This is a genomic window from Fictibacillus sp. 7GRE50, from assembly GCF_015903875.1.
GTDB classification, from domain to species: Bacteria; Bacillota; Bacilli; order Bacillales; family Fictibacillaceae; genus Fictibacillus; species Fictibacillus phosphorivorans.
This window is the reverse complement of the sequence record NZ_JACZDW010000002.1, coordinates 1-56,797: the sequence shown is the minus strand read 5'-3', so window position 1 is coordinate 56,797 and position 56,797 is coordinate 1. Positions and strand designations below refer to the sequence as shown.

Genomic DNA, 56,797 nt, shown 5'->3' with positions numbered 1-56,797 from the left:
ATCGTTGACCAAGTAATCGAACAACTGAAGCCACATTTAACAGAGGGCGATATTATCGTTGACGCTGGTAACTCCATGTACAAGCACACTCTTCGCCGCTATGAGGAACTAAAAGCATCAGGCATCCATCTAGTAGATGTTGGTACGAGTGGAGGAACTGATGGAGCGCGTTACGGTCTTTGTGCCATGATGGGTGGAGATGACGATGCTGTTAACTACCTTGCTCCTTTATACGAAAAAATTTGTGTAGAAAAAGGATTTATGATTACAGGGCGTGCAGGTTCTGGTCATTTCTTGAAGATGGTTCATAACGGAATCGAGTACGGTATGATGCAAGCAATCGGAGAAGGTTTTGAGATCTTAGATAAAAGTGATTTCGATTACGACTATGAAGCAGTTTCTAGAGTATGGAATAACGGATCAGTTATCCGTAGCTGGCTGATCGAACTGATGGAGAACGCATTCAGCAAACAGCCAAAACTTGAAGACATCCGCGGTGTGATGAATTCTTCAGGTGAAGGGATCTGGACAGTTGAAGCTGCTCTTGATTATCAAGCGTCAGCTCCAGTTATCGCACTATCTCAATTCATGCGTTTCCGTTCATTAGAAGACGACACGTTCCACGGTAAAGTCGTTGCGGCACTTCGTAACGAATTTGGTGGCCATGCAGTCGTGAAAAAATAATAAAATGCCTTAATAAAGACCTCATTGCTTATACGTTTAAGCAGAGGTCTTTCATTAATTTTTGGACATTCAACATATACTAGTGATGAAGAGATAAGAATAGGAGTTTTGATCATGGAAGAAAAATTTGTTCGTGAATCTCGAACAGTAAAATCCTCAGTAGTACTTCCACCGGATACAAATAATCATGGTACGTTATTCGGAGGGAAATTGATGGCTTATATCGATGATGTTGCAGCTATATCAGCGATCCGACATGCACGAAAAAATGTGGTTACAGCTTCAACGGATTCGGTTGACTTTTTACAGCCGATAAAAGAAGGACATTCTGTTTGCTTAGAATCATTTGTGACGTGGACGAAAACAACTTCAATGGAAGTTTTCGTAAAAGTGATCTCAGAAAATCTATTGTCTGGAGAACGAAAAGTTTGTGCGGTTTCCTTTCTAACATTTGTAGCGTTAGATGAAGAGGGTAAACCAACCCCAGTGCCAAAAGTTATACCTGAAACAGAAGAAGAAAAATGGCTCCATGAACATGCGCCAGAACGAGCAATTGCAAGAAAAAAGCGCAGAGAAGAAAGCAAGAAATTGGCCAAAGAGTTCGGAGTAAAAAAACCTTGGGATCCAATGTGAGTATAAAGATATATTTTTAGTGTTTTGCAGTTCATAAGATTCGCATTTTTAAAAGAAGATGCTATAATAAAGTTACCTTTTTCCAGCCAGGGATACAGAACCCTGGCATTTATACTGTTAATTTGTTAAAGCCCCTGATCGTTTTCATCAATGAAATCGATCAGGGGCTTTTTTGTGTTTAAAGTGTGTAAACGAATCGTTAGTACATAACCAAGTCGTGTTGTGCAAATGCTAAGAAAAGTTTGGTAAAAAGGCGGATGGTTATGCGGAATAGAAGAAAGCGTCCAATCATTAGAACTCATAAAAAGTTAACAGATATGTTAGCAGATAAAAAGCATGATGATCATTCTTCTCTTCAATCTAATACCATTTCTATGGATACATCAATACAACAGAAAAAAGAAACAGAAAAGCGTGTTGGAGAACTTAGTCCGGTTCTGCATGTGGTGGTTGATAGAGTAAAGACACTCTTAGGTAACCCGATGGATTTAATCGTCCGTGAGTTTGAATTTGAGCTAGAACACAAGGTTACAGCTACATTATTATTTTTAGAAGAAATGAATGATTCTCAAGTGTTAAATGAGTTCATTCTTTCACCATTGATGTCACTGTCATCAGACAAGCAATCTTCTCCAGTGCCAGTAGACCATGCATTACATTACATCAAACAGAATGCTTTAGCCCTTGGAAGAGTATTGGATGTCGAAACGGAAGATGAATTAGTTGAAGCCCTTCTTGCTGGTTTAAGTGTTCTTTTAGTTGAAGGTAATACAAAAGGTCTTAAACTAGGAACGAACGGCGGAAAAGTTCGAGGAATCGAAGAGCCTACATCAGAAGTTGTTATTCGTGGTCCTAAGGATTCATTCACAGAGTCAATCAAGACGAATATCTCGTTAATAAGACGAAGAGTAAGATCAAAAGATATTAGAATTGAAAAGTTCAAAATAGGAGAAGTCACACATACAGATGTGGCGGTTGTTTATCTAGAGAATATCGCTGATCCATTATTGATTCAAGAGATTAAAGAGAGAATTGAAGAAGTGAAGACAGATGGCTTGCTAGAATCCGGTCAACTTGAAGAGTTTATTCAAGACGAGACAGTCACTGTTTTTCCGCAGTTTCTAAATACTGAACGACCAGATGTTGTTATTGGAAACCTGCTCGAAGGTCGTGTGGGTATCATTATTAATGGAACACCGTTTGTTCTAATCGCCCCAGCACAATTTATACAGTTCTTTCAGTCATCAGAAGACTATTATATGAGGTATGACATCAGTACATTTCTTCGTTTGTTGAGATTTTCGGTCTTTATTATATCCTTGATCGCTCCATCGATTTATATTGCCCTTACCACTTTTCACCAAGCCATGATTCCAACGACTCTTTTGTTTGGAATCGCTGCTCAGCGTGAAGGAGTACCGTTTCCGGCAATAGCAGAAGCGTTAGTGATGGAGATTACATTTGAAATCTTACGTGAAGCAGGAATTAGGATGCCACGGGCGGTAGGCGTCGCCGTTTCAATCGTTGGGGCACTTGTATTAGGGCAAGCAGCAGTTCAAGCAGGACTTGTTTCACCTGCGATGGTTATCGTTGTGGGAATCACTGCAGTAGCTAGCTTTGCGATCCCATCGTTTGCTGTCGCCACATCAGCACGATTATTACGATTTCCGTTAATGCTGATCTCATCAGTTTTCGGCTTCTATGGTCTTACACTAGCTTTGATTGTAATCATCGCACATTTATCAAGCTTAAGATCTTTCGGTTATCCATATTTAAGTCCTTTTGCTCCGTTACAAACACAGGATTTAAAAGATAGTCTGTTTCGATTTCCGATTACCAAATTGTTCAAAAGACCAGAAAAGCTATCGGAAAAAAACCAAACACGTACAAAACCTTATTCGGTTAAGAAGAAACGAGAGGAGGAGACAACACGTTGAAACTTTTAAAAAGTTGCCTTCCTCTCTCACTCTGCCTTCTATTTCTAACAGGCTGCTGGGATCAAAATGAGCTGGATGAGCTTTCAATCGTAATGGGAATTGGAATTAACATTGATAAAAGAGGAAATTTAATTGTGACCTATCAAGTGGTGAACCCAACAGAAGTTGCTCCAGGGATTACCGGAGCTGGAGGAGGAAAACAGCCCGTCTTCACCGTCTATGAGACAACAGGAAGAAACTTGATGGAAGCAACGAGAAAAGCAAGTAAACAAACATCAAGACGCTTGTTTTTTGCGCATGCGAGGATGCTTGTTTTTAGTGAGAAAATTGCAAAAGAGAGTATCTATCAAGCGGTTGACATGATTTCTCGTGACCCTGAAGTTCGTTCGACCATTCAAGTTGTTGTAGCTAGAGATACGACGCCATCAAAATTATTAAGAACGTTTACAGCCATCGATAAGGTTACTTCCGATGAAGTGGCTACAATTTTGAAGATTTCAGAGAAAAATTGGGGAGAAAATATGCAGCAAGATATTAATGAAGTCCTTCAATCTATTATCGATGAAGGCGGAGAACCGATAATCAATGGCATTAAAATTACGGGTGACCATAAATTGGCAGTGACAGCACAAAACTATGAAGTGGGCGATCCCGCGAGAGTTCAGTTATCAGGCATGGGGGTATTTAGAGATGGCAAGCTGCAGGGGTGGTTGGATGGACCTGAAGCGAGAGGCGTTCTGTGGATAAAGGGAAAGCTTGTTAGTTCAGCGATTACAGTACCTTGTATGGGTAACGATAACGGATATTCTATCGAGATTGTTCGTTCGAATACTGAACTGTCGGCAGATACAAAACAGGATATACCGACGATAACACTCGATGTGTTTCCTGAAGCAAATATTGCAGAAGCAAACTGTGCAGTGAACTTAGAAAAAACTTCTGAAATCCTTAAAATTGAAAGTAAATTAAACCTTGTAATTGAAAAAGAAATTCAAAAAACGATTAACGCATCACAAGATTTTAATAGCGATGTACTTGGATTTGGTGAATTGTTGTATAGAGAAAATCCGAGTAAATGGCGCAATGTTTACAAAAAGAACTACAAAGAGATATTTCCGAAGTTGGAAGTGAAAGTGAATGTCGATTCTCGTATTAGAAGATCAGGTGTTCGAACTTCACCGTTTTTATTAGAGGAAAAGAAAGAGGCTCCAAAATGAAGACCATCAAGATCGATATTCAACAATACTTTATTATCATCGTCTTATTTGAACTCGGAAGTGCGATCCTTGTTGGTTTAGGAATGGATGCTGGCAGGGATGCTTGGATCGCTATCCTGCTCGGTATGACATGCGGTATGTTTCTATTTGTAGGTTATTATTATCTCTATAAACAATTTCCAGAGCAATCGTTAACACAATATTTGCAGATCTTGTTCGGTAAGTATATAGGAAAATTATTTGGTTTCTTGTACCTAATGTACTTCATGTATTTAGCTGCTCGTGTTTTGCGTGACTTTGGAAGCCTTCTGCTGTCAGCAGTTTTTGTACAAACACCGATTATTGTTGTAAATGCGCTAATGATTGCTACAATTGTTTATGTTTTAAAATTAGGTTTCGAAGTTCTAGTAAGAACAGGGGAGATCATTTTTTTTCTAGTCGTTCTCTTAGGAATCGTTCTTGCTGTACTTGTTTTATCAGCAGACTTAATGAAATACAATTATCTTCTTCCTGTTCTAGGCAAGGGGTTCTTGCCGGTCTTAAAGGCGGCGTTCCCAGTAACACCGACTTTTCCTTTTGGAGAAATGGTGGTTTTTACAATGTTGTTGCCATATTTGAAAACAACAAAGAAAAGTAAAGCACTAACAGTTGGGTTATTTGCCATTATGGTGAGTGGGATTATCTTAAGTGTAACGGTCGCGATGGACATTGCGATATTAGGAGGGCATGTTGCTACTCATGTCTACTTCCCATTGCTTGCTGCAGTTGCGAAGATTAACTTAGGAGAATTTATTCAAAGGTTGGATGCGTTAGTGGTATTTACGCTCATTATAGGAGGGTTCTTTAAGATCTCTGTATTGTTTTATGTTGCAGTTAAAGCAACCCAAGACATCTTCGGAGTAAAAGAAGAAAAAAAGCTCATAGGCCCAATCGGTATTGTATTGATTCTTTCATCTATCGTCATAGCAGCAAATTATGTGGAACATATTACAGAAGGTTTAAATATCGTTCCTCATTTTATCCATTTACCATTTCAAGTTGTTTTACCGAGTCTATTCATTATTGTATTCTTAATAAGAAGAAAGAAGCTTAAGCCTTTTGCTTCTTCTCCATCCACTTCGACAGAATAAACGTTAGGATGGGTAAGATCATCAAAGTGATCACTAGAACATATTCAACCTTGTCCACATAGTGAAAGAAAGACATAAACGATTTTTTTATAACCGTTGCTGGAGCGATTCCTAGAAACCAATCAATGACAATGAGTAAAGAGAACATACTGAATAGTAAAATGATATAAATAACAACAGGATTCTTCATGACGTCCACCTCCTGTTTTTAGTTTTTGCACGATTGACATCCTTATCCATAAGTTGAACCGAGGTGATATGTTTTGTGTGGCAGATATATGCTTTACTACGAAAAAGATGTGATTATTGATGCTTTTAACTTAGAAAACGAATTTGATTATGATAAACGCTTTAACATTGCTCCGAGTCAGCAAGTTCTCTCGATTATTAAAGCGAGCTCAGGAAATAGAGCAGGATATATGAAGTGGGGGCTTGTCCCAAGTTGGGCGAACGATCCGAAAATAGGAAACAAATTAATGAACGCGAGAAGTGAGACAGTTTCTGAAAAACCAAGCTTTAAAAACTCTTTTGTTCAAAAAAGATGCTTGATTCCTGCAAGTGGATTCTACGAATGGGTTATTGAAGAAGGTGTTAGCAAGAAGCAGCCCTATAAGTTTACATTAAGAGATAAAAAGCCGTTCGCATTTGCCGGGATCTGGTCTAGATGGACAGGTGAAGTCGAAGGACAGCAAGAAGAAAGAATTACCTGTTCCATCTTAACAAAAGCATCTAATGACTCTATGAAAAAATATCATCACCGTATGCCGGTAATGTTAGAGCCAAACGTTGGAGAGAACTGGTTGGATCGCTCAGCAAGTAAGGATAAACTTTTTTCTATTCTCCAAGACAACAACCCAGAACTATTTGCAGAACAAGTCACTATGGATTTGAACGTTCATAGAACTAGCTGACAGTTTCTTTTGATCTGTATTTGATCAGGTGAAAGTGTCATTTTTTTTACGAAAAATAATCCAAGAGTACTATATTGTAAATTCTTTGTAAGTCTTTCTGACTGTTTTAATATAAAACTAACAATTGAATCGACAGAATTGTGTTATATTTTTCATGGATTTACATGTTTTACATCCTATTAGTGAGGCAGGTGGAACGATATGTTCATGAAAATGACGAAAAGGCTTACAAATATAAGTATCATGCTAGTAATGGTGCTTAGCATGGCTATACCACTGCAGCAGACTGCATCTGCAGCTGACGTTCTAACGGTTAGCGAAGCATTGGTTAAGCAGGATAAATCAACACAGATGGTTGAAGGGTATATCGTAGGAACTGTTCATGGAGGTAGTGGGTCTTCTATCTCATTCAAACATGAAGGACCATTTACTGCGAATACCAACTTGGCCATCGCAGATTCAGTGAACGAAACAGACAAAACGAAAATACTAACTGTTCAATTACCTAATAATGCTGCAAGATCTGCATTGAACCTCGTTGATCACCCTGAGAATTTAGGGAAAAAAGTTCAACTTGAAGGAACACTAGAGGCCTATTTTAGTGTGCCAGGACTTAAAAATGTAAACAAATATCAAATTATTGATGGTGCTCCTTCTGAACCACAAGTAGAAGAAGTAAAGTCTTCGGTTGAGGGACAGGTTGTTTCTAAAGGGACTTCAGTCGTACTCTCTACTGAAACAACAGATGCTGAAATTTTTTACACTTTAGATGGACAAGATCCGACTACAGCTAGCACACGTTATACATCTCCTATTTCAGTAGATGAAGATGTAACCATTAGAGCTGTCGCTGTTAAAGAAGGATTTAAGAATAGCAACATATCAGAGTTCAAATACCAAGTTGCTCTATCCGGACTTCGTATCCATGATATTCAAGGTGCAAGTCATCAATCTCCTGTTTCGAATAAAGCAGTAGAGGGTGTCGAAGGAATTGTAACAAAAGTTGTAGATAACAATAATTTTTATATGCAGGACGTTAAACCAGACAAAGACTATAGAACGTCTGAAGGTATTTTAGTCTACCAAAAAGATCACGGTCAGACTAAAGGAAATCTTGTTTCAGTTGATGGGCTAGTAAAAGAATGGGTACTTGAAGGATATTCTGATAAATTAAAAACAGATCTAGCTGTTACAGAGATTAATGGAAGTCGCATCACAAAACTACAAGAAGGACAAAAACTTCCAAAGTCAACAATCATCGGTTTGTTTGGTCTTCAACAACCAACTAGAGTGATTGATAATGATAACTTTGGGTTGTTTGATCCAAAAGAAGATGGCATTGATTTTTATGAGAGTTTAGAAGGTATGCTTGTAGAAGTAAAAAATCCTGGTGTTCTTGCACCTCAAAAATATGGAGAACTTGTTGTTGTTCCAGATTTTTGGAAGCAAAAAGAATTTAACTCATCAGGTGGTCTAAACATCAAGGAATTTGATTACAACCCAGAACGCATTTTTGTCGATATGAACGACGAATCGTTTGTGGCAAAAACAGGAGATTTCTTCTTGGGCTCAATTACTGGAGTTGTCAGCTACGGATTTGGTAACTATAAAGTGTTAGCTGACCGAGAAGAACTTCCAACGTTTGTTGAAGGAAGAACAAAACCGGAAGTTACAAAGATTCACGAAAAACATAAAGAGTTAACGATCGCGAGCTTTAACGTAGAGAACTTTTCTGCACTTGAAGAAGGGCGTGACAGTACGAGCGATGAAAAAGTATCGCGTATCGCAAAATCGATCGTTCGTAACCTGAACGCACCAGATATCGTAGGGCTTGTTGAGATGCAAGATGGAAACGGTCCAACGAATGATGGTACGACAGATGCAAAAGAAAGTGCTGATCGATTAATCGCTGAGATTACGGCGCAAGGTGGTCCACAATATGTGTATACAGATATCGCACCAGTTGATGGACAAGACGGCGGAATTCCTGGTGGTAACATTCGTGTAGGATTCATCTACAATCCTGAACGTGTTTCACTTGCAAAAGGAACTAAAGGAACAGCAACAGAAGCGGTAGGCTATAAGGACGGGAAGCTTACTGTAAATCCTGGGCGTATCGATCCGACAAACCCAGCATTTGAAAACAGCCGTAAGCCAGTCGCAGCACAGTTCATGTTTAAAGGTGAGAGCGTAATTGTGGTTGCGAATCATTTTAACTCAAAAGGCGGAGATCAGCCGCTGTTTGGGAAAAATCAGCCTCCTTTCCTTGGAAGTGAAGCGCAACGTTTAGAAATCGCGGGAATTGTAAATCAGTTTGTTAAAAATGTTAAGAGTGAAGATAAGGATGCAAAGGTCGTGCTGCTTGGAGATTTCAATGATTTCGAGTTTACGAAGACGCTGCAGGAAGTTAAAGGCAAAGAGTTGACGAACATGATCGAGAAAGTTCCTTACAAAGAGCGCTACACCTATTCTTACCAAGGGAACGCTCAAGTTCTTGATCATATTTTAGTAACAAACAATATGGCGAGAAAGACAAAAGTTGATATCGTTCATATCAATTCGCAGTTTATGGAAGAACACGGTCGAGCAAGTGACCATGATCCTGTGTTAATTCAAGTAAAACTAGATAAAGTCAGATAAATAAATAAAAGTCATCCGCATATTGTGGATGACTTTTTCATATTAACTGCAGTTTAGCGTCGGTATCCGCCACCTAGCTGTTGTTCAGCCATTTGAACAAGACGTTTAGTGATTTCACCACCAACAGATCCATTCGCACGGGATGTTGTGTCTGGTCCTAGTTGAACACCAAACTCAGAAGCTATTTCATACTTCATTTGATCCAAAGCTGCTTGTGCTCCAGCTACTACTAATTCGTTAGAGTTATTGTTACGTGCCATATGTATCACCTCCTTGTATTACTAGTTTGTATATATTTAACAATTTTATGCGCATGATGGAAAAATTCTTTTCGGAAGAAGAGATCGATAGGTATTCGCATATTTTTGCTTTAACCGACACCAAAACCCGTAAGTTTCGTATGATACATCATCCCCCTATTTTTATTTTCAAGATAAGCGCTGAGCTGGTTTGTTAAGCTCAGTGCTTTCTGTTTTTATGACGCCTGTTGATACTATGGTAGGTAATTGATTACTAGCTGATTGATACATATAAAGATAAAAATGTAGAAATTAGAATAATAAAATATATTTGATTTTAACGCATTCGTTTTATAATGAATGAAGGATATAGATTCAATAGTAATTGGGAGAGCGGGTGTAGGATGGGGAATCAAAAAGAGTATTCCCGGTGGAAAGGTATAGGACTAGCCTTAGCAGGAGCTTCTCTTTGGGGGTTTTCAGGAAACGCAGCAGAATGGATCTTTTCACATTCAGCAATGACCGCAACATGGTTAGTTTCAGTCCGTATGGTAATGGCTGGAGCGCTGCTATTATTTCTAGTCTCTTTTCATCACAATATATTTGAAGTTTGGAGAAATAAAAAAGATCGAACGGATTTAATAGTATTTTCTTTAACGGGTATGCTTGGGGCACAGCTTACGTTCTTTTTGAGTATAGAAGCGGGTAATGCACCAACGGCTACACTGCTTCAATTTTTAGGCCCGGTGTTTATTACGATCTATTTTGCGTTAAAGTTCTTAAAATGGCCAAAACGAAAAGAATGGATGGCAGTACTAATGGCTCTTTCAGGAACGTTCCTGCTCTTAACAAATGGAAGTTTGCAAGAGATAACGGTTTCCGAAAAAGCTATATTCTGGGGAGTTCTCTCAGGTATTTCAGTAGCTATATATACCGTCTATCCAGTGAGACTGTTAAAACAGTATGCATCTGCTACGATCGTAGGTTGGGCCATGTTGCTTGGTGGATCTGCTGTTTCTATTTTTACTCAGCCGTGGCAGGCGAATGCAATCGAATGGTCTTTCTCATTATTTGGAATGCTATCATTTGTAGTAGTATTTGGAACACTATTGCCTTTTTATCTCTACTTAGACAGCTTAAAGTATATAAGCTCGACAGAAACGAGCTTACTTGGAAGTGCTGAACCTTTAGTAGCAACCCTTGTATCTGTCATATGGCTTGGTACTGCGTTTGGGAGTTTCCAAACAGCAGGTGGCATGCTCATTATTTTGACAGTATTCTTGCTATCTATGCCAGAAAAGGGACTAATACAAGTGAGTCAATCAATAAAAAAGTAAAGCAAAACGCATGATTTGACATTTATACGGAATCGTACCACTATGGTAGGGAAGAACATTCAACAGGAGACGATGCATATGGATGACAAAATAGTATTTTTTGATATAGATGGAACGCTAGTAAATGATGAGAAAATTATTCCTGACAGCACGAAAGAGAGTATACTTCAGTTGAAAAAGAACGGCGTACATGTAGCAATCGCCACTGGACGTGGCCCGTTCATGTTTGAACCAATTCGTGAGGAATTAGAGGTGGATTCGTTTGTGAGTTTTAACGGATCTTATGTTGTTTTTAAAGATGAAGTGATTCACAAGACGCCGTTATCTAGAGAAGCGATTCTTAAAATTGAAGAAGAAGCAGAAAAGGCAGGTCACCCTCTTGTCTATCTTGATCATGAAAGAGCGACAAGTAATGCTGATAATCATGAGATCATTAAGAACTGTACGTTTAATCTCATGCCGAGTTATCCCGTTTTCCACCCAGGATTCTATAAGGAAAATGAAGTTTATCAAGTTTTATTATTCTGCCAGGAACAGCATGAACATGTCTATCGCGATGGATACAAAGGCACGTTCGATTTTATACGCTGGCATGAAAATGCGTTAGACATTTTGCCAACTGGTGGTTCTAAAGCAAAAGGAATTGAAGCTTTTATGAACCAGATAAACATGAAACCTGAGAATGTGTACGCATTTGGTGATGCGTTAAATGATATCGAAATGCTTAAAGCAGCGGGAACAGGAATTGCGATGGGCAATGGTTTAAAAGAAGCAAAAGACGCGGCAGACTTTGTTACAAAATCAGTTGATGAAGATGGTATCTATCATGGACTTAAGCATTTTGGATTAATTTAATCATGGAGCACCCTAGTTGAATTCAACTAGGGTTTTTTTTGTTCTGAAAATTGCAGTGAAAAAGGTAAAGGAGCAACCTTTTAATGACGATATAACACGTACAGCAAGTAAAGAACTTTTCAAATAGGAGTTGAAACGTGTGAGATTGAATGTAAAGGTGATGTGTTACTTTTTAATCGCTGTCTTTTTAATCGTAAGCTTTCCATTAAGACCTGTCTCGGCAGCAGGAAAAACGGCAACAGTGAATGCAACAAGCTTGAATGTTCGCACAGAACCTTCCTCATCCTCAAAACAGATCGGATCATTAAAAAAAGGCGCGAAAGTTACGGTGTTCCAGATAGAAAAAGGATGGGCAAACATATCTTTTCAGGATAGAAAAGCTTGGGTTAGTTCAGCGTACATAAAGGTAAATAACTCAACCAGTTCCAAAACACCATCTCAAAAGGAAGCAAAAAATATTAAAACAGCAAAAGTTACAGCAACTTCTCTAAATGTGCGGAGTGGTGCAGGAACTCAATATAAGACGGTAAGCTCGCTAAAGAATGGAGCGGTAGTTTCTGTAATTAAAGAAGAAGGCAATTGGGCTAATATAACATACGGTTCAATTAAAGGATGGGTAAGTAGTGCGTATCTATTGAATCAAACAGGTACAACTCCTCCTAAGCCTCCTACAAACAAACCTGTAAACAATGGAAAGTGGGGAACAGTAACAGCGACGTATTTGAATTTTCGATCATCGGGAAATTTATCTTCACCGATCATCGGCTCACTCAAATATGGTACTTCTGTTCAGATTTTGTCAGAGTCAGGAAGCTGGCTTTCCATTCAAACGTCCGATGGAAAGAAAGGTTGGGTATCTAGCCAGTACATATCACTAAAAACGGGAGGGTCTCCAATCGTTACAAACCCTAAGCCTGCAACGAAACCTCCAGTTGCTCCACCTTCATCTGTATCAAAAAAAGTTGTCGTCTTGTCAGATGGAGTGAATATTAGGCAAGGTCCTTCTACAGCATACTTAATAGTGGGTCATGCAAATCAAGGGGACGAATTCGCATTTCTTCAATCTAAGAACGACTGGGTACAAATTAAGCTGCCAAATGGTAAAAGTGCTTGGGTGGCAGGATGGCTTGTAGCTGTTCAACAATCATCCTCTAACAATCCTTCAACTCCTAAACCATCCTTGAAGGGATTAAAAGGAAAAAGGATTGTGATAGATCCTGGTCATGGTGGAAATGATCCAGGAGCTTCAGGAAAATCATCGGGTACACAAGAAGCCGCTATGACGTTGATGAGTGCGAGATTATTAGCCACACAGCTTAGTAATGCAGGTGCAAAAGTCATCTTAACTCGAAGTGATAATACGTATATATCTCTTAATAAACGTGTGGAGATTAGTCATTATCATTTTGCAGATGCATTTGTTAGCCTACATTACAACTCAGCTTCAGATAGATCCGCTACAGGACTGTTAACCTTCTATTACGGCCAGAAGGACCTGAAATTGGCGAACTCGGTAAACAACGGATTAATTGGAGCAAATACGGGATTAAAAGGTGGAAATGTTAGATATGGAAACTTTCACGTTCTACGTGAAAACAAACAACCTGCCGTATTAGTAGAGCTTGGTTTTTTGTCAAATCCATTTGATGAAAGTATAATCAAGAGTAATTCTTTTCAAACAAAAGCAGCAACGGGTATTACGACAGGATTGGCTCAATATTTTCAATAAGGTGAAGAGGCAGTGATTAAAAATGTGAACTTTTAATCACTGCCTCTTTTGTTTCAGTAAGTATCTTTTCCTATTCTTAATTCGCTTGACTGGATTTTATGTTCACTTTATTCATATAATTAAAATCATAAATAATAAATGTAGTTAACAATAGGTGGTGCCAAATTTGGAGAACTCTGGACTTATTCTTGAAGGTGGAGGAATGCGCGGTGTTTATACGGCAGGGGTACTCGATGTTTTTATGGAGAACGACCTTTACTTTCCGTATGTGATCGGGGCATCTGCTGGTGCTTGTAACGCTGTATCATACTTATCACGCCAGCACGGAAGAAATCGCACGGTGAATCTAGAATATAGCTCACATCCTGAATATATTTCTTATAAGAATTGGTTGTTTAAGAAGAAGGGGTTGTTCGGTATGGACTTCATATTTGATGAACTTCCAAACCGCCTAGTTCCCTTCGATTATGCTGCATTTAAACAATCGAAAGAAAGATTTGTAGTCGTTGTAACAGACGTAAGAACAGGCCAACCCGTTTATTTGAATAAAGAAGATTACGAAGAGATGGAGATCTCAAATGTTCTACGTGCATCATCATCCATTCCATTTATCGCACCAGTAGTCGAGCTTGCAGGAGGTCAGATGATGGACGGAGGGATTGCGGATCCTATACCTGTTCATAAAGCTTTGAAAGATGGCGTGCAAAAAGGAGTCGTAATCCTCACTCAGAATGAGGGTTATCGCAAGAAAAAGCCTAAAATGACGTGGGTAACGAAAAAATTCTATCCTGAATACACAGGTCTCGACGAAAGTTTACGTGGACGCTACATCAAATATAATGAGACGCTTGATTTTATAGAAAAAGAAGAGAAAAGTGGAAACTTATTTGTCCTTCGTCCCATGGAGAAAATGATAGTAAAAAGAATTGAACGCGATCCTAAACGACTTGGAGTTCTGTACGAACAAGGAAGAATAGATGCACTTAACCAATTGGATAACTTAAGAAGTTGGTTATCCAATTAAAATCAATCCACTCTCCCGTATCATTTCATGCCATAAAAATAGAAAAGCTTGCAATAGAAGTCACGAAACAGACCTCTATAGCAAGCTTTTTTCATTTAGTATATCTTTTGAATAACTTGTTCAATATCTGGTTCTTTCATCTGAATATCGACCGGTTCTCCCCATTGTGTGACTTTTTGAAGTAATAGAGGTGAAGATAGAAGAGAGCGATCATAATCGATAATTAACTTTTCGTCTTCCCATGTCATTCTTTCAATTCCTTCTAATTGTATGTCAGCCGTGTTTGGTTTTACACGATACTGAATCTCCATGACGCTTGGTAATCCAATATTCTTTCGTAAATCTTCCAGCGTTCCATCTAAAACCATTTGTCCGTGATTGATCACGATCACGCGGCTGCATAACCGTTCAATATCATCCATATCATGTGTGGTTAACAGGATGGTCTTCTTCTCGTTTTCGTTCAGTTCTTTTAAAAAGGCTCGTATACTTGTTTTTGCATTAACATCTAATCCGATCGTAGGTTCATCTAAGAAAAGGATGTCAGGATCATGAATCATGGCTGCAGCAAGGTCCCCGCGCATCCGTTGCCCTAGAGATAGTTTTCGAACAGGTGTGTCCATAAACTTTCCAATCTGAAGCATATCATCATACAACCTCAAAAACTGGCGATATTTTTCATCAGGTACTTTATACATTTCTTTTAAAATATCAAAAGAATCACGTAACGGGAGATCCCACCATAGTTGTGTACGTTGTCCGAATACAATGCCGATCTTTTTGGCTACTTCTTTTCTTTTTTTCTGCGGGCTCAATCCTCCCACTGTGATTTCACCGCTAGTCGGATGAAGAATACCTGATAACATTTTAATCGTAGTGGATTTTCCAGCACCGTTCGGCCCGATATAGCCTACGAATTCACCCTCTTCAATAGAAAAAGAAATATCATTTACAGCTCTTACCACATGATGCTTTGTAGAAAGAAGAGAACTAAACGACCCGATAAATCCTTTCTTTGTTTCATAGATTTTAAAGTGTTTATTTAATTGCTGAGCTTGAATCATGTATAGCCCTCCTCAACTTCCTGTACTATGGTAATGGCGGATTCCAAACATCCAGAATCGTAACGCTATGAATAGAAAAACGATTGAAACGAGTGGTGGTAATGCTAGGTTCCAAAGGTCACCACCTTTATTTAATAGAAACAGAACAGGTGTATAATTCATGAATCCTACTGGGATGACTGTGAAAAAAATGATTTTGAGCCAGCCGGGATAGATGTTCATCGGATAGTTGGCTGCATTAAATGGAGCATATAGAGTAAAGGTTTGGAAATCTTTAATCCTCTGTGTCCAAAAGGCAATGGTAGCTGTGATCAACCCTAGAGAAAAACAAATAAGTACTCCAGAAATGATAGTTACAGGTAAATAAATTAACAAAAGAAATAATTCAACGTTATTAAGTTTTAAACCGATAATAGAAATAACAAGGATTAAAATACCTTGTATCGTTCCTCCTATTCGGGATAGGTCTATGTTTTTAGTCAAAAGCAATGATAACGGAGAGACAGGTCGAATTAGAAGACTATCGAATTCACCTTCGACCATATAACGTTCAAAATTATGTACCTCTACACAAAATACTCTGTACAGAGTAATGGCAACAGATGAGATTCCATAGAGAAGCCCCACTTCATAAAGATTCCAACCCTTTACATCGTCAAAACGCTGCAGAATGGCTGCGAGCAGCACAAAGTCCACCGCCATGATCAAACCGTATGATAAGGAGGATACGAGAAAGTTCATCTTATACTGCATACGTGAACGCAAACTTCCTGATAATAGTTTCAGATAAAGGTTCATGACTTATCCTCCTTGAATTTCTAACTTATGGCGTGCCTTCTCAGTTAGCCATAGGTTGAAGCATGTTAAAACCACGACCCAAACCAACTGGATAAGAATAACTTCACTTGAAATCTTCTCAAGGAAAATCATGACAGGGTAATAGATGGCTCCTGCAAAAGGTAAATAGGGTGTGATAGAAGATAGGGGAGCTGGAAGTAAATCAATAGGTACAAGTTGTCCTCCAAGTCCAACCAATAATGTAAAGTTTACAAAATGTGCCCAATCGATCTCAGTCGTCCAGCATGCACTGATTCCTACTAGGTAGAACAGGTTAATAGAAATGATCATGGCAAAAAGAATAGAAATACATAAGAAAAAATAAGTCAGTATGTGTTGAGGAATATAAAAGCCTACCGTTAAGGAAAAAACAAGCCCAATAGGAAGAGATCGAAAGAACAAGTTATACACTAATCTTCCAGCTTCTTGAGAGGTAACATAGAGAAAAAAGTTTGTTGGTCTTGCGAGTTCTAAAGAAATTGCACCATTTCTTATCCCGTTATGAATATTGAGTCCTGCCGTTAAGAAACCGGATAACCAGAGGATGCATTGGACAGCCGCAATGTAAAAGGTCATATCTAGGGCAGTGTAGGGACTGTCATTCTCTTTTCCTTGAAGTACACCGACCCATATGGCAATGAAAACAAATCCGAAGATTGCACTCGCTGCATTATTGATCAGATGCGCCACCTTGTATTGCATGTTACGCATAAAGCTCTTTTGTAAAAGAATCCAATAAACCATAAGTCCCCCTTTATGAAGTTTTCATTTTTTAGCGCAGAAATATAAAATAGCAAATTTTACAAAAGTTTGCAATTCTTTTTTTGGAGGTTATTTTTATGTCATGTTCACAGTGTCGTCCAACAGGAGATTTTCCGGAGAGTGGATTTTTACATATCCGTACCGATCATCCCGTGCTTGTGGAAAGTTTGATGAATTTATTTAAAGAGCACGGTTTGGAAGGCATTCATTCTGGAAATGTTGCATCAGCAAAATATAGCAATCTTATAGAACTGCAAGATTTCATGGAAAAGTCACTTAAAACATTTAACGAAATGGCTGTACGGTCATTTTATTGTTCAGTTACTTCTGCATTGAAAGAAATGAGCGTCTTCACACCTTGGATTTCATTTCAGCAATTTTATGAAAGAATGAAGCATATCGATCTGTATGACATTATTCAACAGCAGCTCTTCACTACACACTCGCAGCCTATTGTTTTTTTACAGAGTGGAGAGATTTATGGATATGAGTTCTTACTTCGTCCATCAACTGAAGAATTTGAATTCAAACCTTATGAACTTTTTCAGTTTGCTGAACGAGCAGGTCTTCAGGCGCTGTTGGACGGAAATGCTAGGATGACTTCTATTCGAAACAGCGCTGGAGCCGTTTCACCAGGCTTGAAACGATTCATTAATTTCCTTCCGTCATCGATTTACGACCCAAAGCATTGTCTGGCTACAACATTTAAAGCAGCAGCTGACGCAGGAGTAGATCCAAACGATCTTGTCTTTGAAGTGGTGGAGACTGAAGAAATCGCAGACATCGATCATTTAAAAAGTATCCTTCAAGCTTACCAAGAGCAAGGAATGAAAGTAGCACTAGATGACTTAGGTGCAGGACATTCAACACTTTCTGTATTAAAAGAGCTGAAACCAGACTATGTGAAGATTGACCGTAAAATCGTTTCTTTCTGTGATGAAGACGCATCTAAGGAAGATATGATACAAAAAATCGTTGAGGTTGCAAGAGAAATAGGTGCTGTCGTACTTGCCGAGGGAATTGAGAGAAAAGAAGAAGCAGACATCGCACTTAAATGCGGAGTTGAGCTTGCGCAAGGTTACTTTTTTGGCCGGCCCGTTCCAACAAAATCATTAGCAGCAGCTGTTCAATAAATTTACGAAAACCTTATCAAAAAAAGATAAGGTTTTTTTTACCGAATGACTTGGAATAGTGACCAACTTCTAGTAATCTATAGGTAGATGCTTTTGTAATATAATTGTAAAATTAACGGGAATATTTCCAAAAGGAGCGGAATGATGGTAACGAAAGCGGATCCGGAAAAAAAGAGGAAAAAGTCGCAAGTGCCCTTTCGTTTAAATGTCTTGTTTTTGGTCGTCTTTTTTCTTTTCTCAGTCCTTATTTTAAGGCTTGGTGTTCTCCAAATCGTAAATGGAGAGGAAAAACGGCTAGAGTCTGAAGCAGTTGAAGAAGTTATCGCAAGGAAAGAAGCGCCACGAGGAAAGCTGTTAGACAGCAACTTCCGTGAGGTCGTAGGGAATGAACCTTTCTTTTCTTTAACATATACGAAAACAGTAGATACAAAAGCAAAAGACACGATGCGAATTGCAGAATGGCTAGCTGATCGCCTTGGGGTTACAGAAGATCAGATTAAAAAGATCACAGAACGCGATAAAAAAGACTATTTTATCTCGAAACAAGATGTGACAAAGATGATTGAAGAGCGCCTTAGCAAGAAGGAAAAGAAATTAAGTGACAAAGATCAATATATCGCACTCGTCAATAAGATTACAGAGGAAGAAATCAATAGTCTAACTGACAAAGATATTAAAATTCTGGCTTATAAACGTGCAATGGATACGGGTTATGCGTATTCAGCACAACGAATTAAAACGAACTTGAACAACGAGGAAGTTTCCGTAATCTCAGAGAATCTTGGTGACCTTCCTGGGGTAGATATTATGGCGGATTCAGAGAGAATCTATCCGTATGGGAGATCAGCAATTTTTGGAGCTGTTAAACAAATTCCAAAGTCACGAATGGATTATTTCATGACTAGGGGTTATGACAGAAGTGACCAAGTAGGAATTAGTGGACTTGAAATTCAATACGAACAGGTACTTAGGGGTACTAAGGAGAAATCTGTATATTTAACAAATCCCAAAACTGGAGAAACCATTGGTGAGCCAAAAACAATAGCTGGACAAAGAGGAAAAGATATTGTACTCACTCTAGATATGGAATTACAATTCCAGTTAGAACGAATTTTAGAAGAGGAAATATTAAAGGCAAAACCTTTGCCTGGAAATGACTTATTAAATTCAGCATATATCGTAATGATGAATCCCAAAACTGGAGAAATCAAAGGGATAGCTGGTAAGAAATATGAAGATGGAAAATTTACTAATCAGGAATATGGAGCATTATTTAATTCATATGAGATGGGTTCTACAGTTAAAGGTGCAACAGTATTAGCGGGACTACATGAAAAAGTTATTTCAAGAGGTTCAATCATACACGATAAGCCTTTTCAAATTGCTGGGGGAAAACCTAAATCATCTTGGAAAAATATGGGTTTTATCGATGATTTAGATGCTCTCCGAATGTCTTCTAACGTTTATATGTTTAATATTATGGATCGGATGATTGGACCCGAACATTGGACAGAAACATATGATGAAGCTCGTTATATGTTTAGCCAATTTGGCTTAGGTGTTGAAACAGGGATAGATTTTCCAGATGAAGCAACTGGATATAGAGGTACTCCAATAGAAGGGCAATCCGGGACATTGTATGACTTAGGTATTGGTCAATTTGATACGTATACAACCCTTCAGCTAGTTCAATATGTATCAACGATTGCCAACGGTGGATATCGAGTAAAACCTCAATTAGTAAGAGAGATTAGAGAACCAGGTGATACATCAGAAAATGGTGGCAAACTTTTAAAGAGGTTTGAGCCGGAGATTTTAAATAGACTTGAAATGTCAGAAGAACATATAGAAAGAGTTCAACAAGGATTTTGGCAAGTTATGCATACTCAAGGTGGTACTGCAAAAAGTTACTTTGATGATGAGGAAAAATATCATAATCCTGCTGGTAAAACGGGAACAGCTCAACGTATTTTAAAACATCCTAGAACAGGTCAAATTGTAGAGAAGCATAACCTAACATTAGTCGGATATGCTCCATTTGAAAATCCTGAAATTGCGTTTGCAGTTGTTGTACCAGAAGGAACTCCTCAAGGTAATTTTCAAAAAATCAACAAATATATCGGCCAACGTGCACTTGAAGCATATTGGAAGTTAAAAGATAAATACGGTGAGAATGCAGCAACAGTTACCGGTAATTTAGAAAAAGACAGCGAAGAGGACTCAGCAGAATGATGCTGAGTTTTTCTTTTCCTAAAAGATTATTGCTTTTTACTCTTTTTATTTACTTCAATGACAGTTGATTGGAGCGTATGGTGTGAGACTCCAGAGGAACAGGCTGGCAGATTGAAAAGTGGAAGTGGCTCGTTCAGCCCCTACAAGCAAAAGTTGAATGGGCTATGAAGGCGCACTTTGCCTTCTGACCGTTAAACTTTTGACCTCGAGGGGCTAGCCACTGCAACTAGACAGGTGAAACACTTAAAAGTGAAACGCTAGAATGTGGCTCACCGCATGCCCCGCGGAAAGCGAAGCAACTGGAGCGTAAAATCAACTACTTTCGGGACGCAACAATGATACGAAAACAGACTTTTTTAAAACGTATGTACAATAGAAAAAACCGGCACATGGCCGGTTTTCTCCCTTCACACTATTCATTATTAGCAGAAGCAAGCTGCCCCAACAATAATCAATAGAATAAATAACACTACTACCAATGCAAAAGAATTGCCATAAGAATAACCCATCGATTTTTCCTCCTTTAATTCTTGCAATTGTTAATTCCATATATCCTATGCCTGTTTTCATAATTGAAGTGGGCAGGAGCCCAGATTCCATCAAAATAGGCGTTAAATGTATGTTTGACCATAAAAGTGTCAACGATTTGTAAAGACTGGATACTTGTGAAGAACATATATTCTTTGTTTTAATGAAAAGAGAAAGAAAATACGTAACAGGGAGTCAGCTTATGAAAAAATTACTTTTACCTTTAGTATTATTATTTACAATTGTTTTCCAACTGCCTTTATCGGCGTCTGCTCATTCTAAACTAGAAACTTCTACTCCTGCAGAAGGTGAGAAGGTTACAACAGATCTTGAAGCGGTTGTTTTAACGTTTTCAACGAAGATTGAGTCGTTAAGTACGATGACGTTAAAAAACGGTGAGAAAGAGATTCCTTTACAGATTAGTGTAGAGGACGATCAAATGACAGGAGCGATCACAAATCCGCTTGAAAATGGAAACTATACAGTAGCGTATAAAATCATTGGCGCTGACAGTCATGTGATCGAGGGGAACTACTCATTTGCGGTAGATCGCCCTGAACAAGAAGAAACACCAGAAGAGGGTACAACAGATAAAGGGACTCAAGAGAAACAAGAAGACAATAGTGAAAAAGCATTGGATGATCAAGAAAAAAACGAAAAGCCGAATAATCCATCATATTTTGCACCATTAACCATTGGTTTAATTATCATTATTGCTATCGTGTCATTCTTTGCATTTAGAAGAAAGCGTTAAAGGAAAAGCCTCGAATATATCGGGGCTTTTTTTCGTACTATAGGAAAGATAACAAAGTGAATTATTTATTTTGTTTTTAGTAAAGAATATGAGCAAATAGATAGTTTTTTCTAACTATTCTGTTATATGATGTATATTGTCTTTTAATTTTCAGAAGGGGTTAGGTGATAGGGTGGATACATTTAAGAGATTAAAAGATTTTTATTGGCCGTATAAAAAGTACTTTTATTGGTCGATCTTGACTTTGATTCTAGTGTCAGGAATTACAGTTGTTTATCCGATGGTCTTACAATTTACCATCGATGAAATCATTATCAAAGGGGAATATTCAACCGTACCATATGTTGCATTAGGCTTTGTACTTCTGATGGTAATAAAAGGGGCAGCTACATATACTCATCAGTTTTATGGAGATCTGTTCGGTATTCGTTCTGTTTATGAACTTCGTGAATCTTTATACGAAAAGCTGCAGTTTCTGCCATTCGATTATTATGATAATGCAAAGACTGGAGATTTAATGTCGAGGTTAACTGCTGATGTTGAAGGTTTTCGTTTTTTTCTTTCTTTTGGCTTCTCACAGCTAATAAATTTTGTTTTAATCATAGGTTTTAGTCTCTCCGTAATGTTCTTCTATTCAGTTCCATTAGCACTCATTACACTGTGCATGATGCCTTTCCTCGCACTCGTTGTTTACAAGTTTGATAAAGAAGTTCATCCGGCTTTCCGTGGAATTCGGAAATCTATGGCGAATCTCAATACGAAGGTTCAGGAGAATATTAGCGGAATCAACACTGTTAAATCGTTATCACGTGAAGATTTTGAGATTAATAAGTTTGATACGTCTAATGAAGATTATAAGTCTCAGTACTTAAACACGTCTCATATTTGGGCTAAGTACTTTCCGGTAATGGAATTGATCGGAAATCTGTCGGTCGTTTTACTGCTTGCTTATGGTGGCTATCTTGTTATTCAAGGGAACCTGACAGCTGGAGAGCTCGTGGCGTTCTTTAGTCTTGTTTGGTATATCATGGGACCCATTATGAATCTGGGGTTTATCATGAACACTTTCTCTCAATCAAAAGCATCAGGAGAGCGTTTGTTGGAAGTGTTAGACGAACCTCTTGAGATGGAAGGGAAAGATCGCGAACTTGAAATGGTTCGCTTTCACGGAGAAGTGACGTTTGAAAATGTTACACATCGTTATAAAAACGAGAAAAAAGAAGCACTCAAAGATATTTCTTTTACAGCAAAACCTGGTCAGACGATTGGATTGATCGGTGCCACGGGTTCTGGAAAAACATCCATTACCCAACTACTATCGAGGTTTTACAATCCTGAATCAGGAACCATCTTAATAGATGGTAATCCACTCGATGATTATTCGTTAAGAACGATCAGGAAAAATATTGGTACCGTTCTTCAGGAGTCTTTTTTGTTTTCGTCAACGATAAAAGATAACATCTCTTACGGTAACCCATATGCAGATATGGATGATATTATCGATGCAGCAAAACGAGCTCAAGCGCACGACTTTATAATGGAGCTTCCTGATGGTTACGATACGATATTAGGAGAAAGAGGACTAGGACTATCTGGTGGCCAAAAACAAAGGATTTCAATAGCTAGAGCGATCCTTATCAATCCAACAATCTTAATACTTGATGATGCGACAAGTGCTGTAGATATGGAGACAGAATTCAGGATACAAAAGGCTTTAAAAGAAGTGATGAGCGACCGTACAACATTCATTATTGCTCACCGTATCTCTTCTTTAAAACATGCTGATGAGATACTTGTCCTATCAAAAGGGAAGGTAATCGAACGAGGTACACACGACGAGTTGATACAGCAAGAATCAGGAGCGTATCGAAGAATTTATGATATTCAGTATCAAGATAAAGAAAAAGTCTTTCAAATGAACGGGCAGGGGGTGTAAGGAGGATGCAGCATTCAAAGGAATTAAAAACGAAGAAATCACCTCGTTTTAAATATTCTTCTGAACAAGTGATCGATAAACCGTTCAACTGGGGGCAGATTATTCGGTTGTTTCAATACATGAAGCCTTACAGCAAGAACTTGTTGCCAAAGGCGATCATCGCGATGATGGTTTCGACTGCAGTAAGACTTGTAGTTCCTATTTTTATAGGTGTTCTAACGTTTGATCATGCAATCAAGAACAAAGATACGAACCTTCTTGTGAAATTAATCATTGCGATCGGGGGCCTCTACCTATTATCCTGGGGTGCGAATACGTTGCGGATAAAATGGATGAACTATCTTGGGCAATATGTGATCTACGACATACGTCAGCATCTGTTCAAGCATATTCAGCGCCTGTCACATCGCTTTTTTGATCAGCGCTCTGCAGGATCTATTCTTGTTCGCATCATTAATGACGTGAACTCTTTACAAGATCTGTTCACGAACGGTGTTATCAACGTATTGATGGATATCATCCTTCTGTTTGGTATCATCGTCATCATGTTCATCTACAGCCCAGAGCTAACGCTAGCGATCATGGTGATCTTGCCTCTTATGTTCTTCATCTCGACAAGTTTACGAAAGAAGATCAGACGCTCTTGGCAAGTTGTACGTATTAAACAAGCTAAGCTCAATTCACACCTGAATGAAAGCATACAGGGGATACGAGTGACTAAATCGTACACACAAGAAAAAGAGAATATGAGCTTCTTTAATGGAGTTAACAACGAAACGTATGATAGCTGGAAAACGGCGACACAACAGAATGCATTGTTCAGACCGTTTGTTGAAATGTCTAATGCGATTGGAACAGCGATTCTATTGTGGTTTGGTTCCTACTTGATACAAGGTGAGGCACTTGAAATTGGGGTATTTGTTACGTTTGCTTTTTATCTCGGTATGTTTTGGGAGCCGATCTCTCGACTTGGGCAAGTTTACAATCAGCTTTTAGTAGGAATGGCTTCATCTGAAAGAATCTTTGAATTTTTAGATGAAAAACCGAATGTTCACGAAAAAGAAAATGCTTTTTCGTTTTCAAAAATTAAAGGGGAAATTCAGTTTAAGGACGTTGAGTTCTCCTATAATGCGGATCGAAAAGCATTAAAAGGCATCGATCTAACGATACAAGGGGGTCAGACCGTCGCACTGGTCGGCCATACAGGGTCAGGTAAGACGACGATCGCGAACTTAGTGAGCCGATTTTATGATCCAACATCGGGTACGGTACAGATTGATGGAAAAGATTTGAAAGACGTCAATCTAGCGAGTCTTCGTGAAAAAGTAAGTGTCGTTCTTCAAGATACTTTTATCTTTTCAGGAACGATTAAAGAGAATATTCGCTTTGGGAGACCTGGTGCTTCCGATGAAGATGTTAAGAATGCTGCAAAAGCAGTTGGAGCACATGCATTTATCGAGAGACTGTCGAATGGCTATGAAACAGAAGTAGAGGAAAGAGGAAATGTTTTATCAGTTGGTGAAAGACAGCTACTTTCATTTGCAAGAGCACTTCTTGCAGATCCTGATATTCTGATTCTGGATGAAGCAACGGCAAGTATCGATACCGAATCTGAACAAAAGATACAACAAGCCTTAAAGACGCTTTTAAAGGGAAGAACAGCGATCATCATTGCACATCGACTTTCTACGATCAGAGAGGCAGATAATATCGTCGTTCTCGATCACGGTGAGATCATGGAGCAAGGTAGTCATGCGGAGCTTATGCATGCAGAAGGCATTTATTATCACCTTGTCGTATCTCAGTTTAAGATGCTTGATGCGATATAAAAAAACGCCTGGGAAATTTTTTTCCTAGGCGTTTTTGTTTATTGTAATGCTTTTGAAAGTGTATCAATGTTTTGGTTCATGATAGATAGGTAATCTCGCTCTTTTTTAATGTCGTCTTTCGTTAATGTCTCTAAGTTATGAAGAGTCAGGGTTTCTGCACCGACTTCTTTTTTGATCATTGCAGCTACTTTATTATTTACGTTCTCTTCATATAAAATATAGCTGGTCTTTTCTTTTTTTGCGTTTTCAATAATTTCTTCGATCTGATGCTGACTAGGTTCATGCGAAGGTGAGAGACCGCTGATTGCTATTTGTTCAAGGCCGTAGCGTTCTGCCCAATATCCGTATGCAGCATGAGATACGATGAACGAATTCTTTGGTGCTTCTTCCACTTTTGTTTTAAATGTTGAATCCAATTTCTCTAAATCAGCAACTAGTGCTTTATGATTCTTTTTAAATTCAGCTTTTGCATCAGGATTTAATTTTACGAGTCCGTTATAAATATTATCTGCAATCTGCTGTGCGAGAACAGGATCAAGCCAAATATGAGGATCTAAAGAACCATGATCATGATGTCCTTCTTCCTCATGAGCATGATTTTCTTCTTCATGAGCGTGTTCTTCCTCTTCATGAGCATGCTCTTCGCCTTCATGTTCTGCAGATTCGTGATAGGATATTCCTTTTGCACCATCAATGATAGGCATATCTTCTTCTTTCAATGTATCTGCAACGGAAGATGAGAATTCATCAGACTGGAGTTTGTTATAAACGAAAGCATCACCTTCAGTCATTTCGACCATCTTTTTTGTAGAAGGTTCATACGTGTGTGCATCAGCACCAGGAGGTATAATAGAAGATACTTCTACATGTTTCCCTCCAATTCTTTCAGTGAAATATTCTAATGGATACATGGTGGTATAGATCTTCAATGTACCCTCTTTTTGATCAGATGTGCTATTATTACCGCATGCAGCTGATAGAATTAACATTATCGTTACGCTTAATAAGCTTATCGTTCGCATTTTAGCTTTCTCTCCTTTCAAACAATCCTTACTCATTATAAACGTAATCATTACGATTTGTAAAATATTATTTCTTGTATTGGAAGATTTTTTACTAGATGTGAAATATATAGTCTAAAACGAAAACTCTAAAGGGTAGTGATTTTACAAGCAGATAGAAGTCGTTTTTGGTATAATAAAGAAGATGTTTTTTAACTAAGCGTTTTAATAAGCGTGAATCAGGCTTAAAAAGGAGAGCGCGTACTAACATGAATATTGCTTTTTATTTGTTGCCTAAAGATGAAGTGAAGTATTTGAACCCAGAAGCAACGATGAGACAGGCACTTGAAAAGTTATCTTACCACAAGTACACCTCTGTGCCTCTCGTCTCAGAAGAAGGTCGTTACATAGGAACGTTAACGGAAGGCGATCTGTTATGGAAACTTAGAGAAGCCTTTGACAAAGGGTATGATGACGTATTAAAGACAAAGTTAGTGAATGTACCTCAGCGGATAAATAATATCTCTGTTTCCATCAACTCTAACATGGAAGATCTTATTACTTTGTCTACCGACCAAAATTTTATACCCGTTACAGATGATGACGGCCATTTTATTGGAATTATTAGAAGACGGGATATTATCAAGTATTGTGCAAATTTAATCTGGAATAAAGAAGTTACGAAAGATTAAGGCTGAATGTCTTAATCTTTTTGTACATATAGGAGGATTATTTTAGGTGAAAATACTTGCAGTCGCGCTTGGAGGGATAGTTGGAGCACTGCTGCGTTTTTGGTGCGGTCTGCTTCTTTTCCACCCACAGGGGTCTTTTCCATTTTCTACTTTTTTGGTTAACGTAATCGGCAGTTTTATTCTAGGCTGGTTTGTTGTTTTTGGTGTGAAACGTATAAACAACAACAATTTAATAGTAGCTCTACAGACTGGTTTAATCGGTTCTTTTACAACATTCTCTACTTTCAACACAGAAATATTATTACTGGTTGAGGATCAGCTGTATACAATGGCATTGTTATATTTTTCAGCAAGTGCTGTTACAGGTGTTATCGCTATCTACTTGGGAATGAAGTTAGGTTCTATTTACTATGGCAAAGCAGGTGAAGAACAATGATCGCACAAACAATAGCCGTAGCAGCAGGTGGGGCCGTAGGTGCAGTTGTTCGTTTTTTAATTAGTCAACGGATAAATAGAGGTTTCCCATGGGGAACGTTGGCTGTTAACGTCGCTGGATCGCTTCTGTTAGGGTGGTATGTGGCAGATGAAGTAGACGGTCTATTGAGTTCACTGTATGCTACTGGTTTTTTGGGAGCTCTCACCACTTTTTCCACCTTGCAATTTGAAGCAGTTACTATATTAAAGAGTAATGCTAAAAGAGGTCTAACGTATTTGTTCCTTACATATATATTAGGACTACTAGCAGCTTGGACAGGCTTTGTTATCGGCATAAAATGAAAATATTAAAGGAGATATAATGAAAGATTTAGTAATTTCTTTATTAGAATGGATTATGAGTTTAGGACATCTTGGGATCGCACTTGGTTTGATGGTCGAAGTGATCCCGAGTGAGCTGGTTTTGTCTTATGGAGGGTATATGGTGTCACAGGGGCACTTAAACTTCACGCTGAGTGTTATTGCTGGAACGATCGGAGGAACGCTTGCACAGCTCTTTTTGTATTGGATGGGATATTACGGTGGCCGTCCGTTTCTTGAGAAGTATGGAAAGTATGTCCTAATCTCAAAGAAGCAGATCGACTTGTCTGAAAGATGGTTCAATAAATATGGAACAGGTGTCATCTTTTTTGCACGATTTATTCCGGTTGTGAGACATGCTATCAGCATCCCAGCGGGAATCGCAAAAATGTCATTCGCGAAGTTTACGTTGTTCACAACATTAGCTGTTATTCCATGGTCAATTTTCTTTATTGAATTAGGCAGCCGTCTTGGTTCTAACTGGGAGGATATTAAAACGATTGCAGCTCCTTATACACGCGGAATCATGATCATAGCTGTTGTTGTCATCTTTTTGTTTATTCTTTATAAAGTAAAGAAGAAATAATCATCGCTGTCATATTGTCCTACACGTAATGGCCCGGTATTTATGTACCGGGCTTTTTTATTATTCTTCAAATAACGTATAGACAAATTCTAACGAGAGTTGTACACAACATATATATGGCTACCGCAATATAAAACGAAAGGGGAGGAATTGAGATGGATACATTTATTAAGAATTATCATGAAACATACAATGCAGCTAAAGTTAATGAGTTGCTTCTGCGCATTAAAGAACACCAAGGGAAAGAAAATATCGCTGCGAAAGTGACTGAAGCGATGGAGATCTGTGGATTCACTCCTGGAGACATTGAGCAAGTATTAAAACAACTGCGAGGGGGGGACAGACCCTAGACAATTACACTTTCACTAATTTTGTACATCTACAGTGGACACATTATACCACCATTGCATTTGCCTTATATGTGGAATGGATCAAGCCCTTTCTTAGACGATAACCTCACTTCTGCGTTATACTTCTTGTAAGAGGTGATGGTTATGGATATAACATTAAGCGCAAAGAAGTATATAGAAGAAGTGCTTGAAATGAACAACGCCAATGGAATAAGAGTTTACTTTTCAGGAATGGGCTGAGGAGGTCCTAAGCTTGGCCTGGCTCTGGATGAGCCGGAAAACTCTGACATTATCGAAGAGATCAACGGAATTCGTGTAGCGTTTGATCCAAGGATCAAAGAGCAGACTTCTGCATTAAAATTAGACTTTGAAGATTCTAAATATGGATCAGGTCTCGTGATGCTTGGACAGGACGATTGTTGTTAACAAATCAAACCGCTGATGACTTTTTAAAAGTCATCAGCGGTTTTTATTATTGTTTAGATTTTCTAAATCCCGAATCCATCGCTTCTTTTTCTGTGCAAAACCATAATTCGGGCTTTGTCACTTTATAATAACGGCCACTCTCCAGATGATAAATTTTATCTCCAGAAGAGCTGATGTTACCTTTTATCGTACAATTTTCATTTTGTGATTTGTGTTGTGGTTTCTCTTCTTCATTATCTGAAACATAACCTTCTTCTTGAACATAGTTCTCTAAGCTCCAAATACCAACACCCTCTTTCTGGGCTTGCTTTTGAATACTTTCGTACTGATCTACATACTTCGTATTCGGCTCGAATACATAGGCTACACGTGCGAATCCTTTCTTTAGCAGGCTTTCTTGAACGCTTTGTCCATCTGCATAGACATAAGCGAGAAGACGACCGTACTTATCTCGTTCTCCTATTCCAAGCTCTAACTGAACATCAGCTTCTTCTAGCATATTTTCTGTGTGTTTACTAGCTTCTTTGCTAAAAGGCTGTACGGGTTTAGAAGGATGAACACTTTCTGGTGTATCAACGAGCAGAAAGCGAACCGTTTCTAACTTACCATCAACTCGAACTTTTATCGTATCTCCGTCAACAACCTTTTCAACTTTTACAGAAATTCGTTGTTCATCGTTAGAAGTCAAATAACTACAGCCAGACATAAGGAACACGATACTAATAATAGAGACTAGCAATTTCTTTTTTAACATATAAACATCCTTCATATTTAATTGATTGAATATGCTTTACCATTTACTATTATAATAAATGATAGGTCGTAGAGATTATAGATTACCATAAATCATTCTTTTGAAACGTAAGAAAGGGGATTCACTTGAAAAAGATATATAGAAATCTCAGTATGTGTGTAGTAACTATTTTAATGCTTGTTGCAGCGGGATGTGGAAACGATTCAAAATTAAAAGAAGCAAAGCTAGAGAACCAAAACAGTGAACCTGTAGTTGTTTTCCCATCTGACAAACCATCACTCATCTTTTTATTTACTACAGCTGGCTGAGGTCTCTGCCAAAAGCAGCTGGTTCAGCTGAATGAAAATATAGGTAAATTTAAAGATATGGATGTAAATATCTATGCGGTAAGCTCTGATACGGTTGAGCATCTGTCTTTCCTTCACAAAGAGATGAAACCTGCTTTTCCGTTTTTATCTGATCCGGAATTTAAGCTCATTGACCATTTAGATATGAAAGGGGACAGTGTAGCTAAACGTGGATACGCACTGATCGATAAGGAAGGAAAGGTTATCGTTACAGAGGTGAACGACCATTGGGGAGAAGAGATCGAACAAACTTCTAAACAGATTCATGAAAAATATAAGAAGTTAGAGAAATAGTCCGACAACCAACGGACTATTTTTTTCGGGATTCGTTATCTGTCACAGTTTCTCCATACTAGTTGTTATAAAATGGGGTTATAATGATAGTAGAAACACTCTAGGAGGGATTTTCCATGCTTAAAAAATCTTTTTGGCTTGCAGCGATCGCAGTTCTTGCTATTGGCATACTGGCAGCTTGCGGTGGAGGAAAAGACAAAGAAAAAAGCACTAAGAATGCGGAAGAAACGATTACAATTGAAGCTACTAATTTTAAATTCGATAAAAAAGAGTATGAGATACCAGCAAATAAAGACGTAGCTCTTAAACTAGAAAACGTTGATGGTAACCACGCGGTCATGATTGAGGGAGAAGACGTGAACGTAACAGGTGGTTCTTCTGATGTCGTAAATTTAAAGCCTGGTGAATATACATTACGATGCAGCGTTCCTTGTGGAAACGGTCATGCAGATATGGTATCAAAACTTGTTGTAAAATAAATAATCAGCCTCTAGCTATAAAAGCTAGAGGCTTTCATTATATCTTTTTAATCTGCAGAAGCTCCTTATTGTAAGGAACTTCATTTCCTGTAGAAGCCCACAGATTACCTAATAATCTTGGCATCATCTGGTCTGAAGGAATCGCACCTCTATGATGGCGAAAATGTTCATAATACAAAAGATAGAGCCAAGAAGAAGTAGGAATAAGTATATTTTGAGCAAATTCGTGACTTTCCGTTATCGTTGCAAAAGAATGGGACTCCCATCCTGAAATGAAACGTGTGCGCTTACCGTTCAGCTTAGATTCTATGTAATGAAGAGAGTGTGCCACTTGTGGATCATCATCACCATCAGCGTGTGCCAATCTTGATTGGAATTCTAGAGACACGGAATCAATGTCATCTACTACGGCGACGACATGGCATAGCGCTTTATCGTAATGCGCGTTTAACGGGGTCCATTTATATCGCTGCAGCAACTCTAAAAATGGTAGTTGTTCAATGGGAATATCCGTGTAAGGCGGTGGAAAGAGCTGTCTGCCATATTTGATCTCGTGAAACGTTTTTCTTTCAAAAGAAGCACACACATACCACGTATCGTTTTCGTCCTTAATTAACCGTTCACCAGACTCCAAGGAATATGGGGTGTACAACCCTTTTTTTGAGATTTCATAAGAGGGCAATTCTTCCTCGTACAATTCACTCAATATTTCATCACCAGGCTGTTCGATCGCAGCCATTACAAAAGTTGTAATCCGCATGGTTATCATATTCCTTTAGTTTTTTATTTTCTTAAAGGTATCTTTTAAATCTGTGAATCCTTCTTTAACAGCTGAAAAACTATTTTTCTTTTGGTAGATGTCATATCTTAAGTAATCTTTCTTTTCTTGAAGAAGTTGCTGCTGTGTTTTTACATCGTTCATACGAGCGGTAATGCTGTCACCGGTGCTCTTCATTTGTTGAACGGTACTCATTGACTCCTTCATAGCCTTAATTCCTGGAATTAAAATAAATAGAGCTGCAGCTGCGCATATAGCTAAGAAAATCCATAACCACATCAATACAATCGCCTCCAATCAATCTATCTATACTAAATTACCCGTAATTGATAAAGAAAAAACAAAAAATCGAGGACAGAAAGTCTCGATTTTATCGCTTTGGACATGTAGAACAGCAAGTCCCGTTATCTGTTTTGTAATAAAGGCAGCAAGTCTTACGGGTCTTAGTAGGTCCGCAGCCAATAGGAGCTGCAAAGCGATGGAAAGGGTTTTTCGTTAACCCAAAATGAAAAGCATGAGCTTCCATAAAGAATGCATAATCTTCTTGGATTCTTTTCATAACTTCTGCTGGATGTTCTTCCGTTAACCACGTTTCATAAACCCAGCGTATGTAAATCCATGCGTTCTCCCAAAGAGTTGCTTTTGAAATGCGTGCAGTGCTTGCGATATGATTCAACATGACTGACATGTTCTCTTTAAAAAGTGTTTCAATAACTGAAGATCGCCAATCTGCTCTATTTTCGTCAGCAATGCGAGCAGATGCATCTTTCAGTGTGAATGATGGAAGCCACATGCTGTCAGAGTTGTGATCGATAAGATAGACATTTTTTATGTTCATATCAAATGACTTGTTCAGGATGGTCATCCCATATAAACAGGAAGTTAAACTGCAATACGCATAGCGCTTAAAGAAAAGAGACGCTGTTACAGGGCGTTTGTTTGAACCGATACGCGGTCCTGTTTGATCCAAAAATTGAAGCAGATTATCAGAGCTCAACAGTTGTTCGGCAGAAACGACAACTTCATTCTCATACGGCGCTTGAAAAGAGAAGCGATAGTTCGAACTGATATGCTTTTTTTCTTCTGCTGTCCAACCGTTTGACTTAGGCGTACTGAGGAGTATTGACATGTCGAACGACTCGCCCCTTTCCATATGGAATACACATTGGTGTGCCGAAAACTGGATCAGGAATCACAGAACTCGCCATCTGAAATACATCTTCTACTAATTGTTCGTTCATAATTTCTTCAGGTGCACCCTGTGCGTAGACGGTTTTATCTTGAATCGCTACAATATGATGAGCATACCGGCAAGCAAGATTTAGATCATGAAGCACCATAACTATTGTTCGCTTTTCTTTTTCATTTAACTCAAAAAGCAGGTCGAGAATCTCAATTTGATGTGTCATGTCTAAGTAAGTAGTAGGTTCATCTAAAAGAATGGTTTCTGTTCCTTGCGCTAAAGTCATAGCGATCCACGCTCGTTGACGCTGACCACCTGAAAGTGAATCGACTGGTGTTTCCATAAAAGGAAGAAGATTTGTAGCATCAAGTGCGTTCATTACGGCTTCTTCATCTTCTCGTGACCATTGCTGCAGCCATGATTGATAAGGAAATCGTCCTTGTTTAACGAGCTGCAGTACAGTTAATCCTTCAGGAGCAATTGGTCCTTGCGGCAAGATTGCTAGTTCTTTTGCTACTTGTTTTGTAGAACGTTTCGCAACGTCTTTACCGTTTAGCAATACATGACCGCCTTTAGGGTTTAAGAGTCTTGCCATAGAACGTAACAGAGTGGATTTTCCACAACCATTGCTTCCGATCAAGACGGTAATCTTACCTTTAGGAATCTGTAGGTTCAACTCGTCGATAATCGGTTCTTTTCCATAAGCTAATGTTAGGTTAGAGGTTGTAATTACAGCCATCTGTCATCCACTCCTGTTATTGGTTTTTAAATAAAAGATAGATAAAGTAGGGAGCACCGATCGCCGCTGTAAAAACACCGGCGGGTACTTCTAAAGGGGAGAATAAGGTACGTCCGGCAAGGTCCGCCAATACGACCATGATACCCCCGATCAAGGCCGAAGCGGGAAACAAGCCGCCGAACGATGATCCTGAAATTCTTCTAGCGATATGTGGTCCGATAAGCCCAACAAACCCCATCGCACCTGCAAACGCGACTGCTGAACCAGCAAGAGCTGTACAGACCATTAAAAGTAAGAAACGTTCACGATGAACGGAGATTCCTGCTCCTTTTGTAAGGTCATCACCGAATCCTTGAATGTTCAAACGGCGGACGAGTAGTACTAAGATCGGAATCAATCCAATAAACCAAGGCAGCAAAGCTTTTACTTCGTTCCAGGAAGTACCGTACACCGTTCCAGTAAGCCATATTGTGGCCTGACTCGCTCTATAGATCGGTCCCATAAGCATCATGAGCGTTGTTAAAGCCTGTAATAAAGCCATAAGCCCGATTCCTATTAATATGAGACGAATAGGTGTAACTCCGTCTTTCCAAGCTAATGCATAAATTAAGAAAGCAACGATAGTAGCGCCACCAAAAGCAAACAGTGGTAAATAATTAATACTTAATAAAAGGTTGTTTGAATCATCACTGAACATCGTTAGAAAGGCAACTGCAGCAAAACCTGCACCACCTGTTATTCCGATCATATCGGGAGAGGCTAGTGGGTTACGAATAATGCCTTGCAAGATAGCACCCGAAAGAGCGAGTGAGGCTCCTGCAATAAATGCGACTAATACCCTCGGCAGCCTAAATTCAGTAATGATGAGCTGGTTAATATCTAGCCCAGTTCCGATTAATGCATTGAACACATCCCACGGTGCGATATACATATCACCGACACCGATACTTATTAGCATGGCAGCTATTGCTGCTAGTGTTAAGGCAATTATGCTAACAGTCGTTTTTTTATCAATTAAAAAAGAAAATGATTTACGCTGTAAGACCCAGTACTTTCTCATTTTTGAAAAATTCCTTTTCGAACAATATAGATGAAGAAGGGTGTACCGATCAGGGCTGTTACAACTCCAACAGGTGCTTCTTCAGGCATGATGATATAACGTGCGCCAATATCTGCAACGACGAGCATAATGCCACCTATAATAGCAGAGTATGGCACGATCCAGCGGTGATCATTTCCTACAAGATACCTAGCAAAATGAGGAACAACAATTCCTATGAAACTGATAGGGCCAGCAATTGCAACTGATCCTCCAGCTAGTATGATAACCATGAGAGCTGCCGCTAGTTTAAAAACGACTGTTTTTTGACCTAAACTGATGGCGACGTCCTCTCCAAGCGCAAAGGCATTTAACTGCCTTGATAATAAGAGGGAAATCACCCAAGCGATAACAAGTGCAGGTAAGACCGCGACTAGCATAGAAAGTTTTCTTCCTTCTACTGAACCAGCTAACCAGAATAGAACCTCATCTAGTGCTTTTTCATTGGTAACGAGCATACCTTGCGTGAGAGATGCAAAAAGAGCGGCCATCACAGCTCCAGCAAGTGTCAATTTAACAGGTGTAAGTCCACCTTGGCCAGCAGAACCTAATGCATAAGCCAATCCTGCAGCAACTGCAGCTCCTAAGAAACCGATCCACATAAATTGTTGTATGGATGATACTCCTAGGAAAGTAACGCCAAAAACAATAAAGAATCCAGCACCGGCATTAACACCAAATATATCCGGAGATGCAATTGGATTTCGAGTGAGCGCTTGCATGAGAACGCCGGCGATCCCTAAAGAGATGCCAACAGCCATACCTACAAGTGAACGTGGGACTCGAGATAGTTGAATAATTAAATGTTCGTTAGAGCCGTTAAAAGCCGTATACGCTTCAATAGCTTGTTTTAGTGAAGTGTTCGTATAACCCAGCACAACACTCAAGACCATTATAATGAGTGCGATTAGTATGCCAACGATAAGCCCGGCTGTCTTCAATTTATTTCCGTATAATATTCCGTTCATTAGAGCCTCTTTTATTAATGAAAGTTATTCTCATTTATCAGTTTAAAAGTAAAGTAGGTTTCTGTCAATGACTTTGAAAATCATTATCATTTAGTTGTTGACAACGTATTCATAACATATTATGATACGAATTGTAATTGATTCTCATTATCATTTACATTATAAAAAGGGGAGAGAAAATAGAATGAAAAAAATTACATACAAATGGCTTGCACTCGCAACGGTGTTAACGTTAATGCTTGCATTGGCAGCATGCGGCGGGAAAGATAAAGAAAAAGAAGAAAAATCAGAAGGATCTTCTGAGAGCTATAAAGTAGAACATGCAATGGGGACAACAGAAGTTAAGGAAAACAAGAGAGTGGTTGTCTTAACAAACGAAGGTACTGAAGCAGTACTAGCACTTGGGGTAAAACCGGTTGGAGCCGTTAAATCTTGGTTAGGTGATCCTTGGTATGATCATATTAAAAGTGACATGGATGGCGTTGAAGTAGTAGGTGACGAAAGTGCTGTGAACGTTGAGAAGATCGCAGCTTTAAAGCCTGACTTAATCATCGGAAACAAACAGCGTCAAGAGAAACAATATGACGAACTAAACAAAATTGCACCAACTGTATTTTCAGAAGAGCTTCGTGGTGATTGGAAGATCAACTTCGAACTATATGCAAAAGCATTAAATAAAGAAGAAAAAGGAAAAGAAGTTCTAGCTGCATTCGACAAGCGTATTGAGGATATGAAGAAAAAGGCAGCGGATCAATTAAAAACAGAAGTTTCAGTGGTTCGTTTCTTGCCTGGAACATCTCGTATCTATCACAAAGATTCTTTCTCTGGTGTAATTCTTGATCAAGTTGGATTTGCACGTCCTGGTGATCAGAACAAGGATGATTTTATGGCAGAAGTAACACAAGAACGTATTCCTGATATGAATGGTGACATTCTGTTCTACTTTACGTACGAAGCTGGAGATGGAAAAGCGACTGATACAGAAAAAGAATGGACAGGTAACCCGCTTTGGAAAAACCTTGATGTTGTTAAAGCAGATAAAGCTTACAAAGTAAGTGATGCAATCTGGAATACAGCTGGTGGAGTAAAGGCTGCAAACTTGATGTTAGATGATCTGGAGAAGTATTTCTTAAAAAAATAAGTGTGTAATAGAGAGGGAGCGAGCAGTCGCTTCCTTTTTTCTTCTTCAAGTCAACTCCAGTTTTTCCTAAAAATTGAGCATGGATGAAGATAACCAGGAGGAAAGGCGTTCTTAATTTGTACACAAATTCGCAATAAATCTGCCATAAGTTTTCCAAGGGAAAAGGGATAAAAAACATAAAGTATAAGTGTAGACAAAATTTATTCCTGGAGGTTTGTGTGATGGAAAAGAAAACGTCGCTTGAAAAGGAACTGCAGCAACGTGAGATCTTAATGAAAGACGAGCAAACAAATGCTTGGTTTTACGAAGATCACATCACAGCCATCGTTAACCGTGCACGTAAAGAAGGTGCATTCGATAATCTAGATGGATTAGGGAAGCCACTCCAGCTTGATGAAGATCTTGCTTATAATCCTGAAAAGCGCCTTCATAAAGTAATGAAAGATAATAACATTCTCCCGAATTGGGTGAAACTTGGTCAGGAGATAGACGTACTAAAAGAGGAACTAAAAACGTACACAGTAGAATTTAACATCAAAAAGACAGTAGAGACCATTAACCAAAAAGTCTTTCAGTATAATTTAACTTGTCCGCCTAGTGCACAAAGGATGAAGATAAATCTGGAGGACGTTTTGAAGAAATAATTGGAGGGTGTATGTCAAAGAAAAGTACATTAAATGCTGAACATTATCAATGGGGAGATGCATGTGATGGCTGGCACCTTCTAAAGCAAGATAACCTAAGCATCATACAAGAAAGAATGCCCCCTCAAACAGCTGAGGTGAGACATTATCATGTGTTTTCACATCAATTCTTCTTTGTGTTAGACGGAGAATTGTTGATCGAAAAAGATGGAGAAGAAATTACACTTACCGCGCATCAAGGAATAGCTATTCCGGCAGGAACAACCCATCAAGTTCGTAACGAGACAAGTTTGCCTGTTGAGTTTCTTTTAACTTCTCAGCCACCTGCACAAGGAGATAGAGTTGTAGTAAAAAAAGTAAAAAGTATTAGTACAGTGCCCCTTTAACCTCTAATTGGATAAAGGGTTATTTTTTTGTCATGTGAATCTCATCTTATGGGAAAGATAGAAGAAAAAGGCCAGGAGTCATGAGATGTTAATGTATAAAGAGACCACAAATCAATCGGTACGCATTGAACACTTTGTAATGCCAAAAGAAGAAGAAACGATTTGGATGTTTTATCAATCTCCTGAAGAAATGAATCAAGACGAAATATTAGAGCAGCTTGATCTTCATCCTTTAGCCAAACATGCTTTTATGAATTTTTCGGAACATCCACAATTGAATGTCTATGCAAATCACGCTGTTGTTTCAACGTTTTATTTAGGAACAGAAAATTATGAACCAACAAGACTTAACCTATTAATCGGTAAGAACTATTTAATTGTCATGAGTGAACATGAAATATCTTTTAGGGAACAACTTGTCAATGATTTCACGAGCAATCCCGAGCACATGAAGCATGTTAGTTATATGTTGTACTATCTGATGAAGGATATTGTAAGTTCTTATCTAGAAGTAGTAGATCAACTTTCGGATGAGTTTTTAGAGCTTGAAAAAAGTGTGTTTATCGACCCGCAGAAACGTGAGATCGGGCGAGATGTCTACCGCTGGAAGACTCGTTTACACAAGCTTAGACAATATGTTGAAGCTGAAGAGAGCATCATTCAGAAAATGGGACATGATGACTTTGAATATGCAAATGAAGAGTCAGGTTTTTACTTTAAGGATTTGCTATCCTCTTTTTCAAGGGTAACTGCTGCTTTTGACAGTTTTAAAGAAAATTTAAAAGGTATTCTAGATCTTCAAATGTCTTTGAAGTCCGATCACATGAATAGAATCATGAAAACTTTGACCTTGGTTAGTGCGGTATTCATACCTCTCACATTTATTGCTGGTCTTTATGGAATGAATTTTGAATATATACCTGAACTTAAATGGCGATATGGTTATTTCTACGTGTTAACTCTTTGTTTAGCTCTCGCTATCATGATCATGAGCTATTTTAGAAAGAAAAGATGGTGGTGATTTTACATAAAAATGTATGAGCTGAGGAAAATAAAGAAAAAAGGAGGACGTGAAGAATGGAAAAAAGACCGTATTACATTAATGTTGAAACTGGTGAGATCCTTCCCATCAAAACTGCTTCTACTTTTCAGTTTGAAATTTCTGCTTCTGATGAAGACGTAAGACATCTTGAAAGAAAGTTTAGTGAGCTGGACAGTACGGCAAATGATACTTTTGTGAGGTCACACTTACCATACGTACCTTATTCAAACGACTCAGACAACGACAGGTATGATGAAAAACTAAGAGAAGCGTATCAGATGATTCATGATCTCGGTCAAGAGGAAACAAGACAATTTATTGAAAGTATGAGTTTTTGGAATCCTGAGAAACCACAAGATTTAGAAAAAAGACCAAAAGACTAAATGTCTTTTGGTCTTTAAGTTCTTAGTAGACAAAATAGGCAATGTAGATGATGAGGCCGATCACGAGTGTGAAGCCGGCGAGTGCAATAAATACAGGATTCAACAATGCAGTATGTCTTGATACAGCAGGATTTACTTCATCTTCCGTATACATTTTTTGTTTTTTTGCGATTTTCATCGTCCACCAGAGACCTACTGCAGCTACAAGGACAGATAACAAAATAAAGAACAATGTAAACAATTTGTGTTCACTCCTTAAACCTTGTTTGTCCTAATAGTGTTTGTGGTTTTATAGGCTTTCATGCATAAGAAAAGAAGGTTGCTTCAATGAATCCAGTCGTGCCAGTTCATTCTTTACAAGTGTAAGAATCTTAACCTGATCATTTGTATCAAAAATGTTGTACTGATCACTCTCAATCATCAATACAGGCGTTTTATCGTAGGCTTTAATCCATTCTTTGTATTTAGCATGAAGTGTTCGATAATAAGCCAAAAGTTCTGGGTTCTCATCAACTTGTTCGTATGAACGACCTCTTTGACGGATACGACTTAATACAGTCTCAATATCACTATCCAAATAGATAAGTAAATCAGGACGTGATTTTGGCGTTTTGTCGATCTCGTTCATCATCGTTTCAAGTAAATCTTTATACGTGTCAAATTCAAGCTGTGTCATGTTTCCGGAATCAAAATTCAGTTCGGCAAAAATTAAATCTTCATAAAGGCTACGATCAAGAACGTTATCTGAACTTGTACGAGCTTCTCGGATGGTCTTAAAACGTGTGTTCAAAAAATAAATTTGAAGCGGGAAAGCCCAGCGCTTCGGGTTTTTGTAATAATCGGGTAAAATAGGATTGTCAACGACGCTTTCATAAAAGATAGAACTCCCAAGCTGCTCGCTCAAAAATTCAGCATATGTAGACTTGCCTGTACCGATCATACCTGCCATTAAAATCACGGTATATCCTCCTAAAATGGTGCATCATCTGCTCTGAAATCAGTGATGCGGGACTAGTGTAAAACGTATGTATTCATAAGTTCAAAAATCAATATATGGTATGTAAGTAATAAAGCCTTTCTAAATATATCATGTAATACAAAAGGTGAACAGAGGTTGTTTCATTAAGAAATAAGACTTAATGAGGATTTTCTGATCAAACACGAATACGTACTGCTGTAGGATGATATGAGATTTTAAAGAGCGGTGGAGATTAAGACTTATTGCTTGAACTATGATCATTATGTAAATATCATAAGCTTCAAAAGTGAAAACATATAAAAAAGCAGAACTGAGGTTTAACTAAAGGGGATATAAACATGACCATTCATATAAAAGTATATTCTGATTTTGTGTGTCCATATTGTTTCTTAGCTGAAACGCCGCTATTAAAAGCAACTGAAGGTAAAGATGTTGAAATTGAGTGGATGCCATATGAACTCAGACCATTTCCGCAAGAAACGTTACGAACTGATGAAGATTATCTACAGCGTTCGTGGCAGGAGTCCGTTCAGCCTTTATCAAAAAAAATGGGTGTTGATATGATTTTGCCAGATGTGTCACCTCAACCACATACTTTCTACGCACATGAAGGATTGTTGTTTGCCAAAGAATATAACAAGGAAAGAGAGTATGCACATCTTGTTTTTAAAACTTTTTATCAAAAGGGTGAAGATATTGGAAAGATCACCGTACTTCGTAAGATCGCCGAAGAAGTGGGTCTCGATGGCAATACATTTCAACGCGCTTTGGAAAACCGTGAATTTAATCAAGAAAGAGAAAAGTATTTAAAAGAAGCTGTAGAAGTTCTGAACATCACTGCTGTTCCTACCATTATTATTGGTGAGCGAGTATTAAAAGGCCTGCATCCTCAAGCAAATATCGAACGTGCATTAAGAGGTGCTATTAGGGATGCGAAATTTGAATTTTGTGATGGGGACGAATGTGAATGAAAGTGAAAATGATGAAAAAAGAGCGCTTAGAAGGTCATCCTTCTTAGCGCTCTCTTTCGTTCTTAACAATGAAAAAAGGGGGTTGTTGATAGGGATGTCTATAATATATCAATCTCCAATTCATTATGGACGAATATGTGATTTTTTTGATAAACGTTATCACTTTGTGACAAAGTCGCGCTGACGGACTAAAGGGCATTTATTTAAAATGAAAAAAGCCCTTAATTAGGGGAGGGCTTTTTTCGGGAAAGGGGGGTACACCTATATATGACGAAGGAAAAATAGAAAAGTTTCAAAAAATGTAAATTTTCTACGCTATCACTATAAAAAAATGATAGAGTAGGTAACAGAAATAGAAGAGAGAAGGAATGGAGATGAGGGGTTTACTTAGAAAGTGGCATCCAGCAGTAATCGTAATTGTTGCTGGAACACTATTTACACGAGCGGCATTCTTTATGACAATGCCATTCTTAGCCATTTATTTGTACAATGAAAAAGGAATCGATCCAGCAATGGTTGGATTGATTATAGGAGTAAGTGCTTTAACTGGCACGTTCGGTGGTTTCTTCGGAGGCTATCTATCCGATCGTATAGGAAGACTGCCTGTGATGACAGTTGCTATATTTACATGGAGTGCCGTCTTTGTTGGGTTTGCTGTAGCCGATCTAGTATGGCATTTCTTTTTATTGAACATGCTAAACGGGCTTTGTCGCTCATGGTTTGAACCGATATCAAGAGCATTGCTTGCGGATGTAACGACAAAGGAAAACCGGCTTCATGTTTTTAATGCTCGTTACTTTGCGATCAATGTCGGTGCTGCGATTGGTCCGGTTGTAGGGACACAGCTTGGTACATCAAATTCAACTCAAGCTTTCTACATTACGGCTGTGGCATATTTATTGTATGCATTATTGATTGTATTCACATTGAGAGGCTACTCAACTGAGTTGAAAGGTGGAGAAGAAAGGAAGTTTTCCATCAAGTCTGCCATTGGTGTTCTTTCAAGAGATAGAGTGCTTGCTTTTTTTCTAATCGGCAACACAATTGTTATGATGGCACAGTCACAAATGGATACTACGCTAGCGCAATATATAGGGAATGCTCCTCAATTTGAAAATGGTGTTAAGCTATTTGCCTACCTAGTCGTTACAAATGCAATTACTGTGCTGCTTTTACAGTTTCCGGTCACTAACTATGTAAGACGATTTCAGCCGATGAATGCACTTCGATTTGGAAGTTTTGCATTTAGTCTAGCTTTGCTTGGATTCGGACTTTCAACGAATTGGATTTTTCTCGTGATTAGTATGATATTTCTTACAGTGGGAGAAATAATCGTGTTCGTAATGAGTGATGTACTTTTAGATGATTTAGCACCTGAGCATATGAGAGGTACATATTTTGGGGCGATGTCTTTTCGATCGATTGGCTTCAGCGCGGGACCTTGGATTGGTGGTTTACTGTTAAGCACGTTTGGATTTGAACAAGGATTTTATGTGTTTGGCATTCTTACACTTATCTCCTTACTTTCCTTACCGTTCTTTCAATATGGAGAAGGCATTCGCAAAACGCTTCTTGAACAACAATCTGCTTCAACATAAGAAAGGGGAAAACAACAATGATTACTGGAATTGAACATACGGGAATTATGGTTTCTAACATGGAGAACTCTATCAAGTTTTATACCGACGTACTTGGCTTAGATCTATTAGATCGTTTTGATCATACTAGTGTACCCGTTGAATTAGCATTCTTAGGTGTAGACGGAAAAGTGCTTGTTGAGCTGATCGCTGGATATACCGGGCCAGTTACGAATGAGGGGAAAGTGCATCACATCGCGTTTTCTGTCAATGACATTGAAAAGCAGTATGAGTTGTTGCAGAAAAAAGACGTAGTCATGAAAGATAAAGAAATTACAGAGCTTCCAAACGGAAAATATTTCTTCTTTTACGGACCAGACGAAGAATCACTTGAATTTTTTGAGAGCAAATAGAAATGAAGACTGCATGGATTGCAGTCTTTTTTTATTTCTTTGTAAAGAGTACTTCGAGGTAGAAGGTGATGAGACAGCAGTAAAGAAGTCTTTGAATGGGAATTAAATACCTGGCAGTGTTTCTTTTAAATACTGGTTTGAACAATATTCAACACCATACTTGTAGCGACTTTCTCTGACATTCCGTGCTTTCTTCGGATCGATATGAATCCGTTTGATCTCAGGATAGGTTTCCATGATTTTTGAAGCTATTTTGTCACCGGGTTCATCTGGGTCAGTTAATACATAAACTTCATCACAAAGGATTAATGCTTCTTCAATCGCTCTTCGTTCTTTATGTCGAAACGATATTCCATTTAATATGACAAAATGGGCGTGAGGATGAACACTTTGTACTCTCAGTTGATCACTTTTGCCTTCAACAATGTATCCGGTCATAGCGCCTCCTGTAAAAACTAAGATTCATTATCATTTTATGGAGAGCATATCGATAATAGTACGACTTCTACAAAATATTTGGACAAAGGAAGTGTAATGATTGAAGAAGCTAATATCTTTTATAAGAAATATTTTTCTTAGCTTCTTTTCACTTTTGATGGTTTACGGATTGTTTTTACTGCTCAGTGATATAGAGGGTTTATTTGTAGGGGTGATTCTTCTTTTAGTATGCTTTTTCTTATTCAGCATCCGATTCATAGAAATCCTTAAAGGAAGAAGAGCAACTTTTCTTAAAGCACGAATTCAGCCAAATCTCATTATTACTATTGTTATTACATTCGCTACCGTATTTTTATCTATAAGCAACTATGCGCTCGAAACTTCTTTGCCTAATTCGTTAACATCAAGAGTAAAAAATCAATTTTATTTGGAAGCAATTTTAGTAGAAAAGGATAGAATATTTGAGCGCGTATCCTTCTTAAAAACTTTAGAAAATGTAAATGAGGAAAGTGCTACGGTTTTTTATGAACCGCAAGATGAGAAGTTTGCAGGATCTGCAATTCGGCATATCCGTAAAATGCAGTCTTATCACAATGAATGGATTGATGTTCATCAAGCTCTTCCGGTTACGCTCATCCTCTATCGAAACCCATTAATCTTTCAGCAACATTTGCCATTTCATTCTTATGAAAATCTGCAAGCATTGTACGTCCCTGCTCAAGAAACAATTCATCTGCTTGTTACTGATGAAATGGATGAGAATCCTGATAAATTTCTAGAGTTGGTGGGACATGAATATACACATCATTGGATTGTAAGTTACTTGTTTGAAAATAAATTGGATAACCGGCATCTTCCTAGGTGGTTTGAAGAGGGGATTGCAGAATATGCAGGAAAACAGAGTGTGAGAGAGGTGCCTATCTTTGTACCTCTAAACTTCATTCCCTTCACAAGACTGCACTCAGTCGATGAATGGGCTTATGAGAATCGAAGAAAATCTACTCATCGTCCATACAGACAGAGCTACTATGCGATCGATCAATTGGTTAAAGACGGAAATCAAGCTAAAATCAAATCGTTATTACTTAATAAGCAGCAAAATTTTTATCGTATGTTTGAGAAAGAAACAGGTGAATCACTCATTGAGTTTGAAGTACGTTTCTTAAGAGAAGAGTTTATGAACATGAAGCGGTGATATTGATCTGTTCAATGAACGTGTGCCTAAACAAAAAGAACTCCTTAGGAAAGGAGCTCTTTAGTTATTATCTGCTTTTTAGCTTTCGTTTAATAATAGGCAATAACCTTTTCTTACCTTGTTTTATTAAAAAAGCAACCGCCATTCCTTTAATGCCTTTTTTAATACGTCCCATTTTCATCCTCCTATAAAAATCATAGTTGTTTCATGTAATATACCCGAAATCAGCATGCAGCAATCCTTTTATATTTTTACGGGTTACTTGTCTATACGTTTCAGTACGATATGAATAGTATGAACCGAATACAATTTTATAGGAGTTGAATGTATTGAGTATGAATAGAAGTTTTCCACCTTTTCCAGGTCAAGGTGGAGGGCAAGGGTTTGGCCCACCAGGTGGACCTCCAGGCGGACCACCAGGAGGCGGCGGTGGCGGTGGAATGGCACCAACATCAGCACCTCCTACGTTTACACCATCTCAATCACAAGGTTTTAGTTTGCAAGGTGGAGGCGGAGGCGGTGGAAGTCAGCCAGGAGTTTATGCAGTTGATCCGGGAGCGATTAGACCTTGTTTGTACCAATATGTCTACATCTGGCCAACATGGGGACCAGGATTTTGGGCATGGCTTACCTTTGCAGGTCGTAGATCGGTTGCAGGATTCCGTTGGACCGGCAATAGATGGATCTATTTCGGCATGGATACACGCCAAATTAGTTCATTTTATTGTTACTAAGAACAGCCGCCTCTGTGCGGTTGTTTTTTATTCTAAGAGTATAGTGGTTCTTTCAGAACACTCCATGTTTCATATATTTTAATATCAGAGGAAATGTGTTTTGTGAGTATATATTGAGCTGCTTCCCAAACAAGAGGAGAGCACCAATCACTTCTAAGATTATTAGGGTGTATCCATCTTGTGCCTTTAGAGTCTTGATCAGGAATATCTGCTAAAGTGGCTTGTGAATTTGTATCTAGCATACATTCAAAATATACAGCTGTATGCTGTGAGTAGGTCCATTGCTTATAGATCCATGGAAGTTCGTAACAGCGTTCGCCTATCTTAATTCCTTTCTTCACACCAAATCCCGTCTCTTCTAATACTTCACGGATAACCGTGTCGTATTCAGTTTCACCAACGATAGGTGTGCCTCCAGGAAGATCGAACCGATTTTTATAAGGTCCTCCGTTTTTTTCAATTACGAGCAGTTCTCCAGTTTCGTTATAAGAGATACAATAGATACCTCTGTGCGTATGCATTTTATACACCCTTTCATAACAAAAATACCTCTCCAATCTACATGAAAAGGTATTTTATCGTTTTTATTTCTTTACGAGTGCATTTAGTTCTGAGGTTAATGCTTCAAACTTGTTGAAACTTTCTACCACTTCTTCTACACATCTATGTTGCTCTTCTACCGATGCGAGAACCTCTTCCACAGAACCACTAGATGTTTCTGCGATTCCTGAAACCGAATGAATTTCTCCTACAATATATCCGGTAGATTCATACAATTGATTAATCAATTCTTGTACTTCAGAAGACTGTGTTGCAACTTGATCAGTGTTTACTAAAATTTGAATAAAATTGTTTGCAGTCTTCTCAGTCGCTTCAAGACTGGATGTGACGACACCTTGCGAACCATCTACAAATTGAGCTGCTTGTTTGGCTTTGTTACGGATTTCACCTAAGATTGCTCCAATCTGCTTTGTAGAATGTTGAGAATCCTCAGCAAGGCGGCGAACCTCGTCTGCAACAACTGCAAATCCTCTACCTTGATCCCCGGCACGCGCTGCTTCAATTGCGGCATTCAATGCAAGCAGATTCGTTTGAGAAGAAATTTCTTCAATTGTCGTTAAAATTCCTTCTATGGATTCACTTTGCTGATTTAATTCATGCATAAGAGTGTTTGTTTGCTGCATTAGTTCGCTCACTTCTTTCATCTTAGAAGAGAGTTCTAATACTTGGTTTTCTCCTGCTTTTGTAACAGTTGCTGTTTGCTCTGAAAGTTTTTTCATATCGCTGGAGTGTTGAAAAAGGCCTTTTGCTACGTCGTTGGTACTTGTGACAGATTGACTCATTCCACCTACACTGACAGCCTGAGATTCCACACCTTTTGCTACTTCAGTAAAGGCGAAAGTAATGTTGCTCGATATTTCACCTGTTCGTGTTACGTTTTCCTTTACCGATTGACTAAAGTGATGCAAATTTTCTGTTGCATCCTTAATCTTAGTCAACAACTGTTCCAATTTAACTCTATCATTTTCCGATTGTTTTTCAGCATCTCTAATATTTTCATGCATACGCTGACCAATTCTCGCTTGTGCTACTAAAGCTGCAGTAATTACGGTTAAGAAAACGTTTAATGAGATAATGATCTTAGGGTCTTGTCCGGCAAACATCGTTTCTTTATATTGAAAAAAGAAGAAATTAGTTAACAATAATCCACTAATACCCGATAGTAAGATAGAAAGATAGTTATGATACAACGTGATAACTGCCAAGCATACATAGGTCATAAGATAAGTTGAAATCTTCGGGTTCGTGTCCGCCATGATAACCGTCAGAATCGTTAAGCCGATAACAACAAAATATTGAACGGCGAATGGAGCCCATTTTCGGTACGTCCAAATCGATAGTGAGAGAAGTATAACTAGTCCAGCTATACCATAAAACATGACACTGTCTATGGTTTTTGTACTAGCGAAAGTACTTGCTAGACCAAGGAAATACATACCCCACAGCATTTTTGTAACTAGTTTATTCGTTTGTAAATTTGAGGCAAATGATGGATTCAAATTTCGTCATCTCCGTTTTAAAATGTATAAGTACTGTTTATATATCGTCAGGATTCTCATAGCATTTAAGATGTTTACCAAAATTTGTTTTATATGTCTGAATACGTAGTTCATTACTATCAAACTTTTAATTTGAGGTGTTTAACAATGATAAAAAAAACGTGGATATTTGCAATCATACTAATGCTTGCAGCTTGTAGCAGTGAACCGAAAAGTACCGATACAAAAGAAGAACCAGCTCCGAAAACAGCCGAAACTTCACCAACTGAAAAGAATGAAGAAGTAAAAGAAGAACCAGTTAACGAAGAAGTTACTTCTATTGAAGAAGAAGGAACGTATATTGGTCTGATTGACAATAATTCTATTGAAGTAGAAGCTGCAGGTGAAACATTAGTTCTTCGACTTACAGACGAAGTAAGGGATGACGTTGAGAGTTTGGAGGAAGGAGCCAAAGTTAACATCATTTATAAGAAGAATGAAGAAGGACAATGGCTGCTTGAGCAGATTACAGAAGAAAGTGTGCCAGAAGCTGCTCCATTGAAAAAGCTAACGTACATAGTGGATGGAACCTCTATTGAAGAGGACGCCGTTTTAACAGAGAGTGAACTGAATTACCACTTTTATAAGCTACCAGATTTTGAATTTACAGCAGAGGAACCACGAAAAGATTTACTATTTGCTACGAAATTTGCTGAAACATTCGTTAGAATAGAGCCGTTGTCAGAGGAGTCGTCCATTGATGATCTAAAAGAATGGGCGAATGATGAGCTTAAAGCGGTTGGAGAAGTAAGTGAAGTGAACGGAAAAGAGATCGCTGGGCCAGCATTTGAAAACACTGCGTTATTTATTACAGCATCAAAAGATTCTTACAAAAAATACATTGTGATTCAAGATTTAAGCAATGGAGATCAAGTCAAATATACGGTTAACTTGCCTGAGCATAAGAACGCTGCTAAATGGGAGCAAGCCATTTGGGCAATGCTTTCTACAATTCAAACCAAATAGAGAAAAAAAGCGTATCGTATTGGTACGCTTTTTTTAATGTGTAGCAACATTAAAATAAATAACAAATCATTATCATAAAAGTGGCAGATGGCATATAATATTTACAAAGGTTTAAAAAGTTTCCTTAAGGAAAGATAGGTGAATGTTATGTGGTATAAAGAGAGTTCATTGTTTAAACTTCAGCAGTACACAATAATTCTACACAAACTTGGAATCTTTTCGCAGGAAGATAAGGTAGATATATTAGGTAAGATACAAAAGTATAAATTAAAAGTTGGTTTAAAAGACTAGGCTGCCTCAGTAGGGAGCCTCTTTATTTGTACATATATTTGCATACAGAAAAAACCCGGCAGTTACTGCCGGGTTTTTATATATAAGCCGAACTTATTTTTTAGTTACGTTAGCTGCTTGTGGTCCGCGAGCTCCGTCAACAATTTCAAATTCTACTTCTTGACCTTCGTCAAGTGATTTAAAACCTTCTGATTGGATAGCAGAGAAATGTACGAATACGTCGTCTCCACCTTCAACTTCGATGAATCCAAAACCTTTTTCAGCGTTAAACCATTTTACTTTACCTGTTTGCATGTAAATGCCTCCTAGAACGTTTGCACTTTTGTGCTCTGTAATTACCAAACCACTTTCAAACTCTTAAGTTAAGATGTAATCCAGTACTGAATGGTTGTCACAAATATATCACAAGAAAAAAGCTCTCGCAAGGAACTTTTCTGAAAAATAGGAATAAAGAGTCAGGATATTTGTTCTTATGTAAATTTCAACTGAATGTTATGGTTTTTAGGTATACTTTACGAAATAAACTTGATTGATTGTACAGTAAACAAAAACCATCTGCCTTCTATTCGCTAGCAGGAGATGGTTTTAAATCGTGTGATGGTCGAGTTGCTACAATACCTGTAGCTTTTACAATCTGGTTTAAGATGTTGACTCTGGATTGATCATCAAAGTTTTGAGCTTTGACAAAAGCGTATCCATCTTCATTTGATACATAGCGGGGTGGTAAATTGTTAAGTGTAATCGCAAAGACATCAGCTTTACAAACTTCGCATTTGCAAGGCAGCTGAAGTTGTCCCCAATAATTTTTTAATGCTTCTTCTACTAGAATCTCCATGGCGTTTTTTACATTCATGGGCTTTTTACCCCTTTATACACAATCTATATGAATAGAATAGCTTATTCTTACTACATATGTAAACTTCTAGTGTGTGTAACGAGACTATTTAACTATAATTATTTTTTTATAAAACACCATATGATACTTTCTTACTAAATTAACAATAATATATGATTTTTCTGATAATTAGCTTGAAATCATATATGATTTGCGATTAACATAGGATTATGAAGACTAAACATAAAACAAACAAACAGCAGTATGCTTATCAAGTCATCCGTTCTCGTATCTTAGATGGCAGGTATCCGCCTGGTCACAAACTTGTTATTGACCAACTGGCAAGAGAGCTTCAAACGAGTGCTATCCCGGTTCGTGAAGCGATTAGATTGCTTGAAGCGGATTCCTTGATTTCATTTAAGCCATACTCAGGAGCGATTGTTACCCCCTTCGATGAACAAGCATATTTAGAAACTTTATCCGTTCTAGCCGTATTAGAAGGTTTTGCGACTGCAGAATCATCCGTCCACTTTCCTCATGAAAAACTTGAAGGTTTAAGAGAGTATACAAAGCTTATGGAAGATGCACTTGAACATCTTGATTATTCTCTTTTCTCCAACTACAACAAAGAATTTCACAAACTCACCTACAAATATTGCACCAATCAATTTCTGTTAGAACAGATTCATACAACATGGGAAAGGCTGGGTACTGTTCGCAAACAGGGGTCAACAATGAAACCTGTACGTATGAAACGCTCAGTCACAGAACACTATCAACTAATTGAAATGATAGAAAGAAGAGAAGATCCAAAAGTAATAGAATCATATACAAGAAACCATAAGTTGAACACGCTAAAAGCTTTTCTTGAGGATTCGAAACAAAATACATTTTGAGGAGATGAAGGCATGAAAGTAGAAGAGGTAAAAAAGTCTTTAAGAGGATCAATTGCTCCGATCATCACACCGTTTCATGATGATGAGTCGCTGGATCTCGAAACGCTAAAAAATTTAATTGACTGGCATATCCAGTCTGGAAGTCACGGGATTTCCGTCACCGGGACGACAGGAGAACCATCGTCGCTGACATTAAAAGAACGTGAGCTTGTCATGGAAACAGCGATAAAAGCAGTAAATAAAAGAGTGCCTATCGTACCAGGAACTGGATCAACGAACCATCAAGAATCACTATATTTAACGAAATTAGCTCAAGAAATGGGTGCAGATGCCGCTATGGTCATTGTCCCATACTACAACAAGCCCTCTCAGCATGCGCTATACAAACATTTTAAACTTATCGCAGACTCAGTAGACATTCCTCTAATCATTTATAACATCCCAGGAAGAACAGCAGTAAATTTAGAAGTGAAGACACTTGCACGCCTTAACGAAGACTGTCCGAATATTATCGGAGTAAAAGAATCCAATAAAGACTTTGAGCATATTAACCGAGTGCTCTTAAACTGTGGACGTGACTTTTTGCTGTTTTCAGGCATAGAACTTCTTTGTTATCCGATGCTTGCCATTGGTGGTGCAGGATACATATCAGCAACAGCAAATGTGCTACCTTCTAAAGTGGCAGAAGTATACAACGCCTGGGAGTCTGGAAATGTAGAAGAAGCACTTAAGCTTCACTATGATTTAATGCCTCTAAATGATGTTCTGTTTAAAGATACGAATCCTGCTCCACTAAAAGCTGCGTTAGGCATGATGGGCAAGATCAATCCAAAATTAAGATTGCCAATGGACTTGCCAGCAGATTCTTTGCAAAAAGAAATAAGAAGTGTACTTGCTGATTACGGGTTAGTAGAAAAAATAGGGAGTGAAGTATAAATGAAGCATGCTCGTGTGATTTTTGAAGGAAGAGAACAAAAAGGAACTGTAGTGGATGATGTGATCACATTTTCATCAGGGAAATCAGCCAAGGTTAGTGAAATCAAAACGTGGCTTCCTCCATTTAAGCCGAACAAGATGATCGGGTTAGCGCTAAACTATGCCGATCATGCCGATGAGCTGGGACTGGAGAAACCGGCTGAGCCTGTCCTTTTTATTAAACCAAACTCATCATTAGTCGGTCATAAAGGGCAAGTATTCTATCCAGATGGTGCAACATACATGCACTATGAAAATGAACTAGCTGTGGTCATTGGTAAAGAGGGAAGAAATATTAAAGCTGAAAACGCGATGGATTTTGTAAGCGGTTACACCATTGCGAACGATGTAACAGTCCGTGATTTTGTGAACAACTGGTACCGTCCTCCAGTACGCGCAAAAGGACATGACACGTTTGGTCCGATGGGTCCTTATTATGTTGATGCCACAGATATCCCAGATGTTACGAACTTAGAACTACGCACCTATGTGAACGGTGAATTGAGACAGCAGGGTAACACCAAAGATCTTATGTACTCTATCCCTGAGATCATTGAATTTGTTTCATCGTTCATGACGCTTGAACCAAATGATGTGATTTGGACAGGTACACCAAAAGGAATATCACACGTTCACCCAGGTGATGTGGTTAGACTGGAGATCGATTACTTAGGCTGTTTAGAGAATACGATCGTCGATGGTCGTACAGAAAAAGTTCCAACTGGAGGGAAGGATCATGAAACCGGAAATTAAAGAGTTGATTCACCATTATATAGATGGTCAGTTTGTAACGGGACACAAAGGAGATCTTTTTGTAAACGTAAATCCTTTTACGAATGAAAAGATCAATACGGTTAGTGAAGGTACGATTGAAGATATAAATCGAGCTGCAGCTGCTGCAAAAAAGGCCTTCAAGCAAGGGCCGTGGGGCAAGATGAAGCAGGAAAAGCGACTACAATACATCTATAAGGTTGCTGATTTAATCGATAGGGATGTAGAAGAGATTGCGTTGTTAGAGTCCTATGATACGGGACTTCCTATTGCTCAAACCCGAAAGATGGTAGGGCGTGCTGCAGATAACTTTAGATTTTATGCAGAAATGGTAAAGAACCGCATGTCTGGTGAAGCTTATCATGTGGATGATGAGTTCATGAACTATACGATTCAAAAGCCGGTCGGGGTTGCAGGGTTGATCACGCCATGGAATGCACCTTTCATGCTTGAGACTTGGAAGATCGCACCTGCACTTGCCACGGGAAACACGGTCATTTTGAAACCAGCTGAATGGTCGCCGTTAACTGCTAATAAACTAGCTGAACTTGTGGATGAAGCAGGACTTCCTGCAGGTGTTTTCAACATCGTTCATGGTTTTGGAGAGACAGCTGGAGCATCTCTTGTTGCTCATGAAGATGTACAGCTTATCTCGTTTACAGGTGAGACAAAGACTGGTTCAAAGATTATGAGAAACGGCGCTGCATCTTTAAAGCGTTTTTCAATGGAACTGGGCGGAAAGTCGCCGATCATCGTATTTGATGATTGTGATTTTGAACGTGCTCTCGATGCTTGTGTATGGGGAATCTTTTCTTTTAATGGAGAAAGGTGTACGGCGAACTCCCGCTTGTTCATTCAAGAATCGATTAAAGACGAGTTCGTAACACGTTTGAAAGAAAGGGTAGACAACATCATCGTAGGTGACCCGTCAGATCCAGATACAGAAGTCGGGCCACTCATTCATAAAGAACACTATGAAAATGTAAAACGATATTTACAGATTGCTAAAGACGAAGGTGCAGAAGTATACAGTCAGCCTATCTCTGAAACTCACAAAAAAGGAAACTTTGTTGCTCCGACACTTTTATTAAATGTGAAAAATGATATGACTGTAGCCCAAGAAGAAATATTCGGTCCAGTATTATCTGTGATGACCTTTAAAGATGAAGAAGAAGTAATTGATTATGCAAATGATATTAAATATGGTCTAGCGGGCTATGTGTGGACAAATGACATGAAAAAAGGTCTACGCGTCGCAAACGCGGTTGAAGCTGGGATGTTATGGGTGAACTCGCAAAACGTTCGTGATCTTCGTATTCCTTTCGGAGGCTCTAAGAATTCCGGAATCGGTCGTGAAGGCGGACACTATGCGTTTGAGTTTTATACTGAGATGAAAGTAGTGCATGTTGCACTAGCTGACCATCACATTCAGCAGTTCGGAAAGAAAAAACAGTCGCTTCAAACCGAAGCGAAACATTAGGAGGGATTTCTTTGCCTGCACGCACGGGGGAACAATATATCCAAGGGATTTCAAAGGCTAAGAATAACGTTTGGATTCATGGTGAGAAAGTGGAAGATGTTCCTTCTCATCCAGCTTTTCGAAACATTGTAAGATCCATTGCTAACCTGTATGACCTCCAGCATGAAAAAGCAGACAAGATGCTCTATACCTCTGAACAGACAGGAGATAAAGTGGGGCTTTCTTTTATTGCTCCTAAAACTGTAGACGATCTTATTCGCCGACGTGAGATGATTTCTGAATGGGCGGGATACACAGGCGGAATGATGGGGCGTACACCAGATTATTTAAACACGAGTGTTATGGCATTCGGTACGTCAGGTAACTTTTTTGCACAAAACGATCCAATGTTCGCAGAGAACGCAAGAAAGTATTATGACTATTGCCGGGAAAATGACATCAGCTTAACTCATACTCTGATTCATCCACAGACGAATCGTTCGAAAAAGCAGTCTGAACAAAAAGATCCATATTTATCCGCTCGCATCGTTGAAAAGAATAAAGACGGTATCGTAGTTAAAGGGGCGAGGTTGTTAGCTACACTCGGTGGGGTAACGGATGAGATCGTCGTGTTCCCATCAACATTGAACAAAGCTTCGTCTGAAGATGATCCGTATGCGATGGCTTTTGCTATTCCGAACAATACAGAAGGCTTAAAGTTCTTATGTCGAGAATCGTTTGATACGGGGCGAAGCCAATGGGATCATCCGTTAAGCTCTCGCTTTGAAGAGAGTGATGCGATTGTTGTTTTTGACAATGTGCTTGTACCTTGGGAGCGCGTGTTTGTAAGCGGCAGTTCTGATATTTGTAACCGTACGTATGTGGAGACGAACGCCATCGTTCATATGGCTCATCAAGTAATCGCAAAGAATACGGTGAAAACTGAATTTGTGCTCGGCGTCATCCTAAATATGATGGAATCAATCGGTATTGATGTGTTTCCACATGTTAAAGAAAAAGCATCTGAAGTCATGCTTATCCTGGAAACGATGCGTTCTCACCTTTACCGTGCAGAGCACAACGCTTCTCTTGATAAGTATGGAAACATGACACCGGACTTTGCGCCATTGAACGCAGCTCGTAACTGGTATCCAAAAATGTATCAGCGCATTGTTGAAATTGTGAAGATCCTCGGTGCCTCTGGTTTGATGGGAATTCCAACAGAAGCAGATTTTAACGCTGATGACATCGGAGAACTTGTTCATCGTTATACACAAGGGGCTAACATTGATGGGTACGAACGCACTCAATTGTTCCGTTTAGCATGGGATATTTCAATCAGCACATTCGGTGGTCGCCAAGCTCTTTATGAATATTACTTCTTTGGAGATCCGGCACGTATGTCGAACATCTATTATGATCAATTTAACAAAGAGCCTTATAAAGCGATGGTGAAAGATTTTCTGCAACGCGTGAATTCTAAAAGCCATAATTACAGTAGTGTATAGGAGGAGCCGTCATGGATTTTAACATTATTCGAATTGCGCGTGTTGTCATGAACGTAACGGATCTTCATGCTTCCCGTGATTTTTACGTAAATGCTCTTGGATTCATTGAAACAGCCTCTTCATCAGAATGGATGGCATTACGTGGACTGGAGGAGCACTCGCATCACAGCCTTTTGTTGAAAAAAGCTGATAATCCTGGCGTTCATGTTGTGAGCTACAAGGTGTGGGAAGACAGTCACTTAAATGCACTCGAAACCTTTTTTAAAGGGAAGGGCGCAAAAGTGCTATGGAAAGATGCAGATCCTGCAGTTGGAATCGGTAAAACGTTATGTGTAGAAGACCCTTCAGGCATACCGCTTGAGTTTTTTGTAGAGATGGAAAGTGTGGAGCGCTGTATCCAGAAGTATGATCTTTACCGCGGTGCACGTGTCCAGCGTATCGATCATATAAACTGTATGGTTCCAGATGTGGAAGCAGCAGTTCAATTCTATACAGATGAACTCGGATTTAGAATTTCTGAATATACAGCAACAGAAGATGATCGCACATGGGCAGCATGGCTTCATCGTAAGCCTACTGTACATGATGTTGCGTTTATGAACGGAGAAGGACCTCGTCTTCATCATGTAGGCTTTTGGCTGTCTGATCCGATGAGTCTCATCCATTGCTGTGATGTGATGGCGAGCATGGGATATGCTGACAATATCGAGCGTGGGCCAGGACGTCACGGATTATCGAACGCCTTCTTTTTATACGTCCGTGATCCGGATGGAAATCGCATTGAGTTATATAATGGAGACTATCTGACGAGTGATCCTGACTTTAAGCCGATCAAGTGGGATATTAACGACCCGAGGCGCCAGACGTTCTGGGGACATAAAGCTCCTGACAGCTGGTTTAACGAAGCAACCTCTTTTTTGAGTTTGGAAAAAGGTGAGCCGGTAGAGCTGAGAAGTCCGACTCTAGCGCAGCGCAAGCCTGATTTTGTAACTTGATTTTTGGATGAAGTTATACAGTGATGGAAGCTGGCTCCTGTTTGTTGCAGGAGGCGGCTTTTTGTATTTTTTGGGAGTATATTGGAGTATATTCTGTAGGTTTTAACGATTTAAGCTCGTCTAGCGGCATTTTATGCACGCTGGACGAGCGATTCTCAAGATTTATGAGCGATTCTCAAGATTTATGAGCGATTCTC

The 56,797-nt window shown here is 38.8% G+C and carries 63 protein-coding genes and 1 pseudogene (1 of these 64 cut by a window edge); 43 read left to right on the top strand and 21 right to left on the bottom strand.

Annotated elements, in window-relative coordinates:
• The 5 genes from gnd to IHV12_RS07300 all read left to right on the top strand — a co-directional run.
• Window positions 1-684: the 3' portion of a phosphogluconate dehydrogenase (NAD(+)-dependent, decarboxylating) gene (gene gnd, locus IHV12_RS07320; protein WP_066392738.1), read on the top strand. Its footprint begins 213 nt before the window's first position; only the last 684 of its 897 coding nucleotides appear in the window; the start codon falls outside the window, past its left edge; the stop codon is at window positions 682-684.
• 114 nt (window positions 685-798) lie between these two features.
• A complete protein-coding gene (locus IHV12_RS07315; RefSeq protein ID WP_137789990.1) occupies window positions 799-1,317 on the top strand; it encodes an acyl-CoA thioesterase in 519 nt (172 codons plus the stop codon).
• Between the two features lie 263 nt (window positions 1,318-1,580).
• Window positions 1,581-3,254 carry a spore germination protein gene (locus IHV12_RS07310; protein ID WP_197127398.1) on the top strand — a complete coding sequence of 558 codons (1,674 nt, stop codon included), beginning with the start codon at window positions 1,581-1,583 and terminating at the stop codon, window positions 3,252-3,254.
• Window positions 3,251-4,471 (top strand): Ger(x)C family spore germination protein, encoded by a 1,221-nt coding sequence (locus IHV12_RS07305; RefSeq protein ID WP_197127399.1) that lies wholly within the window; start codon window positions 3,251-3,253, stop codon window positions 4,469-4,471. Before IHV12_RS07310 ends, IHV12_RS07305 begins: the two co-directional genes overlap by 4 nt.
• Window positions 4,468-5,601, top strand: a complete 1,134-nt coding sequence (locus tag IHV12_RS07300) for a GerAB/ArcD/ProY family transporter (RefSeq protein ID WP_197127400.1) — start codon at window positions 4,468-4,470, stop codon at window positions 5,599-5,601. The genes IHV12_RS07305 and IHV12_RS07300 overlap by 4 nt, the downstream gene beginning before the upstream one ends.
• On the opposite strand, the gene IHV12_RS07295 is transcribed toward IHV12_RS07300, so the two are convergent.
• On the bottom strand, window positions 5,561-5,791 hold the full coding sequence (locus IHV12_RS07295) for a hypothetical protein (protein WP_197190423.1): 231 nt from the start codon (window positions 5,789-5,791) through the stop codon (window positions 5,561-5,563). The two genes, IHV12_RS07300 and IHV12_RS07295, sit on opposite strands and share 41 nt — an antisense overlap.
• Before the next feature lie 73 nt (window positions 5,792-5,864).
• On the opposite strand from IHV12_RS07295, the gene IHV12_RS07290 reads away from it, so the two are divergent.
• Window positions 5,865-6,512 (top strand): SOS response-associated peptidase, encoded by a 648-nt coding sequence (locus tag IHV12_RS07290; RefSeq protein WP_255552560.1) that lies wholly within the window; start codon window positions 5,865-5,867, stop codon window positions 6,510-6,512.
• A gap of 207 nt (window positions 6,513-6,719) precedes the next feature.
• A complete protein-coding gene (locus tag IHV12_RS07285; RefSeq protein ID WP_231620683.1) occupies window positions 6,720-9,152 on the top strand; it encodes a DUF6359 domain-containing protein in 2,433 nt (810 codons plus the stop codon).
• A 53-nt stretch (window positions 9,153-9,205) separates the two neighbouring features.
• Here the strand turns inward: IHV12_RS07285 and IHV12_RS07280 are convergent, their stop codons facing one another.
• Complete coding sequence (locus IHV12_RS07280) at window positions 9,206-9,412, bottom strand: alpha/beta-type small acid-soluble spore protein (protein ID WP_066288466.1); 207 nt, start codon at window positions 9,410-9,412, stop codon at window positions 9,206-9,208.
• 383 nt (window positions 9,413-9,795) lie between these two features.
• Between IHV12_RS07280 and IHV12_RS07275 the strand changes: the two genes are divergently transcribed.
• The 4 genes from IHV12_RS07275 (at window position 9,796) to IHV12_RS07260 (ending at window position 14,336) form a co-directional block, all read left to right on the top strand.
• Window positions 9,796-10,728 (top strand): DMT family transporter, encoded by a 933-nt coding sequence (locus IHV12_RS07275; protein WP_197190420.1) that lies wholly within the window; start codon window positions 9,796-9,798, stop codon window positions 10,726-10,728.
• Between the two features lie 78 nt (window positions 10,729-10,806).
• Window positions 10,807-11,583, top strand: a complete 777-nt coding sequence (locus IHV12_RS07270; RefSeq protein ID WP_197190419.1) for a Cof-type HAD-IIB family hydrolase — start codon at window positions 10,807-10,809, stop codon at window positions 11,581-11,583.
• 139 nt (window positions 11,584-11,722) lie between these two features.
• Entirely contained in the window at window positions 11,723-13,312 is a 1,590-nt protein-coding gene (locus IHV12_RS07265) for an SH3 domain-containing protein (RefSeq protein WP_197127406.1), read from the top strand.
• A 166-nt stretch (window positions 13,313-13,478) separates the two neighbouring features.
• A complete protein-coding gene (locus tag IHV12_RS07260; RefSeq protein ID WP_197190418.1) occupies window positions 13,479-14,336 on the top strand; it encodes a patatin-like phospholipase family protein in 858 nt (285 codons plus the stop codon).
• Window positions 14,337-14,431: 95 nt separating this feature from the next.
• Here IHV12_RS07260 and IHV12_RS07255 read toward each other — a convergent pair whose 3' ends face one another.
• The 3 genes from IHV12_RS07255 to IHV12_RS07245 are packed head-to-tail and all read right to left on the bottom strand — an operon-like array spanning window position 14,432 to window position 16,981.
• Entirely contained in the window at window positions 14,432-15,400 is a 969-nt protein-coding gene (locus IHV12_RS07255; RefSeq protein ID WP_197190417.1) for an ABC transporter ATP-binding protein, read from the bottom strand.
• Between the two features lie 12 nt (window positions 15,401-15,412).
• A complete protein-coding gene (locus IHV12_RS07250; RefSeq protein ID WP_231618118.1) occupies window positions 15,413-16,198 on the bottom strand; it encodes an ABC transporter permease in 786 nt (261 codons plus the stop codon).
• A 3-nt stretch (window positions 16,199-16,201) separates the two neighbouring features.
• Window positions 16,202-16,981, bottom strand: coding sequence for an ABC transporter permease (locus IHV12_RS07245; protein ID WP_197190416.1), 780 nt, complete (start codon window positions 16,979-16,981; stop codon window positions 16,202-16,204).
• Window positions 16,982-17,076: 95 nt separating this feature from the next.
• Here IHV12_RS07245 and IHV12_RS07240 point away from each other — a divergent pair, with 95 nt between their 5' ends.
• Window positions 17,077-18,132 (top strand): EAL domain-containing protein, encoded by a 1,056-nt coding sequence (locus IHV12_RS07240; RefSeq protein ID WP_197190415.1) that lies wholly within the window; start codon window positions 17,077-17,079, stop codon window positions 18,130-18,132.
• A 141-nt stretch (window positions 18,133-18,273) separates the two neighbouring features.
• Window positions 18,274-20,364, top strand: coding sequence for a peptidoglycan D,D-transpeptidase FtsI family protein (locus tag IHV12_RS07235; RefSeq protein ID WP_197190414.1), 2,091 nt, complete (start codon window positions 18,274-18,276; stop codon window positions 20,362-20,364).
• Window positions 20,365-20,786: 422 nt separating this feature from the next.
• Here IHV12_RS07235 and IHV12_RS07230 read toward each other — a convergent pair whose 3' ends face one another.
• A complete protein-coding gene (locus tag IHV12_RS07230) occupies window positions 20,787-20,873 on the bottom strand; it encodes a YjcZ family sporulation protein (RefSeq protein WP_082820548.1) in 87 nt (28 codons plus the stop codon).
• Between the two features lie 221 nt (window positions 20,874-21,094).
• Here IHV12_RS07230 and IHV12_RS07225 point away from each other — a divergent pair, with 221 nt between their 5' ends.
• From IHV12_RS07225 to IHV12_RS07215, 3 genes are all read left to right on the top strand, one after another.
• The gene (locus tag IHV12_RS07225) at window positions 21,095-21,646 is read left to right on the top strand and encodes a copper resistance CopC family protein (RefSeq protein ID WP_197190413.1); all 552 of its coding nucleotides are present in this window, start codon (window positions 21,095-21,097) and stop codon (window positions 21,644-21,646) included.
• Between the two features lie 172 nt (window positions 21,647-21,818).
• Entirely contained in the window at window positions 21,819-23,582 is a 1,764-nt protein-coding gene (locus tag IHV12_RS07220) for an ABC transporter ATP-binding protein (RefSeq protein WP_197127413.1), read from the top strand.
• Window positions 23,583-23,587: 5 nt separating this feature from the next.
• On the top strand, window positions 23,588-25,411 hold the full coding sequence (locus IHV12_RS07215) for an ABC transporter ATP-binding protein (RefSeq protein WP_197127414.1): 1,824 nt from the start codon (window positions 23,588-23,590) through the stop codon (window positions 25,409-25,411).
• 38 nt (window positions 25,412-25,449) lie between these two features.
• Here IHV12_RS07215 and IHV12_RS07210 read toward each other — a convergent pair whose 3' ends face one another.
• The gene (locus IHV12_RS07210) at window positions 25,450-26,433 is read right to left on the bottom strand and encodes a metal ABC transporter solute-binding protein, Zn/Mn family (protein WP_197190412.1); all 984 of its coding nucleotides are present in this window, start codon (window positions 26,431-26,433) and stop codon (window positions 25,450-25,452) included.
• Between the two features lie 248 nt (window positions 26,434-26,681).
• Here IHV12_RS07210 and IHV12_RS07205 point away from each other — a divergent pair, with 248 nt between their 5' ends.
• The 6 genes from IHV12_RS07205 to IHV12_RS23040 all read left to right on the top strand — a co-directional run bounded on the left by IHV12_RS07205 (window position 26,682) and on the right by IHV12_RS23040 (window position 29,261).
• Entirely contained in the window at window positions 26,682-27,104 is a 423-nt protein-coding gene (locus tag IHV12_RS07205) for a CBS domain-containing protein (RefSeq protein WP_191752712.1), read from the top strand.
• Between the two features lie 46 nt (window positions 27,105-27,150).
• The gene (gene crcB, locus IHV12_RS07200; protein WP_197190411.1) at window positions 27,151-27,540 is read left to right on the top strand and encodes a fluoride efflux transporter CrcB; all 390 of its coding nucleotides are present in this window, start codon (window positions 27,151-27,153) and stop codon (window positions 27,538-27,540) included.
• Window positions 27,537-27,881, top strand: coding sequence for a fluoride efflux transporter FluC (locus tag IHV12_RS07195; RefSeq protein ID WP_197190410.1), 345 nt, complete (start codon window positions 27,537-27,539; stop codon window positions 27,879-27,881). The genes crcB and IHV12_RS07195 overlap by 4 nt, the downstream gene beginning before the upstream one ends.
• A gap of 19 nt (window positions 27,882-27,900) precedes the next feature.
• Complete coding sequence (locus IHV12_RS07190) at window positions 27,901-28,485, top strand: DedA family protein (RefSeq protein WP_066392783.1); 585 nt, start codon at window positions 27,901-27,903, stop codon at window positions 28,483-28,485.
• A 155-nt stretch (window positions 28,486-28,640) separates the two neighbouring features.
• Window positions 28,641-28,835 (top strand): hypothetical protein, encoded by a 195-nt coding sequence (locus IHV12_RS07185; RefSeq protein WP_197190409.1) that lies wholly within the window; start codon window positions 28,641-28,643, stop codon window positions 28,833-28,835.
• A 144-nt stretch (window positions 28,836-28,979) separates the two neighbouring features.
• Window positions 28,980-29,261, top strand: coding sequence for an adhesin (locus IHV12_RS23040; protein WP_197190408.1), 282 nt, complete (start codon window positions 28,980-28,982; stop codon window positions 29,259-29,261).
• Between the two features lie 46 nt (window positions 29,262-29,307).
• Here the strand turns inward: IHV12_RS23040 and IHV12_RS07175 are convergent, their stop codons facing one another.
• Window positions 29,308-30,015, bottom strand: coding sequence for a thermonuclease family protein (locus tag IHV12_RS07175; RefSeq protein WP_231620682.1), 708 nt, complete (start codon window positions 30,013-30,015; stop codon window positions 29,308-29,310).
• Between the two features lie 125 nt (window positions 30,016-30,140).
• Here IHV12_RS07175 and IHV12_RS07170 point away from each other — a divergent pair, with 125 nt between their 5' ends.
• The 3 genes and pseudogenes from IHV12_RS07170 to IHV12_RS07160 all read left to right on the top strand — a co-directional run bounded on the left by IHV12_RS07170 (window position 30,141) and on the right by IHV12_RS07160 (window position 31,135).
• Window positions 30,141-30,323: a hypothetical protein gene (locus tag IHV12_RS07170; RefSeq protein WP_197127421.1), complete on the top strand. Its 183-nt coding sequence runs from the start codon at window positions 30,141-30,143 to the stop codon at window positions 30,321-30,323.
• A gap of 15 nt (window positions 30,324-30,338) precedes the next feature.
• Window positions 30,339-30,656: pseudogene (locus IHV12_RS07165) on the top strand (redoxin domain-containing protein); the annotation flags it as partial.
• Window positions 30,657-30,772: 116 nt separating this feature from the next.
• Window positions 30,773-31,135: a cupredoxin domain-containing protein gene (locus IHV12_RS07160; protein ID WP_197127422.1), complete on the top strand. Its 363-nt coding sequence runs from the start codon at window positions 30,773-30,775 to the stop codon at window positions 31,133-31,135.
• A 37-nt stretch (window positions 31,136-31,172) separates the two neighbouring features.
• Here IHV12_RS07160 and IHV12_RS07155 read toward each other — a convergent pair whose 3' ends face one another.
• The 6 genes from IHV12_RS07155 to IHV12_RS07130 form a co-directional block, all read right to left on the bottom strand.
• Window positions 31,173-31,895, bottom strand: a complete 723-nt coding sequence (locus tag IHV12_RS07155; protein ID WP_197190406.1) for a hypothetical protein — start codon at window positions 31,893-31,895, stop codon at window positions 31,173-31,175.
• Window positions 31,896-31,910: 15 nt separating this feature from the next.
• Window positions 31,911-32,195: a hypothetical protein gene (locus tag IHV12_RS07150; protein ID WP_197127424.1), complete on the bottom strand. Its 285-nt coding sequence runs from the start codon at window positions 32,193-32,195 to the stop codon at window positions 31,911-31,913.
• Window positions 32,196-32,283: 88 nt separating this feature from the next.
• The gene (locus IHV12_RS07145; protein WP_197190405.1) at window positions 32,284-33,042 is read right to left on the bottom strand and encodes an IucA/IucC family C-terminal-domain containing protein; all 759 of its coding nucleotides are present in this window, start codon (window positions 33,040-33,042) and stop codon (window positions 32,284-32,286) included.
• The gene (locus tag IHV12_RS07140; RefSeq protein ID WP_197127426.1) at window positions 33,017-33,835 is read right to left on the bottom strand and encodes an ABC transporter ATP-binding protein; all 819 of its coding nucleotides are present in this window, start codon (window positions 33,833-33,835) and stop codon (window positions 33,017-33,019) included. Before IHV12_RS07140 ends, IHV12_RS07145 begins: the two co-directional genes overlap by 26 nt.
• Before the next feature lie 16 nt (window positions 33,836-33,851).
• The gene (locus tag IHV12_RS07135) at window positions 33,852-34,895 is read right to left on the bottom strand and encodes a FecCD family ABC transporter permease (RefSeq protein ID WP_197127427.1); all 1,044 of its coding nucleotides are present in this window, start codon (window positions 34,893-34,895) and stop codon (window positions 33,852-33,854) included.
• Window positions 34,892-35,902: a FecCD family ABC transporter permease gene (locus IHV12_RS07130; RefSeq protein WP_197190404.1), complete on the bottom strand. Its 1,011-nt coding sequence runs from the start codon at window positions 35,900-35,902 to the stop codon at window positions 34,892-34,894. Before IHV12_RS07130 ends, IHV12_RS07135 begins: the two co-directional genes overlap by 4 nt.
• Window positions 35,903-36,086: 184 nt before the next feature.
• On the opposite strand from IHV12_RS07130, the gene IHV12_RS07125 reads away from it, so the two are divergent.
• From IHV12_RS07125 to IHV12_RS07105, 5 genes are all read left to right on the top strand, one after another.
• A complete protein-coding gene (locus tag IHV12_RS07125) occupies window positions 36,087-37,043 on the top strand; it encodes an ABC transporter substrate-binding protein (protein ID WP_197190403.1) in 957 nt (318 codons plus the stop codon).
• Window positions 37,044-37,264: 221 nt separating this feature from the next.
• Window positions 37,265-37,687, top strand: a complete 423-nt coding sequence (locus IHV12_RS07120) for a DUF1992 domain-containing protein (protein ID WP_197190402.1) — start codon at window positions 37,265-37,267, stop codon at window positions 37,685-37,687.
• A gap of 11 nt (window positions 37,688-37,698) precedes the next feature.
• Entirely contained in the window at window positions 37,699-38,073 is a 375-nt protein-coding gene (locus IHV12_RS07115; protein ID WP_197190401.1) for a cupin domain-containing protein, read from the top strand.
• Between the two features lie 85 nt (window positions 38,074-38,158).
• Window positions 38,159-39,094, top strand: a complete 936-nt coding sequence (locus IHV12_RS07110) for a magnesium transporter CorA family protein (protein ID WP_197190400.1) — start codon at window positions 38,159-38,161, stop codon at window positions 39,092-39,094.
• 56 nt (window positions 39,095-39,150) lie between these two features.
• Window positions 39,151-39,498: a hydrolase gene (locus IHV12_RS07105; RefSeq protein ID WP_197127433.1), complete on the top strand. Its 348-nt coding sequence runs from the start codon at window positions 39,151-39,153 to the stop codon at window positions 39,496-39,498.
• A 22-nt stretch (window positions 39,499-39,520) separates the two neighbouring features.
• Here IHV12_RS07105 and IHV12_RS07100 read toward each other — a convergent pair whose 3' ends face one another.
• On the bottom strand, window positions 39,521-39,739 hold the full coding sequence (locus IHV12_RS07100; RefSeq protein ID WP_197127434.1) for a hypothetical protein: 219 nt from the start codon (window positions 39,737-39,739) through the stop codon (window positions 39,521-39,523).
• Between the two features lie 48 nt (window positions 39,740-39,787).
• Complete coding sequence (locus IHV12_RS07095) at window positions 39,788-40,447, bottom strand: deoxynucleoside kinase (RefSeq protein WP_197190870.1); 660 nt, start codon at window positions 40,445-40,447, stop codon at window positions 39,788-39,790.
• A gap of 368 nt (window positions 40,448-40,815) precedes the next feature.
• Between IHV12_RS07095 and IHV12_RS07090 the strand changes: the two genes are divergently transcribed.
• From IHV12_RS07090 to IHV12_RS07080, 3 genes are all read left to right on the top strand, one after another.
• On the top strand, window positions 40,816-41,448 hold the full coding sequence (locus tag IHV12_RS07090; protein WP_197190399.1) for a DsbA family oxidoreductase: 633 nt from the start codon (window positions 40,816-40,818) through the stop codon (window positions 41,446-41,448).
• 374 nt (window positions 41,449-41,822) lie between these two features.
• A complete protein-coding gene (locus tag IHV12_RS07085; RefSeq protein WP_197127436.1) occupies window positions 41,823-43,046 on the top strand; it encodes an MDR family MFS transporter in 1,224 nt (407 codons plus the stop codon).
• A gap of 17 nt (window positions 43,047-43,063) precedes the next feature.
• Window positions 43,064-43,438: a VOC family protein gene (locus tag IHV12_RS07080; RefSeq protein ID WP_197127437.1), complete on the top strand. Its 375-nt coding sequence runs from the start codon at window positions 43,064-43,066 to the stop codon at window positions 43,436-43,438.
• Between the two features lie 102 nt (window positions 43,439-43,540).
• On the opposite strand, the gene IHV12_RS07075 is transcribed toward IHV12_RS07080, so the two are convergent.
• On the bottom strand, window positions 43,541-43,876 hold the full coding sequence (locus IHV12_RS07075) for a toprim domain-containing protein (RefSeq protein WP_197127438.1): 336 nt from the start codon (window positions 43,874-43,876) through the stop codon (window positions 43,541-43,543).
• A 100-nt stretch (window positions 43,877-43,976) separates the two neighbouring features.
• On the opposite strand from IHV12_RS07075, the gene IHV12_RS07070 reads away from it, so the two are divergent.
• Window positions 43,977-45,071: a hypothetical protein gene (locus IHV12_RS07070; RefSeq protein ID WP_197190398.1), complete on the top strand. Its 1,095-nt coding sequence runs from the start codon at window positions 43,977-43,979 to the stop codon at window positions 45,069-45,071.
• Between the two features lie 335 nt (window positions 45,072-45,406).
• Window positions 45,407-45,805 (top strand): hypothetical protein, encoded by a 399-nt coding sequence (locus IHV12_RS07065; protein WP_197190869.1) that lies wholly within the window; start codon window positions 45,407-45,409, stop codon window positions 45,803-45,805.
• Window positions 45,806-45,837: 32 nt separating this feature from the next.
• Here the strand turns inward: IHV12_RS07065 and IHV12_RS07060 are convergent, their stop codons facing one another.
• Window positions 45,838-46,326: an NUDIX domain-containing protein gene (locus tag IHV12_RS07060; protein ID WP_197190397.1), complete on the bottom strand. Its 489-nt coding sequence runs from the start codon at window positions 46,324-46,326 to the stop codon at window positions 45,838-45,840.
• Window positions 46,327-46,389: 63 nt separating this feature from the next.
• Window positions 46,390-47,865: a methyl-accepting chemotaxis protein gene (locus IHV12_RS07055; protein ID WP_197190396.1), complete on the bottom strand. Its 1,476-nt coding sequence runs from the start codon at window positions 47,863-47,865 to the stop codon at window positions 46,390-46,392.
• A 147-nt stretch (window positions 47,866-48,012) separates the two neighbouring features.
• Between IHV12_RS07055 and IHV12_RS07050 the strand changes: the two genes are divergently transcribed.
• The gene (locus IHV12_RS07050) at window positions 48,013-48,870 is read left to right on the top strand and encodes a hypothetical protein (protein WP_197190395.1); all 858 of its coding nucleotides are present in this window, start codon (window positions 48,013-48,015) and stop codon (window positions 48,868-48,870) included.
• Window positions 48,871-49,017: 147 nt separating this feature from the next.
• Entirely contained in the window at window positions 49,018-49,161 is a 144-nt protein-coding gene (locus IHV12_RS07045; RefSeq protein ID WP_197127443.1) for a hypothetical protein, read from the top strand.
• Window positions 49,162-49,254: 93 nt separating this feature from the next.
• Here IHV12_RS07045 and cspD read toward each other — a convergent pair whose 3' ends face one another.
• Together cspD and IHV12_RS07035 are read right to left on the bottom strand one after the other, a co-directional pair.
• Complete coding sequence (gene cspD, locus IHV12_RS07040; RefSeq protein ID WP_066237152.1) at window positions 49,255-49,455, bottom strand: cold-shock protein CspD; 201 nt, start codon at window positions 49,453-49,455, stop codon at window positions 49,255-49,257.
• A gap of 268 nt (window positions 49,456-49,723) precedes the next feature.
• Window positions 49,724-49,996: a late competence development ComFB family protein gene (locus IHV12_RS07035; RefSeq protein ID WP_231620681.1), complete on the bottom strand. Its 273-nt coding sequence runs from the start codon at window positions 49,994-49,996 to the stop codon at window positions 49,724-49,726.
• Between the two features lie 230 nt (window positions 49,997-50,226).
• Between IHV12_RS07035 and IHV12_RS07030 the strand changes: the two genes are divergently transcribed.
• From IHV12_RS07030 to hpaD, 6 genes are read left to right on the top strand one after another with little or no spacing between them, the layout of a single operon-like run.
• Window positions 50,227-50,892, top strand: coding sequence for a GntR family transcriptional regulator (locus IHV12_RS07030; protein WP_197190394.1), 666 nt, complete (start codon window positions 50,227-50,229; stop codon window positions 50,890-50,892).
• Between the two features lie 12 nt (window positions 50,893-50,904).
• Window positions 50,905-51,828, top strand: a complete 924-nt coding sequence (hpaI, locus tag IHV12_RS07025; RefSeq protein WP_197190393.1) for a 2,4-dihydroxyhept-2-ene-1,7-dioic acid aldolase — start codon at window positions 50,905-50,907, stop codon at window positions 51,826-51,828.
• Complete coding sequence (locus tag IHV12_RS07020) at window positions 51,829-52,620, top strand: fumarylacetoacetate hydrolase family protein (protein ID WP_197127447.1); 792 nt, start codon at window positions 51,829-51,831, stop codon at window positions 52,618-52,620.
• Window positions 52,604-54,118, top strand: coding sequence for a 5-carboxymethyl-2-hydroxymuconate semialdehyde dehydrogenase (gene hpaE, locus IHV12_RS07015; protein WP_197190392.1), 1,515 nt, complete (start codon window positions 52,604-52,606; stop codon window positions 54,116-54,118). Before IHV12_RS07020 ends, hpaE begins: the two co-directional genes overlap by 17 nt.
• An 11-nt stretch (window positions 54,119-54,129) precedes the next feature.
• Complete coding sequence (gene hpaB, locus IHV12_RS07010; RefSeq protein WP_197190391.1) at window positions 54,130-55,605, top strand: 4-hydroxyphenylacetate 3-monooxygenase, oxygenase component; 1,476 nt, start codon at window positions 54,130-54,132, stop codon at window positions 55,603-55,605.
• A gap of 11 nt (window positions 55,606-55,616) precedes the next feature.
• Window positions 55,617-56,600 (top strand): 3,4-dihydroxyphenylacetate 2,3-dioxygenase, encoded by a 984-nt coding sequence (gene hpaD / locus IHV12_RS07005; protein WP_197190390.1) that lies wholly within the window; start codon window positions 55,617-55,619, stop codon window positions 56,598-56,600.
• Window positions 56,601-56,797 lie beyond the last annotated feature (197 nt).

Excerpts from the sequence above, each read along its gene's own strand:
- IHV12_RS07275 (WP_197190420.1), top strand. The coding sequence starts at position 9,796 with ATGGGGAATCAAAAAGAGTATTCCCGGTGGAAAGGTATAGGACTAGCC.
- IHV12_RS07210 (WP_197190412.1), bottom strand. The coding sequence starts at position 26,433 with ATGCGAACGATAAGCTTATTAAGCGTAACGATAATGTTAATTCTATCA.
- hpaE (WP_197190392.1), top strand. The coding sequence starts at position 52,604 with ATGAAACCGGAAATTAAAGAGTTGATTCACCATTATATAGATGGTCAG.
- IHV12_RS07295 (WP_197190423.1), bottom strand. The coding sequence starts at position 5,791 with ATGAAGAATCCTGTTGTTATTTATATCATTTTACTATTCAGTATGTTC.
- IHV12_RS07195 (WP_197190410.1), top strand. The coding sequence starts at position 27,537 with ATGATCGCACAAACAATAGCCGTAGCAGCAGGTGGGGCCGTAGGTGCA.
- IHV12_RS07240 (WP_197190415.1), top strand. The coding sequence starts at position 17,077 with ATGTCATGTTCACAGTGTCGTCCAACAGGAGATTTTCCGGAGAGTGGA.
- IHV12_RS07230 (WP_082820548.1), bottom strand. The coding sequence starts at position 20,873 with ATGGGTTATTCTTATGGCAATTCTTTTGCATTGGTAGTAGTGTTATTT.
- IHV12_RS07155 (WP_197190406.1), bottom strand. The coding sequence starts at position 31,895 with ATGCGGATTACAACTTTTGTAATGGCTGCGATCGAACAGCCTGGTGAT.
- IHV12_RS07130 (WP_197190404.1), bottom strand. The coding sequence starts at position 35,902 with ATGAACGGAATATTATACGGAAATAAATTGAAGACAGCCGGGCTTATC.
- IHV12_RS07105 (WP_197127433.1), top strand. The coding sequence starts at position 39,151 with ATGGAAAAAAGACCGTATTACATTAATGTTGAAACTGGTGAGATCCTT.
- IHV12_RS07075 (WP_197127438.1), bottom strand. The coding sequence starts at position 43,876 with ATGACCGGATACATTGTTGAAGGCAAAAGTGATCAACTGAGAGTACAA.
- IHV12_RS07285 (WP_231620683.1), top strand. The coding sequence starts at position 6,720 with ATGAAAATGACGAAAAGGCTTACAAATATAAGTATCATGCTAGTAATG.
- IHV12_RS07235 (WP_197190414.1), top strand. The coding sequence starts at position 18,274 with ATGATGGTAACGAAAGCGGATCCGGAAAAAAAGAGGAAAAAGTCGCAA.
- IHV12_RS07030 (WP_197190394.1), top strand. The coding sequence starts at position 50,227 with ATGAAGACTAAACATAAAACAAACAAACAGCAGTATGCTTATCAAGTC.
- IHV12_RS07065 (WP_197190869.1), top strand. The coding sequence starts at position 45,407 with ATGAATAGAAGTTTTCCACCTTTTCCAGGTCAAGGTGGAGGGCAAGGG.
- IHV12_RS07110 (WP_197190400.1), top strand. The coding sequence starts at position 38,159 with ATGTTAATGTATAAAGAGACCACAAATCAATCGGTACGCATTGAACAC.
- IHV12_RS07300 (WP_197127400.1), top strand. The coding sequence starts at position 4,468 with ATGAAGACCATCAAGATCGATATTCAACAATACTTTATTATCATCGTC.
- IHV12_RS07280 (WP_066288466.1), bottom strand. The coding sequence starts at position 9,412 with ATGGCACGTAACAATAACTCTAACGAATTAGTAGTAGCTGGAGCACAA.
- IHV12_RS07140 (WP_197127426.1), bottom strand. The coding sequence starts at position 33,835 with ATGGCTGTAATTACAACCTCTAACCTAACATTAGCTTATGGAAAAGAA.
- IHV12_RS07120 (WP_197190402.1), top strand. The coding sequence starts at position 37,265 with ATGGAAAAGAAAACGTCGCTTGAAAAGGAACTGCAGCAACGTGAGATC.
- IHV12_RS07185 (WP_197190409.1), top strand. The coding sequence starts at position 28,641 with ATGGATACATTTATTAAGAATTATCATGAAACATACAATGCAGCTAAA.
- IHV12_RS07175 (WP_231620682.1), bottom strand. The coding sequence starts at position 30,015 with ATGTTAAAAAAGAAATTGCTAGTCTCTATTATTAGTATCGTGTTCCTT.
- IHV12_RS07080 (WP_197127437.1), top strand. The coding sequence starts at position 43,064 with ATGATTACTGGAATTGAACATACGGGAATTATGGTTTCTAACATGGAG.
- IHV12_RS07050 (WP_197190395.1), top strand. The coding sequence starts at position 48,013 with ATGATAAAAAAAACGTGGATATTTGCAATCATACTAATGCTTGCAGCT.
- IHV12_RS07095 (WP_197190870.1), bottom strand. The coding sequence starts at position 40,447 with ATGGCAGGTATGATCGGTACAGGCAAGTCTACATATGCTGAATTTTTG.
- IHV12_RS07225 (WP_197190413.1), top strand. The coding sequence starts at position 21,095 with ATGAAAAAATTACTTTTACCTTTAGTATTATTATTTACAATTGTTTTC.
- IHV12_RS07035 (WP_231620681.1), bottom strand. The coding sequence starts at position 49,996 with ATGGAGATTCTAGTAGAAGAAGCATTAAAAAATTATTGGGGACAACTT.
- IHV12_RS07020 (WP_197127447.1), top strand. The coding sequence starts at position 51,829 with ATGAAGCATGCTCGTGTGATTTTTGAAGGAAGAGAACAAAAAGGAACT.
- IHV12_RS07190 (WP_066392783.1), top strand. The coding sequence starts at position 27,901 with ATGAAAGATTTAGTAATTTCTTTATTAGAATGGATTATGAGTTTAGGA.
- IHV12_RS07250 (WP_231618118.1), bottom strand. The coding sequence starts at position 16,198 with ATGAACCTTTATCTGAAACTATTATCAGGAAGTTTGCGTTCACGTATG.
- IHV12_RS07135 (WP_197127427.1), bottom strand. The coding sequence starts at position 34,895 with ATGAGAAAGTACTGGGTCTTACAGCGTAAATCATTTTCTTTTTTAATT.
- IHV12_RS07115 (WP_197190401.1), top strand. The coding sequence starts at position 37,699 with ATGTCAAAGAAAAGTACATTAAATGCTGAACATTATCAATGGGGAGAT.
- cspD (WP_066237152.1), bottom strand. The coding sequence starts at position 49,455 with ATGCAAACAGGTAAAGTAAAATGGTTTAACGCTGAAAAAGGTTTTGGA.
- hpaD (WP_197190390.1), top strand. The coding sequence starts at position 55,617 with ATGGATTTTAACATTATTCGAATTGCGCGTGTTGTCATGAACGTAACG.
- IHV12_RS07145 (WP_197190405.1), bottom strand. The coding sequence starts at position 33,042 with ATGTCAATACTCCTCAGTACGCCTAAGTCAAACGGTTGGACAGCAGAA.
- IHV12_RS07060 (WP_197190397.1), bottom strand. The coding sequence starts at position 46,326 with ATGCATACGCACAGAGGTATCTATTGTATCTCTTATAACGAAACTGGA.
- IHV12_RS07085 (WP_197127436.1), top strand. The coding sequence starts at position 41,823 with ATGAGGGGTTTACTTAGAAAGTGGCATCCAGCAGTAATCGTAATTGTT.
- IHV12_RS07125 (WP_197190403.1), top strand. The coding sequence starts at position 36,087 with ATGAAAAAAATTACATACAAATGGCTTGCACTCGCAACGGTGTTAACG.
- IHV12_RS07045 (WP_197127443.1), top strand. The coding sequence starts at position 49,018 with ATGTGGTATAAAGAGAGTTCATTGTTTAAACTTCAGCAGTACACAATA.
- IHV12_RS07090 (WP_197190399.1), top strand. The coding sequence starts at position 40,816 with ATGACCATTCATATAAAAGTATATTCTGATTTTGTGTGTCCATATTGT.
- IHV12_RS07245 (WP_197190416.1), bottom strand. The coding sequence starts at position 16,981 with ATGGTTTATTGGATTCTTTTACAAAAGAGCTTTATGCGTAACATGCAA.
- IHV12_RS07310 (WP_197127398.1), top strand. The coding sequence starts at position 1,581 with ATGCGGAATAGAAGAAAGCGTCCAATCATTAGAACTCATAAAAAGTTA.
- IHV12_RS07270 (WP_197190419.1), top strand. The coding sequence starts at position 10,807 with ATGGATGACAAAATAGTATTTTTTGATATAGATGGAACGCTAGTAAAT.
- IHV12_RS07255 (WP_197190417.1), bottom strand. The coding sequence starts at position 15,400 with ATGATTCAAGCTCAGCAATTAAATAAACACTTTAAAATCTATGAAACA.
- IHV12_RS07205 (WP_191752712.1), top strand. The coding sequence starts at position 26,682 with ATGAATATTGCTTTTTATTTGTTGCCTAAAGATGAAGTGAAGTATTTG.
- IHV12_RS07160 (WP_197127422.1), top strand. The coding sequence starts at position 30,773 with ATGCTTAAAAAATCTTTTTGGCTTGCAGCGATCGCAGTTCTTGCTATT.
- IHV12_RS07215 (WP_197127414.1), top strand. The coding sequence starts at position 23,588 with ATGCAGCATTCAAAGGAATTAAAAACGAAGAAATCACCTCGTTTTAAA.
- IHV12_RS07315 (WP_137789990.1), top strand. The coding sequence starts at position 799 with ATGGAAGAAAAATTTGTTCGTGAATCTCGAACAGTAAAATCCTCAGTA.
- hpaI (WP_197190393.1), top strand. The coding sequence starts at position 50,905 with ATGAAAGTAGAAGAGGTAAAAAAGTCTTTAAGAGGATCAATTGCTCCG.